General features: G+C 57.4%; 51 protein-coding genes (1 of these 51 running past the window's edge). 9 read left to right on the top strand and 42 right to left on the bottom strand.

What is annotated here, in order from left to right:
* Positions 1–214, bottom strand: the start of a protein-coding gene (locus tag CAF79_RS20585) for a DUF1989 domain-containing protein (RefSeq protein WP_085699982.1). Its footprint begins 638 nt before the window's first position; only the first 214 of its 852 coding nucleotides appear in the window; it begins with the start codon at positions 212–214; its stop codon lies beyond the left edge, outside the window.
* Positions 215–389: 175 nt separating this feature from the next.
* Here CAF79_RS20585 and CAF79_RS20580 point away from each other — a divergent pair, with 175 nt between their 5' ends.
* The gene (locus CAF79_RS20580; protein WP_085699980.1) at positions 390–947 is read left to right on the top strand and encodes a TetR/AcrR family transcriptional regulator; all 558 of its coding nucleotides are present in this window, start codon (positions 390–392) and stop codon (positions 945–947) included.
* Here the strand turns inward: CAF79_RS20580 and fabF are convergent.
* The 4 genes from fabF to CAF79_RS20560 all read right to left on the bottom strand — a co-directional run bounded on the left by fabF (position 944) and on the right by CAF79_RS20560 (position 5,697).
* Positions 944–2,218: a beta-ketoacyl-ACP synthase II gene (gene fabF, locus CAF79_RS20575; RefSeq protein ID WP_085699978.1), complete on the bottom strand. Its 1,275-nt coding sequence runs from the start codon at positions 2,216–2,218 to the stop codon at positions 944–946. The genes CAF79_RS20580 and fabF overlap by 4 nt on opposite strands.
* 26 nt (positions 2,219–2,244) lie before the next feature.
* Positions 2,245–3,039, bottom strand: coding sequence for an SDR family oxidoreductase (locus CAF79_RS20570; RefSeq protein WP_085699976.1), 795 nt, complete (start codon positions 3,037–3,039; stop codon positions 2,245–2,247).
* Between the two features lie 217 nt (positions 3,040–3,256).
* Complete coding sequence (locus CAF79_RS20565; protein WP_085699974.1) at positions 3,257–3,592, bottom strand: ComEA family DNA-binding protein; 336 nt, start codon at positions 3,590–3,592, stop codon at positions 3,257–3,259.
* A gap of 110 nt (positions 3,593–3,702) precedes the next feature.
* Positions 3,703–5,697, bottom strand: a complete 1,995-nt coding sequence (locus tag CAF79_RS20560) for a nucleoside-diphosphate sugar epimerase/dehydratase (RefSeq protein ID WP_085699972.1) — start codon at positions 5,695–5,697, stop codon at positions 3,703–3,705.
* 188 nt (positions 5,698–5,885) lie between these two features.
* On the opposite strand from CAF79_RS20560, the gene CAF79_RS20555 reads away from it, so the two are divergent.
* Entirely contained in the window at positions 5,886–6,650 is a 765-nt protein-coding gene (locus tag CAF79_RS20555) for a hypothetical protein (protein WP_085699970.1), read from the top strand.
* Positions 6,651–6,660: 10 nt separating this feature from the next.
* Here CAF79_RS20555 and CAF79_RS20550 read toward each other — a convergent pair whose 3' ends face one another.
* From CAF79_RS20550 to mtnA, 30 genes are all read right to left on the bottom strand, one after another.
* Positions 6,661–8,391: a glycosyltransferase gene (locus tag CAF79_RS20550; RefSeq protein WP_256579456.1), complete on the bottom strand. Its 1,731-nt coding sequence runs from the start codon at positions 8,389–8,391 to the stop codon at positions 6,661–6,663.
* A gap of 283 nt (positions 8,392–8,674) precedes the next feature.
* On the bottom strand, positions 8,675–9,691 hold the full coding sequence (locus tag CAF79_RS20545) for a glycosyltransferase family 4 protein (protein WP_085699968.1): 1,017 nt from the start codon (positions 9,689–9,691) through the stop codon (positions 8,675–8,677).
* The gene (locus tag CAF79_RS20540) at positions 9,688–10,659 is read right to left on the bottom strand and encodes an SDR family oxidoreductase (RefSeq protein WP_085699966.1); all 972 of its coding nucleotides are present in this window, start codon (positions 10,657–10,659) and stop codon (positions 9,688–9,690) included. The genes CAF79_RS20545 and CAF79_RS20540 overlap by 4 nt, the downstream gene beginning before the upstream one ends.
* Positions 10,660–10,832: 173 nt before the next feature.
* On the bottom strand, positions 10,833–12,209 hold the full coding sequence (locus tag CAF79_RS20535; RefSeq protein WP_085699964.1) for an FAD/NAD(P)-binding protein: 1,377 nt from the start codon (positions 12,207–12,209) through the stop codon (positions 10,833–10,835).
* Positions 12,206–12,799 carry an adenylyl-sulfate kinase gene (gene cysC / locus CAF79_RS20530; protein WP_085699962.1) on the bottom strand — a complete coding sequence of 198 codons (594 nt, stop codon included), beginning with the start codon at positions 12,797–12,799 and terminating at the stop codon, positions 12,206–12,208. Before cysC ends, CAF79_RS20535 begins: the two co-directional genes overlap by 4 nt.
* Before the next feature lie 169 nt (positions 12,800–12,968).
* Complete coding sequence (locus CAF79_RS20525; RefSeq protein WP_085699960.1) at positions 12,969–14,315, bottom strand: glycosyltransferase; 1,347 nt, start codon at positions 14,313–14,315, stop codon at positions 12,969–12,971.
* A gap of 48 nt (positions 14,316–14,363) precedes the next feature.
* A complete protein-coding gene (locus tag CAF79_RS20520; RefSeq protein WP_085699957.1) occupies positions 14,364–15,296 on the bottom strand; it encodes an NAD-dependent epimerase/dehydratase family protein in 933 nt (310 codons plus the stop codon).
* A 95-nt stretch (positions 15,297–15,391) separates the two neighbouring features.
* Positions 15,392–17,605 (bottom strand): glycosyltransferase, encoded by a 2,214-nt coding sequence (locus CAF79_RS20515; RefSeq protein ID WP_256579454.1) that lies wholly within the window; start codon positions 17,603–17,605, stop codon positions 15,392–15,394.
* A 7-nt stretch (positions 17,606–17,612) separates the two neighbouring features.
* On the bottom strand, positions 17,613–18,776 hold the full coding sequence (locus tag CAF79_RS20510; RefSeq protein WP_170929760.1) for an acyltransferase: 1,164 nt from the start codon (positions 18,774–18,776) through the stop codon (positions 17,613–17,615).
* Positions 18,769–19,236 (bottom strand): hypothetical protein, encoded by a 468-nt coding sequence (locus CAF79_RS20505; RefSeq protein WP_256579453.1) that lies wholly within the window; start codon positions 19,234–19,236, stop codon positions 18,769–18,771. Before CAF79_RS20505 ends, CAF79_RS20510 begins: the two co-directional genes overlap by 8 nt.
* Before the next feature lie 108 nt (positions 19,237–19,344).
* Positions 19,345–20,406 carry a glycosyltransferase gene (locus CAF79_RS20500; protein WP_085699955.1) on the bottom strand — a complete coding sequence of 354 codons (1,062 nt, stop codon included), beginning with the start codon at positions 20,404–20,406 and terminating at the stop codon, positions 19,345–19,347.
* Position 20,407: 1 nt separating this feature from the next.
* Positions 20,408–21,712, bottom strand: coding sequence for a sulfotransferase family 2 domain-containing protein (locus tag CAF79_RS20495; protein WP_256579452.1), 1,305 nt, complete (start codon positions 21,710–21,712; stop codon positions 20,408–20,410).
* Positions 21,713–21,807: 95 nt separating this feature from the next.
* Positions 21,808–23,133 (bottom strand): ABC transporter ATP-binding protein, encoded by a 1,326-nt coding sequence (locus CAF79_RS20490; RefSeq protein WP_085699953.1) that lies wholly within the window; start codon positions 23,131–23,133, stop codon positions 21,808–21,810.
* Entirely contained in the window at positions 23,123–23,941 is an 819-nt protein-coding gene (locus CAF79_RS20485) for an ABC transporter permease (protein WP_085699951.1), read from the bottom strand. The genes CAF79_RS20490 and CAF79_RS20485 overlap by 11 nt, the downstream gene beginning before the upstream one ends.
* A gap of 54 nt (positions 23,942–23,995) precedes the next feature.
* Entirely contained in the window at positions 23,996–24,985 is a 990-nt protein-coding gene (locus CAF79_RS20480) for a glycosyltransferase family 2 protein (RefSeq protein ID WP_085699949.1), read from the bottom strand.
* A gap of 178 nt (positions 24,986–25,163) precedes the next feature.
* Positions 25,164–26,084: a glycosyltransferase gene (locus tag CAF79_RS20475; protein WP_085699947.1), complete on the bottom strand. Its 921-nt coding sequence runs from the start codon at positions 26,082–26,084 to the stop codon at positions 25,164–25,166.
* A gap of 55 nt (positions 26,085–26,139) precedes the next feature.
* On the bottom strand, positions 26,140–27,030 hold the full coding sequence (rfbA, locus tag CAF79_RS20470) for a glucose-1-phosphate thymidylyltransferase RfbA (protein WP_085699945.1): 891 nt from the start codon (positions 27,028–27,030) through the stop codon (positions 26,140–26,142).
* The gene (gene rfbD / locus CAF79_RS20465; protein ID WP_085699943.1) at positions 27,027–27,920 is read right to left on the bottom strand and encodes a dTDP-4-dehydrorhamnose reductase; all 894 of its coding nucleotides are present in this window, start codon (positions 27,918–27,920) and stop codon (positions 27,027–27,029) included. Before rfbD ends, rfbA begins: the two co-directional genes overlap by 4 nt.
* Complete coding sequence (gene rfbB / locus CAF79_RS20460; RefSeq protein WP_170929759.1) at positions 27,917–28,993, bottom strand: dTDP-glucose 4,6-dehydratase; 1,077 nt, start codon at positions 28,991–28,993, stop codon at positions 27,917–27,919. Before rfbB ends, rfbD begins: the two co-directional genes overlap by 4 nt.
* A 224-nt stretch (positions 28,994–29,217) precedes the next feature.
* Positions 29,218–29,457, bottom strand: coding sequence for a lipopolysaccharide assembly protein LapA domain-containing protein (locus CAF79_RS20455; protein WP_085700153.1), 240 nt, complete (start codon positions 29,455–29,457; stop codon positions 29,218–29,220).
* Positions 29,458–29,488: 31 nt separating this feature from the next.
* The gene (gene ihfB / locus CAF79_RS20450; RefSeq protein WP_007950920.1) at positions 29,489–29,785 is read right to left on the bottom strand and encodes an integration host factor subunit beta; all 297 of its coding nucleotides are present in this window, start codon (positions 29,783–29,785) and stop codon (positions 29,489–29,491) included.
* A gap of 151 nt (positions 29,786–29,936) precedes the next feature.
* A complete protein-coding gene (locus tag CAF79_RS20445) occupies positions 29,937–30,215 on the bottom strand; it encodes a hypothetical protein (RefSeq protein WP_085699939.1) in 279 nt (92 codons plus the stop codon).
* Positions 30,216–30,421: 206 nt separating this feature from the next.
* Entirely contained in the window at positions 30,422–32,107 is a 1,686-nt protein-coding gene (rpsA, locus tag CAF79_RS20440) for a 30S ribosomal protein S1 (protein WP_085699937.1), read from the bottom strand.
* A 120-nt stretch (positions 32,108–32,227) separates the two neighbouring features.
* Positions 32,228–32,917 carry a (d)CMP kinase gene (cmk, locus tag CAF79_RS20435; RefSeq protein ID WP_085699935.1) on the bottom strand — a complete coding sequence of 230 codons (690 nt, stop codon included), beginning with the start codon at positions 32,915–32,917 and terminating at the stop codon, positions 32,228–32,230.
* Positions 32,914–35,121, bottom strand: coding sequence for a bifunctional prephenate dehydrogenase/3-phosphoshikimate 1-carboxyvinyltransferase (locus tag CAF79_RS20430; RefSeq protein ID WP_256579459.1), 2,208 nt, complete (start codon positions 35,119–35,121; stop codon positions 32,914–32,916). The genes cmk and CAF79_RS20430 overlap by 4 nt, the downstream gene beginning before the upstream one ends.
* A 28-nt stretch (positions 35,122–35,149) precedes the next feature.
* Complete coding sequence (gene hisC, locus CAF79_RS20425) at positions 35,150–36,262, bottom strand: histidinol-phosphate transaminase (protein WP_085699931.1); 1,113 nt, start codon at positions 36,260–36,262, stop codon at positions 35,150–35,152.
* A 12-nt stretch (positions 36,263–36,274) separates the two neighbouring features.
* Positions 36,275–37,369: a prephenate dehydratase gene (gene pheA, locus CAF79_RS20420; RefSeq protein WP_007950913.1), complete on the bottom strand. Its 1,095-nt coding sequence runs from the start codon at positions 37,367–37,369 to the stop codon at positions 36,275–36,277.
* Positions 37,369–38,454, bottom strand: a complete 1,086-nt coding sequence (gene serC / locus CAF79_RS20415; protein WP_085699929.1) for a 3-phosphoserine/phosphohydroxythreonine transaminase — start codon at positions 38,452–38,454, stop codon at positions 37,369–37,371. The genes pheA and serC overlap by 1 nt, the downstream gene beginning before the upstream one ends.
* Before the next feature lie 64 nt (positions 38,455–38,518).
* Positions 38,519–41,182: a DNA gyrase subunit A gene (gyrA, locus tag CAF79_RS20410; protein ID WP_085699927.1), complete on the bottom strand. Its 2,664-nt coding sequence runs from the start codon at positions 41,180–41,182 to the stop codon at positions 38,519–38,521.
* 439 nt (positions 41,183–41,621) lie between these two features.
* A complete protein-coding gene (gene mtnA, locus CAF79_RS20405) occupies positions 41,622–42,698 on the bottom strand; it encodes an S-methyl-5-thioribose-1-phosphate isomerase (protein ID WP_085699925.1) in 1,077 nt (358 codons plus the stop codon).
* A gap of 108 nt (positions 42,699–42,806) precedes the next feature.
* Between mtnA and CAF79_RS20400 the strand changes: the two genes are divergently transcribed.
* The 5 genes from CAF79_RS20400 (at position 42,807) to CAF79_RS20380 (ending at position 47,693) form a co-directional block, all read left to right on the top strand.
* On the top strand, positions 42,807–44,141 hold the full coding sequence (locus tag CAF79_RS20400; RefSeq protein WP_085699923.1) for a TRZ/ATZ family hydrolase: 1,335 nt from the start codon (positions 42,807–42,809) through the stop codon (positions 44,139–44,141).
* Between the two features lie 57 nt (positions 44,142–44,198).
* On the top strand, positions 44,199–44,897 hold the full coding sequence (gene ubiG, locus CAF79_RS20395) for a bifunctional 2-polyprenyl-6-hydroxyphenol methylase/3-demethylubiquinol 3-O-methyltransferase UbiG (RefSeq protein ID WP_085699921.1): 699 nt from the start codon (positions 44,199–44,201) through the stop codon (positions 44,895–44,897).
* Between the two features lie 4 nt (positions 44,898–44,901).
* Positions 44,902–45,573, top strand: a complete 672-nt coding sequence (gene mupP / locus CAF79_RS20390; RefSeq protein WP_085699919.1) for an N-acetylmuramic acid 6-phosphate phosphatase MupP — start codon at positions 44,902–44,904, stop codon at positions 45,571–45,573.
* Between the two features lie 90 nt (positions 45,574–45,663).
* Complete coding sequence (locus CAF79_RS20385; protein WP_085699917.1) at positions 45,664–46,404, top strand: YciK family oxidoreductase; 741 nt, start codon at positions 45,664–45,666, stop codon at positions 46,402–46,404.
* A gap of 362 nt (positions 46,405–46,766) precedes the next feature.
* Positions 46,767–47,693 carry a GGDEF domain-containing protein gene (locus tag CAF79_RS20380; protein ID WP_085699914.1) on the top strand — a complete coding sequence of 309 codons (927 nt, stop codon included), beginning with the start codon at positions 46,767–46,769 and terminating at the stop codon, positions 47,691–47,693.
* A gap of 60 nt (positions 47,694–47,753) precedes the next feature.
* Here CAF79_RS20380 and CAF79_RS20375 read toward each other — a convergent pair whose 3' ends face one another.
* Positions 47,754–48,548, bottom strand: a complete 795-nt coding sequence (locus CAF79_RS20375) for a TenA family transcriptional regulator (protein WP_085699912.1) — start codon at positions 48,546–48,548, stop codon at positions 47,754–47,756.
* A gap of 46 nt (positions 48,549–48,594) precedes the next feature.
* Entirely contained in the window at positions 48,595–51,057 is a 2,463-nt protein-coding gene (locus tag CAF79_RS20370) for an EAL domain-containing protein (protein WP_085699910.1), read from the bottom strand.
* 389 nt (positions 51,058–51,446) lie between these two features.
* Between CAF79_RS20370 and CAF79_RS29205 the strand changes: the two genes are divergently transcribed.
* Positions 51,447–51,593 carry a hypothetical protein gene (locus CAF79_RS29205; protein WP_170929758.1) on the top strand — a complete coding sequence of 49 codons (147 nt, stop codon included), beginning with the start codon at positions 51,447–51,449 and terminating at the stop codon, positions 51,591–51,593.
* Positions 51,594–51,611: 18 nt separating this feature from the next.
* Here CAF79_RS29205 and CAF79_RS20365 read toward each other — a convergent pair whose 3' ends face one another.
* From CAF79_RS20365 to CAF79_RS20345, 5 genes are all read right to left on the bottom strand, one after another.
* Positions 51,612–53,429, bottom strand: a complete 1,818-nt coding sequence (locus CAF79_RS20365; RefSeq protein ID WP_085699908.1) for an ABC transporter ATP-binding protein — start codon at positions 53,427–53,429, stop codon at positions 51,612–51,614.
* Positions 53,422–54,024, bottom strand: a complete 603-nt coding sequence (locus CAF79_RS20360) for a DsbA family protein (protein ID WP_170929764.1) — start codon at positions 54,022–54,024, stop codon at positions 53,422–53,424. The genes CAF79_RS20365 and CAF79_RS20360 overlap by 8 nt, the downstream gene beginning before the upstream one ends.
* A 35-nt stretch (positions 54,025–54,059) precedes the next feature.
* On the bottom strand, positions 54,060–55,010 hold the full coding sequence (locus CAF79_RS20355; protein WP_085699904.1) for a rhodanese-related sulfurtransferase: 951 nt from the start codon (positions 55,008–55,010) through the stop codon (positions 54,060–54,062).
* Between the two features lie 117 nt (positions 55,011–55,127).
* The gene (locus CAF79_RS20350) at positions 55,128–55,427 is read right to left on the bottom strand and encodes a BolA family transcriptional regulator (protein ID WP_065257175.1); all 300 of its coding nucleotides are present in this window, start codon (positions 55,425–55,427) and stop codon (positions 55,128–55,130) included.
* A 12-nt stretch (positions 55,428–55,439) separates the two neighbouring features.
* Complete coding sequence (locus CAF79_RS20345; protein ID WP_085699902.1) at positions 55,440–55,958, bottom strand: DUF2059 domain-containing protein; 519 nt, start codon at positions 55,956–55,958, stop codon at positions 55,440–55,442.
* A 193-nt stretch (positions 55,959–56,151) separates the two neighbouring features.
* Here CAF79_RS20345 and CAF79_RS20340 point away from each other — a divergent pair, with 193 nt between their 5' ends.
* Positions 56,152–57,546, top strand: coding sequence for a class II fumarate hydratase (locus CAF79_RS20340; RefSeq protein ID WP_085699900.1), 1,395 nt, complete (start codon positions 56,152–56,154; stop codon positions 57,544–57,546).
* Positions 57,547–57,671: the final 125 nt, after the last annotated feature.

Raw genomic sequence — 57,671 nt, 5'->3', positions numbered from 1 at the left:
TGAAATCGCCCACTTGGGGCCCGACCGGTGTGGTGACACGAAACACATGCCCCGCCGGCACATGCCAGGCACGACCGGTGCGGATCGGCACTTCGAATTGTTCGATCAGTGTGCGCCCGTCCTTGCGGTCGCGAATCCGTTCGTAGAAAGGTGTATTGACCTGTAGCGCCGAGCCTTTGCTGACCTGATAGGCGGCCGGGTAGTCTTTGTACATGATTCTCCTGCTCCTCAAGTGATGGCAACTTTGCAAGCTGCAACCACTATCCGTGCCAACCATTTATGGTTGTTACGAACTTGTTGGATTCACCGGCAGGCTTTTTAGAAGTAGAAGTACAGTCACCATTCAATTTGCATTGGTTAAGATGGCGGTCTTGTTGCGGAGAGTTTAAATGCGTTACTCGCAAGATCATAAAGCCCAGACACATCAGCGCATTATCAAGGAAGCGTCCGAGCGGTTTCGCAAGGACGGCATTGGTGCGACCGGGCTGCAACCTTTGATGAGGGCACTGGGCCTGACGCACGGCGGCTTCTATTCGCACTTCGCGTCCAAGGACGAACTGGTGGAAAAAGCGCTGCAAGCTGCCGGCGAGCAGGTAGCGGGGCTGTGCGCGGAAATCTTCGCCCAGGACAAACCGTTGGAGGTGTTCATCGACACCTACCTGTCCGAATGGCACCAGACAAGTCCCCATGAAGGCTGTCCGTTGCTGACCATATCTTCGGAGCTTGGACTGCGTGGCCAGCCTAGTCCGACCAGCGATTCAGTCTTGAAGGCTCGCCTCGACCAGATCGAAGGCACCCTTGAAGGCGAGAACGCCGCCGAACGCAGCATCGTCATCATGGCGACACTGGCCGGGGCGCTCCTGCTGTCACGCAGTGTTGCGGATGCCGAATTTGCGCAGCAGATCCTCGACGTCACCCGCGAACACCTCAAGCGCTCCGAAGGCTAAGCCTGCCAGCGCTTGAACAGCACGCTTGCATTGACCCCACCGAAGCCGAAGCCGTTGGATAACGCATACTCGATCGGCATCGACCGCGCCTGACCGTGGACGATGTCCACGCCTTCGCTCGCCGGATCGGGATTCTCGAAGTTGAGCGTTGGCGGAACGGTTTGATCGCGGATCGCCAGCAACGTGAAAATCGCCTCCAGTCCTCCCGCCGCACCCAGCAAATGCCCCGTCGCGGATTTGGTCGAGGTCACGGCAATCTCGTTCTGGGTCCCGAATACCGATTTAATCGCGGCCAGCTCACCGAGATCCCCCACTGGCGTCGAGGTCGCATGTGCGTTCAGATGTTGCACCTGATCCGGCGTGACACCAGCCTGGGCCAGCGCCAGAGTCATCGCCCGGCGTGCACCGCTGCCGTCTTCCGGCCCGGCGGTCAGGTGATAGGCGTCGGCGCTGGTGCCATACCCGACCAGTTCGGCTAATGGCTGCGCCCCCCGTGCCAATGCGTGTTCAAGTGATTCGATCACCAGCAGCCCCGCACCCTCGCCCATCACGAAACCGTCGCGCCCGCTGTCGAACGGGCGTGAGGCGCGCTCAGGCGTGTCGTTGTAGCCGCTGGACAAGGCCCGCGCCGCCGCGAAACCGGCAAGGCTGACGCGATCGATGCATGCTTCCGCACCGCCGCACACGGCAATATCGGCCTCGCCGACATGAATCAGCCGAGCGGCATCACCGATCGCCTGCACGCCGGCGGCACACGCCGTGACCGGCGCACCGAGCGGGCCCTTGAGACCGTGCTGGATCGAGACATGGCCCGCCGCAAGGTTGACCAGAAACGAAGGGATAGTGAACGGTGACAAGCGACGCGGACCACGGCTGTCGGTGGTCCGCACCGCATCGGCGATTGCACCGAAGCCGCCGACACCTGAGCCGATGATGGTGGCCGTGCGTTCCTGAGCGTGGGATTGCGTCGGGTGCCAGCCCGCCTGTTCAAGCGCCTGCCGTGCAGCCTCCATCGCGAACAGAATGAAACGATCCATTTTCTTCTGTTCTTTGGGCGGCGTGGCGCGATCCGGATCGAACCCCGCTTCGGCGTCCTCCTCCATTGTCGGCACCACGCCGCCGACCCGCGTCGGCAGATCGGCAATGACCGCTTCCGGCAGGTTTCGCAATCCCGACCGCCCGGCCAGCAAGCGCTGCCAGACAACTTCGACGTCGCTTCCCAAGGGCGATACCAGGCCCATACCCGTGACAACTACTCGACGCTGATCCATATCGGGTTGACCTCTCACGAATCAATTTACTTGTAACGGCTGGCCGCCGAACTGTGGGACAGATTCGGGGCCATTACATGACGCGCGGCGACAAAGGCTTGCCATTCCCCGGCATCGGGCAGCGAAGGAATCGTGACGAGTTCGCCCTGATCCAGACCGGACAGCGCAGCATCGACCATCTCGCCCGCCTCCATGACCATTTCCGCCGGAATACCGCTGGCATCGAAACCGGAGCGATCCCAGATTTCAGTGCGGGTCACGCCGGGCAACACGGCTTGCACCTTGACGCCGGTACCTTCCAGTTCGGTATTGAGCGTTTGGGTGAGGCTTAATACGTAAGCCTTGCTGGCACTGTAGGTGGCGTTGAAACGCTCAGGGAATAGGGCAACCACCGATGCAATATTGATGATCGTGCCACGGCCAGCGCGGGTAAACGCCGAGGCGGCTGCGGCTGCCAAGCGGGTCAGCGTGGTGACGTTCAACTGAATCAGTTGCTCCAGTACCTCGGGATCAGCGTTGGCCAGCAAGCCATTGACTGCCACCCCCGCGTTGTTGACCAGCAGGCTGATACTGGAATCGCTGCGCAGACGCTGTTCAAGTTTGAGCACTTCATTTTTCTGGGTCAGATCGGCCTTCAGCACTTCGACCTGAACACCGTGTGCGTCTCGCAGCTTGCTGGCTGCAGACTCCAGACGCTCCTGATCGCGAGCCACCAGCAACAGATCAAAACCACGTGCCGCCAACCGCTCGGCATACACCGCACCGATACCGGAAGATGCGCCAGTGACCAACGCCGTACCTTGGGATTTTGGGGAATTCATGACGATACTCCTGGAATGCGTAAGGGATGAGCGACCGCTGAAAAGCAGAGGGCTTCAGTGGCGACTGAAATTATTATAGGCATAATCTCAAAGCAATATGATAGCCGTAATTTTCTATTTTCCGACGGAAAGGCTGTGGTCCTTCTGCGATGTGCCCAGGAATCGGGAACCAAAAAGGGCCGGTCAATGACCGGCCCCTTGGCGTTGAACAATCAGCTTAGTTCACTTCCAGCTTGTCGCGATTGCGATCCAGGATCGCCTTGCCGATACCTTTCACCTCAAGCAATTCGTCCACCGATGCAAACGGCCCGTTTGTTTCACGATAAGCAACAATCGCTTTCGCCTTGGCCTCGCCCACGCCTGCAAGTTCCTTCTGCAGAGTGGCCGCATCGGCACCGTTCAGATCGACCTTCTGATTTTCAGAAGCGGCTGACGCGTCCATCACCACAGGCGCCCTGTTCGTTTCGGTAGACGCCAGAGGCGCAGCGATTGCGGCAATCGAGGCGCTGGTCAGCAAGGCAAAAATCAGGGAGTAGAAATAACCGGTACGCATAAGTGACGCTCCATCATCAATTGAGAAAGCAGCTTTTCCGAAGCTGCTCTCCAAACTTAGGCGATGATGGGAGCCTGTCAAAAACGTGTCCGTTACAGGATGTGAAACAATCAGGGTTCGAGACGGCGCTGCTGGTAGATCCAGTCAACGATTTCGCCGTCAGGGGTGTAGCCGCTGACGGTTTCGCGCAGAAGCTGGCGGACGCGGGAATAGTCGTCTTTCTCGACGGCAATCAGCAGCTCATGCAATCGCGCCTTCAGCACATCCCAAGACAGATGATCTTCGTTGGCCGTCATGATCATCGGATGCGAGGTAGCGGCGACATTATCGCCGATCAGCAACTCTTCGTAGAGCTTCTCGCCCGGGCGCAAACCGGTGAACTCTATGGAAATGTCACCCTGAGGATTACGCTCGGAACGGATACTCAAGCCTGACAGATGAATCATTTTTTCTGCCAGTTCGACGATTTTCACCGGCTCGCCCATATCCAGCACGAATACATCGCCGCCCTGCCCCATTGATCCCGCCTGGATAACCAGTTGCGCCGCCTCGGGGATGGTCATGAAATAGCGAGTGATTTTCGGATGGGTGACGGTCAGTGGGCCACCGGTTCTGATCTGGCTGTGAAACAGTGGGATCACCGACCCCGAGGAGCCGAGAACATTGCCGAAACGCACCATGGTGAACCGGGTCTTGTTGACCCGCGACACGTTGGCACTGTCACCAAACAATACCGGTGCACTTTCACAGCTGAGGGCCTGCAGCGTCAACTCGGCCAGACGCTTGGTACTGCCCATGATGTTCGTCGGACGCACGGCTTTATCGGTGGAGATAAGCACGAAATTCGACACGCCCGACTGCAATGCCGCCTGCGCTGTATTGAGCGTGCCGATCACGTTGTTCAGTACACCTTCAGCAATATTGTGCTCAACCATCGGCACATGCTTATAGGCTGCCGCGTGATACACGGTGTCGACTTTCCAGGTTTTCATCACATCGAGCAGCTTGTCTTGATGACGGATGGAACCGAGGATAGGCAACAGACGTATCGGAACCGACTGCCGGCAACCCCGTTGTTCGAGTTCGGAGAGAATGCTGTAGAGATTGAATTCGCTATGTTCGAACAACACGAGCGTGGTCGGCCCCAGAGTGAAGATCTGTCGGCACAACTCCGAGCCGATCGAACCACCAGCGCCTGTGACCATCACCACTTTGCCATTGATGCAACGCGCCAACAGGTCCGGTTGGGCCGGTACAGCGTCACGTCCGAGCAAGTCGGCGATATCCACTTCCTGGATATCCTCGACCTTGACCCGACCACTGGCCAGGTCGGTGAAATTCGGCACACTGCGCACGTGCAGCGGGAAACCCTCGAGCAGGTTGAGGATTTCCCGGCGTCTGGCGCGGGTCGACGATGGCAGAGCGAGAAGTATCTCTTGGGCACCGGTGACGTCGATCATGTGTTGAATATGCTTGGGTTTGTAGACCTGAAGCCCGGAAATCGACCGATCGGAAATCCCCGGATCATCGTCGATGAAGGCCACCGGACGCATGACGCGGCCCATGCGCAGAGCCGCGACCAACTGGTTGCCGGCGACACCGGCACCGTACACGGCAACCTTGGTCAAACCATCATCGCGGCTGGTAAACGGTACGTGTTGAGCGGCGGTAAACCAGTCGCCCATGAAAAACTGACGCATGCACAGGCGCAGCCCGCCGATGATCATCATGCTCAACCACCAGTAGTTGAAGATGATCGAGCGCGGCACTACGGCTTCGTGATTGCTGTACCAGTAAACGACGACCGCCAGAATCAGCGAGGACAGGCTGACCGCCTTGACGATGGCAATCAGGGCGTCGTTACCAAAGTAACGCATCACGGCCCGGTACATGCCAAAGCGAATAAAGAGTGGAATGGCGATGACAGGGGCGAATGCAAAGAGCCAGATGTGAGCCTTCAAGGGGTTGTACATGTCATCGATGCCGAGGCGCACGATGAACGACATCCAGAGAGCAACCCAGACCAGGACGACGTCGGTAGCCACCTGCAACAAACGTTTTTGCTTACGAGGCAAGCCCAGCAAGACAGTCCGCACTTTATCCATTCAGCCGCTCGAGCACGTGGCTCCCTCCTTAAACGTCAACGACCAGCATTGTAACCTCAATGCTGGCGTCTTCATCTGAATAATTGGCCCCAGAAAAGGTGAATTGGTTCTCGGAGTTAACGCGGCGACCCTATAGAATTTCACCATTGCCTTTTCGCAACCCCGATGAATCAGGAATTAATCAGACAATGATCCCAGTAGTTGTACTCGGCGACTCTCACGCATCGGTATTCAACTCCGAAATACTGAGAGCACTGCTTCCCGAATACACGTTCGAAGTGACTTCGATAGGAGGGGCAACCGTTTCTGGATTAAAAAATCCAAACGCCCTAACTCAGGCCATGCCACAGTTCAAAGCAGCGCTGGAGGCGACAACGGCCAAAACGGCGATCGTAATGCTGGGCGAGGTCGACACCGGTTTTGTGATTTGGTATCGAGCGCAAAAGCACGGCAACGCTGTATCGCAAATGTTGCAATTGGCAGTTGATAACTATCAGAAACTTCTTCAGGACATTAAACAGACCCATCATGTGATCTGCATCAGCACTCCCCTCCCCACCATTCGAGATGGAATGGATTGGGGCGAAGTTGCCAACTTGCGTAAGGAGGTGCAGGCCACTCTCGCTGAAAGAACCCAGTTGACTATTGAGTTCAATAGTCTGATGGAGGTTTTTTGCGTCCATCAGGGCATCAGTCATATAAACATGGACAGTCTGTCGCTGGACGCAACGGGAAGTCTCAAAGAAACGCTTCGAAACACCGATCCGAGCGACCATCACTACGATCCTTCTGCCCACTCGCAAATGATTGCACCGCTGCTGGCGCCGGTGCTCGAACGTTACGCGCATTCGGATCAATCAAGCGGTGTAACCCAGCCTGTCGAAGAACATCTCGCAAAGAGCAAACCGACGCTCTTGGGCAGGCTGGTGGAGCGTTACTTTCGCCGCAGGTGAGGTGATCCTGTCAGGCGTTGTTCCATACGCCTTGCGGAGAACCCATGCGAATGTAATCGGCAAATGGGTCGCTGCCCGGGATTTCCACACCATGTTGTTCGGCATATACATCGGGCTGGAAGTCTGAGCGAGGCGACTGCGGGTTTATGCCGCTGGCCCATGCGCGAACATACAAGCGCGCGTCTCGCTGACTGCTGTCGAGCAAGCCCGAGTCCGAAATCAGTTGAACATCACTTTTTTCCTGTTGAGCGCGTACAGCGGCTTTAACACCGACAGATTCAAGTTCCGCAACATACCTGTCCATATCGAAGTAGATTTTCGATGCTGCATGACTCTTGGCGACTGCCTCTTCATACAGTTCACTGGAGTCGGCCAATGCGAAAATTTTTCGCACGGCGCTGTCAACATCAAGATAATCAGCGATACAGGAATCGCGCAGTCCGCCAAATGAAAGGAAGTCAGATATGCCTGTCGCTTTGTCGAAGCAGAGCACTGGCAATCGCGCATCGAAAGCATCAATGGCGACGTTCGGCAACGGGTCCAATCGAGACGAGATAAACAACAGGTCAGCTTCTTCATAAGCCGTTGCAATAGCGGACGTCTCGTCCAGCATCACGAAGCGATCCCCCAGCCCCGAACGCTTGATCTGATCGGCGAGATAAACCGAATAGCCATCTTCTACATCGGGGTTAAAGCCTTTACCGATCCAGACAAAACGAAACTTCTCCCCACCGGGAGTTAGCATGGCTTTGATCGCGCATTGAATGAAGATGTCGGCGCCTTTTCGGAAATTGACATATCCAGCGCCGAGGATTACGAACTTCCTCTCAGTATCGGTGGCAGGCCGCATCTTGCCGCGCAAGTAATCAGACTCCAATTGCTGCCTTTCCTGTTCGACAACTGGTGCGGGCAGCGCACAATGTCCCTGAGGAATAATGTGGGCACTCAGAGGTTTCAGGGCCGGACATAAATCTTTGGCACTCTCCCAAGTAATTTCCGCGGAAAACACCAGGTCGCTAGACCACAACTTGGCATCCGAAAACAGAGCGGCGGAATTGGGGTATGCGGACGCAAATTCATGGATCAACGGAATAGCGGGCACGAAATGCCGGGCCAGTGGCTCCAGAACCACGCGGCACTCCATGCTGTTAACCAGTGCGAACTTGAAATTGAAGTCGCTGCACAGTTTTTCAATGGCGAACTGTGTGTAGGGAAGATTGTTTTTCAATCGCGGGCTCGCCATTGTCGCAACCGCTGCATCTTCGAAGTCCTCAAGAAGCGGGCCATTGCCGAGCAAAAGCGCGACTACGTTGTAACTGGCGGATAAACGCTGTACCAGGTTAAGGGCAAGTATCGGCGCGCCTGATCGGGATGCTTCGTGACTGACGACCATGACCGTTTCTCGCGAAGGATCGAACTGACGACTGTCGGACATTTTGATTCTGGGCAGCGTCACGATACGCCAGCTTTCCTGAAAACCATGATTCAGGTAATGGGCAATCGGATCAATTGCCGTACCGAGATCCGGATTCATTTTCAGATAGAGCGCCGCGTCAAAATTGTCTGGCAGCCTGCGCGTGTGATGTTCAATCTGAACGACCGCCGGCGGCTCAACCACAGGGGCTCCAACGATAACTGGCTCAGCGGGTGACTTTGGCTGGGGCAACTTGGAGATCTCAACGCTTTCTGATCGTTGGACAAAGAGCCGGGACAGCTTCGAGAAAAAACTATTGCGAGCCAAAATCTATTCCTTCTAATTAAGCAGTTTTAAGGGATCGAGTACTTCTCCGCCTTTGATGAACGGTGCAGTGTTTCCCAGCCTCTCACCTATCTCGAACCATAAATGTACACAAACCGAAATTGTCATGCGCTACCTGATTTCGCAGTCCGTGATACAGACGGGCAATAATCTATCTGGGTGGAGCATGATACACATCCTGGCCGGTTTTCCGACACTTGCGCAGCAGCCGTAATCGGCGATGGGCGGCAGGGAGCGCCCAGGACGATGCGCCCTGCCCAACTACTTAAGATCGCTCACGTTCGCCCGCTCGATACTTAACCGCCAGCCAGACAAGTGGCAAGTACGCCACAACCAACCCCAATGCACCGTCCACTTTCCAGTAGCTCACGCAGAGCGCAATCGGCAGCAGCCAGAACACATTGATCAGCCCGACTGCCACAGTCACGGGCAGGTGCTTGCCAAACTGTCGGGACGCAAACTGATAGCCGTGGCTGCGATGCGCTTCGTAGACTCTATCGCCGCGCAACAATCGACGCATCAACGTGAACGTTGCATCAACGATGAACACGCCAAGCAGTATCAGCCAGCTCCACAGCAAACCGGGATCAGTCCATGCCGCCTGTAGCGACAACACGCCAAGGATGATACCCAGGAAGCCACTGCCCGCATCGCCCATGAAAATTTTTGCCGGGGGAAAGTTCCAGCACAGAAAACCGGCAGCGCATACCGCCAGTAACGCAGGTGGCCATAACAGTTGCGGGAAGCCACTGAGCCAGTAAATCAGACAGGCACCAGCGCATGTCGTGACGGCTTCGACACCGGCAATACCGTCAATACCATCCATGAAGTTGTAGAGATTCAGCATCCAGACCAGATAAAACAGCGCGAGAAAATGTCCGAGCCATCCCAGATCAACGCTGACACCAGCAATCACCAACGGCGATAGCCCACCGACCCAATAAACGCCCCAAGCGGCGGCAGAAAAATGCGCCAGCAGACGCCAGCGGGCAGCAATGTGACCGTGATCATCCAGAAAACCGATAACCGCCGTGATACCGCCGGCGCCGACCAAGGCAATCAACGCATCCTTAGTCGTCAGCCCGACAGCGAACAAAACGCACATGGCGAAGATAAAGGTCAAGACGATGGCCACACCACCACCACGCGGTGTTGGGATCGAGTGGGAACTGCGCTGATTGGGAATATCGATCAGGCTGCGCGAAATTGCATAACGACGTAAAAAACCCGTGAGTGCGAACGACAGGATCGCAACAACCGGAACTAGCCACCAGTCATTCATTTTTTTCGAGCATCCAGGAATGGTTTTACTGTGGCGTCAAGAGCCCGCGGAAAACTGACCGGCGGAACCCAGCCCAACAGACGTTGATTCTTACTGATATCGACTTCCAGAGAACCAAAGATGCGCTTTGCGACGGCCTCTTTACCCAATAGTTTCGCCGCAGCGCTCATCAGGCTCACCGGCAACGGTATTAACAGAGAGGGCTTGTGCAGCGCAGCAGACAGACTGCGTAACAGCTCGGTTGTCGAGACGTCATACCCGTCGCTGACCAGAAATGTCTGATTAGCCGCCGAAGGGTGTCTCATACACGTCTCGATCAAATCCACCAGATTATCCAGACTGACCAGGCTGCGCTTGTTATGCACCGCACCAAACGGCAACGGAACTGCGCGTTGTACCCAGCGAATCATGCTGAGGAAGTTGGCTTTGACGCCCGCGCCATACACCAGAACGGGCCGGATGATGACTACTTCCATTCCGGTAGCGATTGCGAGCGCCTTTAAGCCAAGTTCGGCCTCAAGTTTGGAAATGCCATAAGGGTCGAGGGGCGCGGGCGTGTCATCTGCTGTAAACGCAATGCCAGGCGAAGTTGATTCGCCATTGACCTTGATCGAGCTGATGTAGATGAAGCGCTTCACGCCTGCACTTGCAGCCTGCCGGGCCAGATTCAATGTGGCATCGACATTTACCCTGCGAAACTCGGTCAGCGGATCAGCAGCGCATTCATCCATGACGTGAACCCGTGCAGCTGAATGTACCACCACATCAACCTGATCAAGCGCATCTCGCCAATCGACATCAGCCGTCAGATCCGCAAACAGGAAACGCCGAATGGATGGGGGGAGATCGCGACACTCCTTGCGCAACGCGGCAATCAGGTAATACTGCCCGCTGGTATCCAGGTGTCGCAGCAAGGCACCACCCAAAAAGCCTGAACCGCCGGAGACAAGTACCGTTTCAACTTTCATTGTTCAGGCCCGGTAACGAATATTGACGCTTGAAATTGCATCACGACTACTGACCATCAAACTATTCAAAAGAGGATTGGACTCCGCTGCAAACAGCGAGGCCAAACTACACGCCAGTGGAAACCGTGATACCTGAAAGGACAAGCCCATGACACTGATCGTCGCGATATGAATCAGCCGATTTTCGCGGCAACCCGCAGGGCCAGATCTCGCGCATAACGACGAAGCTCTGGAACAGCCGTGGCTTCCCAGAACTGCGCCTTGAGCATTGGCCCGACGTAGCTCAGCCAACTGACAGGGACGCCGTGCTCATCCTGAACGGAAAGCGTCTCATCGACGCAAACGCCCAGGCCGAGTTTATCCAATCGAATCAGCCCCGACTGCCGCAATTGCACGATCAAGCGATCATCGACACGCGCCAGATTGGAATTAGGTCCGGTGCAATTGATGATATGCGAAACATCCAGAGACTCTACCGCCGCAGTACCACGCAGCCCGACTTGAACGCGCAAACCATTGGCCAACACTTCTATGTCCTGGATTCTGCCCGCCATCGGCTTCAGCCTGCCCAACTCCAACTGCGCGGAAAACGCCGCATACGAAGCCGGCGCAACTCTGTGGCGATGGGCGTCCCAATACACTTGGACGTGACGCAGGAAACGCCGGCGTTCGGTCTCGCTCAAACGCTCCCACAGTTGTGCCGTGGCTGGACGCACGGCGGCAATGACATCACGCCAGTCTACGCCATCCTTAGCGGCAACACGGACCAATGAGCGCATGTGGCGCAGATAGCTGCGCACGCTCGGAGCGGAGGCAAGAAGCGTTTGAACCACCTCACCGGCAATGCTATCGACATGTCCCGAAGTACGATGGGGCAACGGCTGAACGCCTCGCCGCGAAAGCATGTACACCGGCCCGGTGTGCCCTTGTTGATCCAGGGTCAGTGCCACATCCAGCGCAGTCAATCCTGCGCCCAGCAACATAACCGGAGCCTGCGGGTCGATCGGCACCTCGATTTCTCCCGACCACGGATCAGCGATATAGCGCCCTGCGGCACGAGGAATGGACGTGATAGCCGGGTTGAACGGTGAAAAGTTACCGAACGCGAGAATCACATGATCGGCCAGCATTTCCCGGCCATCAGCAATACGTATCCGGGCTTTTCCGTTCTCCGCTTCGATGCTGTGAGCTTCTGTGGTGATCCGCTCGAAACTGACGCCATCACGGCACTGATGTTCAGCCTCGGCGAGCAGTCCCGAGAGGTATTCGCCGTAGAGCTTGCGAGGAACAAAAGTCCCCGCCGCAGTACCCGGCAAACGGCTTTCGCAAAAACGCAGAAAATGATCAGGCTGATCAACCAGCGCCGTCATGTTCCCCGCTGGCACATTAAGCAAGTGCCGCGAACTGCTGGTTCCGTAAGCCAGACCACGGGCCATTTCACCGGAACGGTTGAGCAACACCACTCGAGTGCCAGGTTTGCACACCTGGAGGAATTGAACAGCGGTTACCGCGCCACTGAATCCGGCACCAATGATGACCAGAGTCTTCAACGTTCGATCCGCCCGACCAGATACTGCATAATCTTCTCGACAGATACGGACACATCTTCTTCAAGTGTGTTGATCGTGATATCCGGGTTTAGCGGAGGCTCGTACAACGAGTCGATACCGGTGAAATTCTTGATCATGCCCGAGCGGGCCTTGCCATACAGCCCCTTCGGGTCGCGGCGCTCGCACTCAGGTAAGGGCGTACTGATGTAGACCTCAACGAAGAACTCATCACCGATCACTTTCCGGGCCAATGCCCGGTCAAGGCGAAACGGCGAAATGAAGGCGCTGACGACGATCAGGCCAGCGTCAACGAACAGCTTGCCTACTTCAGCGATCCGGCGGATGTTTTCCGCCCGATCATGATCATTGAACCCGAGATCACTGCACAGACCGAGACGCATGTTGTCTCCGTCCAGCAAGTAGGTATGACGATTATTCTCAAGCAGTGCCTGCTCTAGAGCGTTGGCAATCGTCGATTTGCCGGCGCCGCTAAGCCCGGTAAACCAAAGAACCACAGGGCGCTGCTGTTTAAGAGCGCTCCGCTGCTCCCGGTCGACAACCATCTGATGAGCGACAAGATTTTCCGTCATCGAAACTACACCGCAGTTATATACACATTGACTTAAATCAGGCTTTCCAACGCTGCCAGAAATTAGATCTGCGAGCATTGAACCCAAGTTCGTGATTAAGCGTGAAGAATAGACCCAGCGTCTGCCGGCGCCAAGAAAAACCTCTACACCGGAACAATAGCCGATGCTGTTACTTGGATAACGTCCATCTCTGTAACAACTCATTTACATAAACAGCAACGGATTTTGGAGGCGTGGAATTCGACGACAGCTTTGCCAATAAACCCTCCTCGGCAAGCAGTCGTTTCAATGCGCTTTCAAGGCCCGAGACGCTACCAGGCTCATACAGCAATCCATTGAAGTCGTGCGTGACGGCCTCAGCGATTCCAGGCACATCTGAAGCCACTACCGGGCAACCGGCAGCCTGCGCTGAATAGACGACCAGAGGCGTGTTTTCATTCCAGACAGAGGGGACTATCAGCGCGTCGAGCCCGCCCAATACATCGAATATGTCTTCGTTGGCGAAGGTGCCGCAAAACGTAACGGCTTCGTTGCCAGCCGCGAGCCGATGCAAACCGGCCACATAGTCGGGGAAATCCGTCTGCTTGCCGTAGATTTTCAACTGTACATCGCGTGAAGAAAACGGCTGCAGCGCCTCCAGCAGCACATGGCAGCCTTTGTGTGACGCGAGCGTACCAATGAACCCCAACACCATCGGACGCTCACGGCGCGCTCTGTCTCGCACCACAACTGGCTGGTCAAGATTGATGCCGTAGGACGATCTGACCACGATGTCTGCTCGCACGCCATAACGGGCCAGCAGCGTTTCGATCATCTGGTTAGGCGCGATTATGCCCTGCAGCATATTCAGTCGCCGGACATTACGTTCAAGACGCCCTTTCAATGCGCGCACCTCGCGCACCAGAGAACCCGATGGCATCTGCGGTGAGCAAGCAATACGCACGAGCATGTCGCTGATAACATCCGGAACCGCAGTGGCCAGTCTGCCCATGCGTTCAGGCATCTGACTGGCAGCAAAATGCACGACACAGTTCCCCGCATCCGTACTTGGTCCCGCACATGTCCGCCCGCCACAACGCAGCAATTGCCCGGTCGGGCAAATACTCCAGAAGTCGGTTGGCGTGTAAAACGCAGGCACACCGGCAGCGACCGTTTTTTCGATCAGGCCAGTGCCGAGACGATTGAGGTGAAAGAAATGCACGACATCTGGCTTGAACGCTTCCAGCAAATGCCCGAAAAAGTCAGCGGCCAGATGATTGTCATAACCGATTTCGATCTTTGAAGTTTGATCGCCCATGGGCACATAGGCGTGCCGAAAACGATCAACCAGAATCGAGTCGTAACGATATTGATCGAAGCGCTCACCGTCCGCGAGCGCCTCGCTCGCCGGATAGCCCGTGAAAACCCTGACCTCATGGCCAAGGGCGGTCAATACGCGGGCGACGGACAGCGTCAAAACTTCAGTACCCGCGGAAAACTCCGGGAAAAACTGATGAACCGTAAGCAGAACCTTCATTTGCGACCAACATTCGCACCGAGTAGACGGTAACTCACCCGACTACCCTCACTTCTGCTGTTCGTTCTTGGCCCACTCAAAGGTTCGCACGATACCTTCCTTCATCGAAACCTTGGGCTCCCAGCCCAATTCGTCGCGCGCCAGATCGTTGCTCAGTACACTCACCGGCACATCGAAAGGACGACCCGGCTTGTAGTTGCGGGCAACAGGCTCACCGCTGACGTCTTCGATCATCGACATGAGGCTGTTCAGGCTCGTACCCACGCCGGAACTGATGTTGAAGACACTGGCGCTACCCGAGTAGGTAACCGCCTTGGCGAACGCCTCGGCCACATCGCTGACATGCAGGAAATCGCGCTCGACGCTACCATCACCCCAAATCTCGATCGGCAAGCCCTTCAGCACGTTATGGATGAACACACCCACCGCGCCCTGCGCAGTCTCCACGCGCTGACGCTCGCCGTAAGGGTTGGCGACCCGCAGAACGACAGGCTTGATGCCATACAGATGGTTGTACATTTGCAGATATTTCTCGATGGTCAGCTTGGTGATGCCATAAGAAACTTCTGGATCTGTCGGGTGTTTTTCATCGATCGGCAGGTACTTCGGAGCGCCATAGACAGTGCCTCCGGAAGAAATGAAAACGATTCTGCCAACCTTGTGCGCAACCATTGCATTGAGCAGTTGCAAACTTGCAACTACATTGCTCTGGACATCGTAGACCGGATCTTCATTCGAGCTTTTCGGCAGCGTGGTGGAGACCAGATGAAAAACAACATCGGCACCTTCTACTGCCTTGTTTATATCACTGGTGGACGACAAATCGCCTGTCATCCATTCGACACATTCATGAGATAAAAACTTACGATATTCAAGTACGCGAGGACGCTCAAAAACTCGAATTGAATGACCATCTAACAACAAACGATCAACAATTGTTGATCCGATAAAACCACCACCACCAAATACTGTAATTTTCATAAAAACTCTCGACTGACATCGAAAAAATGACAAAAAAATTGACGTTAATCAGCCAATAAAAATGACAAAAAAACTAACACAAAAGCGACAAAGCGTCAAGAAAACAACACTTTCAACTTTTGCGCAACCTTTTTAATCAATGGTTTTTTCAGCAAGTATTTAGCAAATGGATATTGGCGAACTTGTGAAATTAACAACCGTAGAATTCCGGCCTTGACTGGAACTTCGGTCTGCGCATCATTTGTCAGGCAATGCGTAGAGTAGAGATAATCCAGATAAGATGTCACACGACGGTTCTCCAGCGCAGTCGTCGCCAGCTCTCTCGCGAGCCCTGCCGTCATGAACGGTTGGGGTGACTGCGCCCTGTTGGCTTGAGCCTCATCCAAGATCTGCAACCACTGACGATTGGTCGCGGCTGCAGTGTAATGAGCCTCGATCAACTGCCGGCACGCCTGCGCCTTTCGCTCACGCATCGCCGGATCTTTCGACAGCACCTTCAATACGTCAACATAGCGACTGACCTCGCCTTCGCCGTGCGGGACCAGATACCCGGCTTCCTCCCCCACCAGTTCATCCTGTCCACCAACATCGGCGACCACCGGCACAACGCCTGCAGCCATTGACTCAAGAAGAGCGACCGAGATTCCCTCGTATTCCGAAGGCATTAGCAACACATCCGAAATCGCCAGCAATGAGAGCCACTCAGCATGCGGTTTCGCACCAATTACATGAACTTCTGCACCCAAGCCATACTGCTTGATTGATGCCTCGAACGCGGGACGTAATTCGCCCTCACCGATGATCAATGCATTGAAGCGAATGCCAGCCTGTTTCAAACCGTTGAGGATTTCGGCCAGCTTCAGCGGTCGCTTCTGGTCACACATGCGCCCCGCAAAAATGATGGTAAAGGCCTGTTCATCAAGGCCTAGACCACGCTGTTTTTCAGCTCGCTGAGTTTGCGAAAGCGATACCGGGTGCGATTTGATTCCCGTGTACATGACACGAACTTTCCCGGCATCAGCATTGCGCTTCACCATCCACTCGGACAGATGGCGAGTACTGACCACGTTCATGTCCAGCGCATCCTGATAACCGACGCCAAATCGCGGATGCCCGCCGTTGAGCCAGTGCATTTCCTCGGTATGATTCAAGTCCAGGAACGTCGTCGCTGACGCCTGCGTGCGCAAGTAAGGAAGAAGCTGATAACCCAGCGTACTCCCGGCTACCAATACAGTGTCGATCTGTCTGGAGGCAATGAGATACAAGAGGAACCTTGGAAAATCTGACAGCGAAAGAATATTCGGCAGAATGAAGATATCCGCCGTCCACTCCGCAAACTTGTCCTGCCACCGATGATCAGCCTCTAGGGTAGCGCACACCGTTACATCGGCGCCGCCCGCAACGAGCCCTTGAATGAGATCAATATTTACGCGATCAGCCCCGCCCTCAACCATCCACGGAAGTAAAAACATGACCCTTCTACCGCGCACGTTGCCTTTCAACGGATTATTGAATACAACGCCCTCGGGCAATGTTTCATACGCAGAGGGATAACGACGCTGAGGTTTAGGAACAGGCTTGAGCGGCAGTGAGGGTAAATCGTCAAGGTCTTGTCGCGACGATACTTTGCTAAAGGTCTGCAGAAACTCTGCAATGGTAAAACCCCAATGACCCGCATCCGCCAAGCGAGCGAGAAACGATGTTGGATCTCTGCCGTCGACGAGAGGCGCTACCTCTTCAGACATCTGCAAGATGACCGACTTGCGAACCACAATGCCTCTGACTTTGGGATGAGGGTGCTCGAGGTAATATTTGCCTTGACTCAAGCTGTGCTGTACTGGCACGCGCTGCTCTCCCGTTATCGTGCCGAAGGAGTTGCAAAAAGCAAACTCAGGGTTGGACTCTAGAAACCAGATACCCTTCTCGATAAATGTCGGATCAAACGCTGTTGCTGCATCAGCCAGAACTACATATTCAGGAAATGCCCAAACGCCATTCGCATAAGAGCACTCTGTACGATCAAGTACCTGCACACGCTTATCAACGGCTATAGCTTGCAAGAACTCATCGGCAAATTGCGGCGCCGTGCCGTCTTCAAAGCAAATCAGCCATCTCCAGGACTGAAATGTCTGCGCCAGAAGGGATCTATACAGATTCGAAAAATCGGTGAGCGTAGCGCTCGCACTGCTGACGACAAGGACGTCAGCTTGCTGAGGACCACCACTCGCCCCATTTATCGGTTCGTATCGATTCGCCATTTCAACCTGATCGGCGCTTGGAAGAGCATCAATCTGCGCAGAGTTCGACATAATATAATTACTTCCCTGCGCCAAAACGCTGAAGACTTTTGAAAAACTTGACTAGCGACAAGCTATTAACATCACGTAACCGCAAGAACGGTTTCTCAACGAATGTGTATGTCAGATGAGCGAGCGCGTAAACGCATACAATGAAAATCGGGTAGACCAGCCACGGATTATCGTAAATACGCTCATGCAACCCATATCGATTTAAAACATTTATTACCAATATAAAAGCGAAAATATGGCCGAGATAAATTGAATAGGAAATCAGGCTGGTATATTTCACGAAGCGATTTACAATATCAAGGTGCGAAGCACTCAGACTGAAAAATGCAGGTATTAACGCGGCGAAAAATATCGCTGACCACGTGAAAAACAATGATTGCTCCAACTTGCTACCAGCAGTCCATGGCATCCCTTGTCGAGTCAGGACAATCAAGCCGACAGCGAATGTAAATGGCACATACCAAAATTTGGCCAGACATTCAAAGATCGGGCGGTGCCAAGTGTAGAGATAAGCGATCAACACGCCGAAACCAATGGCATCAAGGCGGTACAACACTACATAACGTGCATCGTCATATCGCACTGACTGAATTGGCAATCCGATACGCGCAAGAAAAGGTACCACTATAAAGACCAGAATAACGATCGCTGCTGCGCTCTTGACGCCTGCGCCCAGCCCGATCATCAACAACATGACAAGCGGAAAGGTGTAGTAAAACCACTCTTCAACTGCCAAGCTCCAAGATAGACGGTAGAAATCCGTCATGTTCCATGCAAAGTTCTGCGCAAACACCAAGTAGTGAAACTGCTCGGCGAATGTCGTAGCGCCCGCCCAGTCAAATCGCAACGAAACAAAAAAGAAGAAAATATAGAGCGGCAAAGTCCTCATCCAGCGCCGATACCAAAACTCTGTTAATCCGGCAATCTTTTGTCCGCGCCAATGCGCCGCCTCTTTTAGCAGAATCCTGCCGATAAGAAAACCACTCAGACAAAAGAACAAGTCCACACCGAAAGTCGCAAGAAATGCAAATCCGGCCAATACCGGATGCGGTGCCGAGTGCCCGAGCATATGTCCGAAAACAACAAGCAGGCAGGCGATGGTCCGACAAACATCCAGGCCAAAGGAACGATGGACATTCTGTACAGCGCCTGTTGCTTGAGGGTTATTCATCAAGTTTCACTTCTTTAGTCCACAATATGTCACAGCAACGCCCTTCCGGTGCCCTGAACTGACCTAGCGCGACGCGTGTAATGGCCATCGGCGCGAACTCAATGCGGTAATGACAAGAGCCGGGACCTTCCTGCTTTTTGGTTTGGACTGGCGTCAAGGCCTTCAGATTGAACTGCTGATTGATGAATCCTTCCGGGCCTGCGCTCGCGGCATTCGCTGGATAAAGATGCAGGAAAAACTCATCCCCCAACTTTTCGATGTCACACGCTTGTAGTTCCAGGGTGACCCCCGCGCTCGTCACGGCCACATCCACCCCTTGCGGAAGAACGACCGGAGCTTCGACCGGTACGGGCAATTCAACTACCTTGCCGACTCCTGTCCAGCGAGCGAAGGACAACACTCCTATCGCAATCAAGGCGTAAAAAAGGACACCACTCAATATCTTCAGATCGACCTTCACTCTCACTGCCCAATCATCACTGATTACTTTTGCGTACCATAAAACCAGCACTCCGCCCCATTCAGAAACGAAACACTGGCTCGGTCAGTTATCCTGGCAGATGCCCTGTTACCAGCTGCTTAGCCTGCGCACTACCTTACCGGCAAAGCGCCGCAGTGGATTGCTGACGATGCGACTCGGCACTACGGGCGCCAATGCTGCCGGGTTGAAAAATTCTTCCTGACCCGTGAGCGCGATGAAATCCAGGTAGTTGAAGCCGTGAATAGCTTCGATCTCCGCTCTCTCTTCGCTACTGTTCATCAACTGATACAGTAGTTCGACACCAAACAGCCGGGTGCCAGGGCAACCGCCGATCTGGATTGCGAACATTGCCAGCAAGTATCCGCTATTGGCCCCTTTTGGCGTTACCCACTTTACACTTTCGGGAAACGCTTCAAGTATGTCGGTCAGCGACATGCCAATGTAGTTTTTCTTTTGAAAGTACCATTCCAGCCACATCCGGGCCCGCCTGTCCGGCCGATCCCCACTTTCGTTGGATTGATCCGAGAAGATACGGTGTAGAGTCAGTCGCTCTTGAACAACATGGATATCGAAAATCTTCAGTAACCGTGTCCACATTTCGGCATCGTCTGTTTGCGCATGCGCGCTTCTATAGAGACCCGCCTGTTCATAGGCACTGCGTCTGACCAGCGCACTTGGGTGACACAACTGGTTTTCGTTGAAAAACAGCGAACGCAACCAGGCCGTCCGCGGCTTGTTCGGCTGATTGAACCATTCGACGAAGAGTGGCTGGTTATTCTCGTCAATGCATTGAACATGCGAAAATACCGCACCTATGCCGGGATTTGCCTCCAGCACGGCCACTTGCTTTTCCAGCTTGTCCAGTTCCCAAGCATCATCCGAGTGGTGAATGGCAATATATTCACCGGTACTTTGCGATTCGATAGCACGATTAATGTTGTAGATATAACGGCGAGTTCTATCGTTCTGAACCTTTATAATCCTTGGATCATTGTAGCTTTCGATAACGGCCCACGAACCATCTGGCGAAACGTCATCTACGATAATCAACTCCCAATCAGTAAACGTCTGATTGATCACAGAATCGATTGCCTGCCTTATAAACTTTTCATGGTTATAGGAGGTAAGAACAACTGAAACTTTCGCCACTTTACGCTCCGTTACGCTCATCAGTTACACGCAATGCCTTGCGCAACTCCGCTTGGGAAAGTTCGAGATCCACCTTCAACTGGCTCGCTTCTTTCTTCGACTGGCCCAGCTCAATTACGAGATTTTCGCATTCAGAGCGCAACGCCTCAAGTTGAGCTTGTTGAGCGAGCCTGTGGACCTCTAGGTCATTATATTGCGCCTCTTTAGCGACCATTTTGGCCTCTAGATCACCATATTGTGCGTCTCTGGCAATCCTATCGGCCTCTTGAGCACTACAGTGCGCCTCAATAGCATATATCTGTTCTTCTTTGCTCTTGGCGAAAGCAGCCCAAGTGTCGCGATCTCCGACAAGCCACTCTTTATCCTTCAGCAGGTCCGCCATCTGTTCGTTCAAACATTGGCGCATTTCACCCATGCGTTGATGCCTGCCGCGTAAAAGCTCAACCCCCTTCAGCGCCACCGTCAACTGCTCTTGCGAGAAACTTTCCTTCGCAGGCGGAATGACTTTTGAGTAGCCATATTCCTCAAAATCCTTGGAATAAAGTTCTTTAATCAGCTCCTCGGATCGCGGGCTGATGAATTCCGGCAGATAGGGGATCATGCTCTCGTTCGCGCGAGCAGTCGTAAACGGACTTACATATGCCTCTGCGAGGTGAGCGCGCAGCGCAGCATCAAGCGCCGCAGTATCTTCTATTTTTGAGACCGCGCTGTAGGGGAAAAGTGCAGGCTGGAGCAAATCGTACTGAGGCGTCCAATGACAATCCTTGAAATCGTCGCGCTCGTGGACGTACAGATATTCGAGAAAACACTCGAAAGCCCCCGCCACATCTGACATGAGTTCAATCGGGTACTCGACGAAATCCTGCCCTTCATAAGGAACAATCTGCAACGGCTCGCGCAGCAGTATTTTCGATTGCCAGGCAGAAAAAATCCGTTTGTAGGGATTTCTCACCAGCGCAAAGCTGAAGTACCCATCGGCCCTTATCTGAGCAAGTCGCTCGGGGGATCTGACGAACAATCCTGGGGCGACGGCGAGCAACGTGTCATGAATGGCCAATTCCGGATCTGTTTCCGAACTGCTTTTCGCTTGCTGAACGGCCTGAACAACACCCTCAAGCTCTGCAAACCACCATTTCACGGAGGTGCACGCCACCTTTGGAGTGGCCACGTAGAACAACTTCCGCTCATCCGAGACGCAGCTATTCCATGAAAAATAGTCCAGCAAGCGCTGGTCATCACTACTCGTCATTACCTTTTTCTCAGCCTCATTGATTTTTATGCAAAGAGAAATCTTGCCGATATTCACGCTATATCGGGGCCCATACCCGGCCTCCTCATACATTCGAACATGCCTGTCCCGAGGCATCTGAACGACTGATTCTCCCTCAGCAGATCAAGTTTTTAGAGCAGTTCAAGCGCCGGTTCATCTACGGAAACATCCATATAACCAAACGACCTCAACCCCTGACCCGACACCACCCTGAACATCGAAGCATCCAGAATCCGATGGCACAGGGTTGGCTCGCTCTCCGACCACACGCCCCCACCGACGAAGTATACGCCGGGGAGCATCACCATCTTGCAGCTGAACGTGACTCTGAACTCGCGTTCAGCGCCTTCACAGTCAAAATATTTCCCTTCATCGGGGAACCGCTGACCGGTAATCACGACGCCCGACACCGTGCGGATATGCATCGCAAAGAAAACCCGCGAAACCGCGTCAGTGAGGTTGCCCCGCATGACGATATCGTATTCACCGCCGGCCTTCAGGACATTGCAACGACGTCCTTCTTTGTCGAACACCTCGAACGCGTCGATTCGAGCACCTTGTTCGGGGTAGACCGTAGTCGACTCAGGCACCATTCCGGCATCGAAGTACTGGTCTTGCGCCGGAGCATCCTGCTCAGCTTCCAGCGGGGTAGTTTCGACAGCAATTTTGTCCGTACCAATTGCGCGGAATTCCTCGACCAATCGAGGCTGCTCTTCGGCTGGTGCGTAGATCAGCTTTTGATAAGCCCGCACCACCTCCATCGGCGATCCGGTACAGACGCGTTCACCGCGCTCCATCAAAATCGCCCGATCACACAGCTCGACAACCTGCGGTCCCGAGTGGGAGACGAACAGAATCGAAGTGCCCTTCGCCTTCAACTCATCGAGCCTGGCGAAACACTTGCGCTGGAAGCGCTCATCACCGACCGCCAGCGCCTCATCGACAATCAGTATGTCCGGGTCGACCATCGCCTGAACGGCAAACGCCAGACGCACGATCATGCCGCTGGAATACGTCTTGACCGGCTGATGGATGAACTCGCCAATGTCGGCAAATGCCGCAATGTCGTCATAGCGCTCATCCACTTCCGCACGACTGAGGCCGAGAATCGCGGCGTTCATGTAGACGTTCTCGTGCCCGGTGAACTCCGGGTTGAATCCGGAGCCGAGTTCAAGCAGTGCGCCAATCCGGCCCAGAGTCTGAACATCACCGACCGTCTGGTTCAACGTGCCGCAGATGACCTGGAGCAATGTCGACTTGCCGCTGCCGTTACGGCCGACAATACCGACAGTCTCGCCTTTCTTGATTTCGAACGAGACGTCCCTGAGTGCCCAGAACTCTCGATAGTATTGTTTGCGCTGACCAGCGACCATCTGCATGAGGCGATCGCGAGGCTTGTCGTAAATGTGATAACACTTGCTGACATTCTGCAGCTTGATCGCGATTTCAGAGGACATCGGCGAACCCCTTTCTAGTCTTCTGGAAGAAGGCAAACCCCAGGTAAGCCACTGCAATCGCTATGCATGCGTAGATGCCGAGCGCCTGCCAATCAGGCTGCTGCCCGAAAAACAGTACGACCCTCACGTTCTCTACGGCCACGGTGAGCGGGTTGAGCAACAGTAGATGCCGATAATCCTCCGGCACCGCCGTCGCAGGATAGAAAATCGGCGCGAGGAACATCAGGCCACTGGTCACCAGACCAATGAAATGCGCGACATCTCGCATGTAAACGCCGATGGCGGCCAACCCCCATGACAGGCCCAGGATGATCAGCACCAGAGGGGCGATGACCAATGGCAGATAAAACAATGTGAGCGGCGGGACGCCAAAAAACACCCCGTAAGCCAGCAACCACACAATCAGACTGACCAACGCATGGAACAAGGAAGAACCGGCAATTACGCACGGCAGGATTTCCAGTGGAAACACGACCTTCTTCACGTAATTCGCGTTTGAAATGATCAAATTGGGCGCGCGCGTGACGCACTCCGCGAACAGGTTGAAAACCATCAGGCCGGCAAACAGAATCAACGCGAACTCGGCTTTCGAATCACCGGCTCCTGCCCAGCGCGAATTGAAAATGAAGCTGAACACAAATGTGTAGATCGCCAGCATCACGATCGGATTGAAGAACGACCAGAGAATGCCCATAAAGGAGCCGCGGTAGCGGCCGATGACTTCGCGCTTGATCAAAGCAACGATCAATGCGCGATTACGCCAGACACTGGAGAACATGACGCCAGGCGCCGCTGAAAATTTCTGCATCAACCTGCGACCTCAAAAAAACTCATTTTCAACCCCTTCTCAAACCATTCATCATCAAACTCCTTTGAAAATGGTCGCTACTGCAAGCCCAAGATTTCCCAAGAGCGTCTGGCGGTAAATACCTGAACGCCATAGCCCGCTGATGCGTCCAGCCACGCCCCGGTTGCGAGCGGACTTGAACCGGCTCAACACCTCGCGATTCTGCTCGGTCAGAAGATGCTCAACCCGCTCAAGGTGGCTGATGTTCTGATCGATCCAGCGCCGCAGACGTCCCTGAAACATCTTGCGGATACGCGTCAGGGCAGCCATGAATCCCGCATTGGCGCCTATCGAATTCGTTTCATGCTGCCGATAGAAAAGATGCGGCACCTGATCAAAGTGAAACTGCCCGCCGGCGCCGGTCACCAACATATAGGCCCACCAGTCATGGGCGACAATGCCCCGAGTCGGCCCAGCCTTCAAAAGCTCATGCGCTGCGCGATTGAACACCATCGTGTTTCCGGCAGCGACATTCTGTACGAGCGCATTGGGGAAGCTGAAGGCGCGGCAATATCCGGGGGTCATTCCCACTTCGACACCGGCCTCATTGACCACCGTCGTCCGGGAGGCGTACAGCGCAGGTACACCAACGGGTACCTGACGCAGCCACTTCAAAGCAGCGCTGAGCTTGTCGGCAGCCCAGACATCATCCTGATCGGACCAGGCATAAAAATCAGCGCTGATGCCTTCCAGACAGGTCACCGACATGAAGTTGTTGGCAAACCCCGCTCGAGGGCCGGAAAGCAATGTCACTTTCTGCTCCCCCATACGCGCCTGAAACGACTTGAGAATCTCCAGCGTCGAGTCGGATGATCCATCATCGGAGACGAACAGACGCCAATGCGCATGTTTCTGCTGTTCGATGGAGGTCAATTGCTCGGAAAGAAATCGCTCACCGTTATAGGAGCACATCAATATCGCGACAGACTCATCCAATTGCGGCACTTCGACTGTATCGACACTCAGGCCGGAGTTCTCGGAATCCGCTGATAAGGGGCTTGACACTGTATGCTCCACTGCAATTAAAACGCCGGTCGGAAGCCTGTGGAATCATATCCAGTGCTTCGGCGGTATCGGCTCCATTCGTTCCCTTCATGAAGCGGACGATTATAGAGAACTTTCATCTCCGGTTGTTGGGCTTCGAGCAGGCGAAGCAAAATCGCAAAACCCGCTCCAGCCTCGATCAGAACTTCCTGCCAACGACAGCAGTCAGCCAGCAGACGAAAAAAAACAGAAACTTGTCACGCGGTCGCCGACGGCACTGCCCGCCCCTGACGGATAACCGCAGCAAATCACGCCGCCGCAGAGGCAGCCAGCTGCTGACGAAGGGATGTTTATCCGCCCCGACAAGCAGCGCGATGGCCTGAACTTGCTTGAACCACCAGCCTTCATGGATGGTGACATAGCGTTGAAACAGTGATGTCAACCCGGTATTGGCGCCTACCTGGTTACTCTCATGCTGCCGATAAAGCATGCTCGGTCGAGAATCGATGAACCATTTGAAGCCATGGCTGCGAGCGAACGCATAGCAATACCAGTCATGCAAACTGACTTGCTGCAGTTGCTCCCAATCCCGAATGACCTGTTGGCGCAGTGACCGGGCAAGCGCGGGGCTCAACACGTAAGTACAGCCAGGCCCCGCCGCCTCAAACAGAAAGTCCCAGGCAACTTGTGGCTGACTCTTGTCGAGCAGGATCGTCTTGCCGTCCGGCCAGAAGGCCGTGACATTGCTCGAGTAGGCATCGACTCCGCGTGAGGCCATGACTTGTGTAGCGCGCAGCAGCTTGTCGGACTCCCAGATGTCATCCTGATCTGCAAACGACACAGCGTCGTAATCGCTCAGATCAACATCTCGAATCAAACGGAAAAAATTGCGCGCCGCACCACCAAAACGCCCGGCGGGAGGCAGGAGAATCACGCGACTGTCGACCTCTGCGAGAGCTTTGCACCAAGCCTCGGTGCCGTCATCGGACAAATCAACGCTGATATGAATAGTGACGTCGACGGACTGCTGACCGAGGATCGAGGCTACCTGCTCCTCGATCCACTGCATGCCATTGTAGGCAGCCAGCAAAACCGCAATCTTGGGATGTTTTACTGGCATGCCATTCCTGCTAGCAGCGATTAAACCCACCGATTGAAAGCGCGAGGCTTTCGAATCAGCGAGAAGGCGAGTCCAGCAGTTTTTGCAGGTACTGACCGTAACCGGTTTTCTTCAAGGCATTTGCCTGAGAACCCAGCTGCTCTGCTGTTATCCAGCCATTGTGGTAAGCAATTTCTTCGAGGCACGCTACTTTCAAGCCTTGACGCTGCTCGATGGTGTGAACGAAGTGACTGGCTTCCAACAAGGAGTCATGGGTACCGGTATCCAGCCACGCGAAACCACGGCCGAGCATTTCGACATTCAGCGACTTCTTATTGAGGTAGGCCCTGTTCACATCAGTGATTTCCAGCTCGCCTCGCTCCGACGGCTTGATATTCTTGGCGATTTCCACGACCTCGTTGTCGTAGAAATACAGACCGGTCACCGCGTAGTTGGATTTCGGCTTCAAAGGCTTTTCTTCGATGCTCAGGGCACGGCCTGTCGCGTCGAACTCGACCACGCCAAAACGCTCCGGATCGGAAACGTGATAACCAAACACAGTAGCGCCACTCTTTTGCTCGTTGGCGGAGCGCAGATTGTCCGAGAAGTGCTGGCCGTAGAAGATATTGTCACCCAGGATCAGGCAGCAAGGGTCCTTGCCGATGAACTCTTCACCGATGATGAACGCTTGTGCAAGTCCATCCGGGCTCGGCTGCTCGGCATAAGTCAGCTCGATACCGTAAAGGCTGCCATCACCCAGCAATTTGCGGAAGTTCGGCAGATCTTCCGGCGTGGAGATAATCAGGATCTCGCGCATGCCGGCAAGCATCAGTACCGAAAGCGGATAGAAAATCATCGGCTTGTCGTAAATCGGCAGCATCTGCTTCGACACGCCGAGGGTTAGCGGATGCAGGCGAGTGCCCGAGCCGCCGGCGAGGATGATGCCTTTACGATTATTGGTGGTCATTTGTTCAGAACTTCCCTAAGCATTCGAGTTACACCACTTTGCCAATCCGGCAAGTGTAGAGAAAAATTGTCGCGCAGCTTTTGTGTATTCAAGCGTGAGTTCAACGGACGACGTGCGGCAGTTGGATAAGCCGCTGCCTCAATGGGTTCAATTGCCTGTACGGCAAGCGATTCGCCATTGGCCTTGGCAAAATCCAGCACATGACAAGCATAGCCGTACCATGACACTTCCCCAGCGGCCGCCAGATGATACAAACCGGACAGCTCCGGGCGCTTGAGCGCTTGCTGCAGTGCCAGTGCGGTTATATCCGCAATCAGATCGGCACCTGTCGGCGCTCCTACCTGATCAACGATGACATTGAGCTTTTCGCGTTCTTTACCCAGACGCAGCATGGTCTTGGCGAAGTTGCCGCCACGAGCGCTGTAAACCCAACTGGTACGAAACAGCAAGTAACGGCAACCGGAGGCCTGGACGGCGCGCTCCCCTGCCAACTTGCTTTCGCCGTAGCGATTCAGCGGCTGCGGCTCGTCGCCTTCCAGCCAAGGTGTTTCACCCTGACCGCCAAAAACGTAATCAGTCGAGTAGTGGACCAACCACGCCCCCACCTCACGAGCCTCGTCAGCCAGCACCTGGAGAGCTTGCGCGTTCACCAGATCAGCCTGCTCTGGCTCGGACTCGGCAGTGTCGACGGCGTTGTAAGCGGCCGCATTGACGATCACGTCAGGCTTGACCTTGCGGATCGTTTCGCGCAGAGACGCCAGATCGGTCAAGTCGCCAGACAAACCGTCAACGCCATGCCGCCCCAGTGCGATCAATTCACCAAGCGGCCGGAGGGAGCGCTGCAGCTCCCACCCCACCTGACCATCCTTTCCTAAAAGAAGGATCTTCATGCCTTGTTCGAACGACCCGCGTAGTTCTGATCGATCCACTGCTGGTAGCTACCGCTCTTCACGTGCTCAACCCACTCAGTGTTATTCAGATACCACTCAACAGTCTTGCGAATACCAGTCTCGAAAGTCTCTTCCGGTGTCCAGCCCAGCTCACGCTGAATCTTGCTCGCATCGATTGCATAACGCACGTCATGACCAGGGCGATCCTGAACATAGGTAATCAGGCTGGCATGCGGACGATGGGCCGAATCAGGGCGCAACTCATCGAGCAACGCGCACAGGGTATGCACCACTTCGATGTTCTGCTTTTCGTTATGACCGCCGATGTTGTAAGTCTCGCCGATGACACCCTCGGTCACGACTTTGTACAGCGCACGAGCGTGATCTTCTACATAGAGCCAGTCGCGAACCTGGTTACCTTTGCCGTAGACCGGCAGCGGCTTGCCTTCCAGCGCATTGAGAATGATCAGCGGGATCAGTTTCTCAGGGAAGTGGCAAGGGCCGTAGTTGTTCGAGCAATTGGTGACCAGCGTCGGCAGACCATAGGTGCGGGCCCAAGCGCGAACCAGGTGATCGGAACTGGCCTTGCTGGCCGAGTAAGGCGAGCTTGGCTGGTAAGGCGTGGTTTCGGTGAACAGGTCTTCCGGGCCTTCGAGATCACCGTAAACTTCGTCAGTGGAAATATGGTGGAAGCGGAAGTTGCTCTTGCGGGTATCGTCCAGCACCGACCAATAGTGGCGCGCGGATTCCAGCAAAGTGTAAGTACCGATGATGTTGGTCTGGATGAACTCGGACGGGCCGGAGATCGAGCGATCAACATGGGACTCAGCGGCAAGATGCATGATTGCATCCGGCTGGTGCTCACGCAGAACACGGTCGACCTGCTCGCGATCACAGATATCAACGCGCTCGAATGCGTAACGCGAGTTTTGGCTGACCTCGGCCAGCGACTCCAGATTGCCGGCGTAAGTCAGTTTATCGACGTTAACGACAGAATCGGTGGTGTTGGAGATGATGTGACGGATGACTGCCGAGCCGATAAACCCGGCGCCGCCGGTTACTAGAATTTTCACGCGGAACCATACCCTTGAGCTGCGAACAGCGCCATCAACGAGCACTGTCTAATCCATGAATGCAGAAGCCACCAAGCATGAGGCTTCCGTCAAAGTCAGTCTGAATCGACGCGCAATAAAGCATTGTCGAACAAGGGCTGCATTTTACAGCTTAACGAACGTTTTACTAATGGATATAAACAGGGAGAGGCGCAATTTCGACAGACGCCCTGCACCTGTCGCTTTCAGACAAGGCGTTTGCGCGCCGCTCTGGAGGAGCGCCCCAAAAACCAACCGAGCACTGGCCCCATCAACATACCAGTCAGCAACGCCAAGACTACGATGAGTGAAATTGGCAACTGTGGCCCGCTGAAACCTAGAAACAATAACGATACCGATTGCTGGTTTTCGAGCACAAAGGCTAGAACCACCAGGATCAGTGAAAAAATAAAAACGCCAAGAAATATGCGCTTAAGGTTACGCATGAGCCCCCCCCCCCCTGAGAGATAGCGACCGTCAAGCCCCCTCCTCCTCTTCTTCATTCACGCGATCGCGCAGCTCTTTGCCTGGCTTGAAATGCGGAACGAATTTTCCATCAAGGCTGACGGACTGACCCGTCTTCGGATTACGACCGACGCGCGGCGCACGATAGTGCAAGGAAAAGCTGCCAAAACCACGGATCTCGATGCGATCGCCGGTGGCCAGGCATTGGGACATTTGTTCAAGCATAGTCTTGATGGCCAGCTCCACATCCTTGGATGAGAGCAGCCCCTGATGGGTGACAATTCGTTCGATCAACTCCGACTTCGTCATATTTTTCCCTTCTTTTTCAAGCAGCTAGATCAGCGCTTGAAAGGTTTTAGCACGCCCTGAAGATTTTGAACAGCCCGGGGCTTGACATATCTTTCCGCTCGCCGAAACGCCCATTTTCAGGGCATCGGATCGCAAGCAGGCCAACGCTCACTCACCGACAAATCACCAGCATTGTTCGAGTTACGTAACCGGCAGGATTAAAGCCAAAGGGAAACTCATCCTCATCCCGGGCATCATCAGATCGCGTAATCACCTTATAACCCGCACCCTTGCACTCCTTGGCTGCGCGCTTCTGACACCTCTCCCAGCCCGACCCCAAACCCGAGCAATCGACTTCGATGCCGCTAACTCCGCGCACCGCATGGGTCTTGGCGCTGGTAGTACACCCTGCCAACACCAACACACCCAACAGAACTATAAACTTGTTCATTCACATCCTTATGCCAGGCGCCTGCCCGACTACTGCGATCTTCAGACTAAGCCTAGACGCGAATAGACGATTGATCCGATTAAAGAAACAGACCGCCGCACAAAGGGAATGGTTTCACCGGGACAACGCACAGCATGACGCCAAATAAATCACAGGCACAAAAAAGGGCGACCGAAGTCGCCCTTTTTTTAATGATCAGACAGAACTCAGTTCTGTTTGGCCATTGCTTGACGCAGCAGTGCCGCCATGGTGGTGTCAGCTGCTTCACCTTCCGGAGCTGCTTTCAGGCTCTGGATGGCTTCTTTCTCTTCAGCATCGTCTTTCGATTTGATCGACAGCTGGATTACGCGGCTCTTACGATCAACGCTGATGATCTTGGCTTCTACTTGCTGGCCTTCTTTCAGAACGTTGCGCGCGTCTTCAACGCGGTCACGGCTGATTTCGGAGGCTTTCAGAGTCGCTTCGATATCGTCGGCCAGAACGATGATGGCGCCTTTGGCGTCAACTTCTTTCACGGTGCCAGTAACGATTGCGCCTTTGTCGTTAACCGAGACGTACTCGGAGAACGGATCGCTTTCCAGTTGCTTGATACCCAGGGAGATACGCTCACGCTCCGGGTCAACCGACAGGATAACGGTGTCCAGCTCGTCGCCCTTCTTGTAACGACGCACGGCTTCTTCGCCGGTTTCGTTCCAGGAGATGTCGGACAGGTGAACCAGACCGTCGATGCCGCCGTCCAGACCAATGAAGATACCGAAATCGGTGATCGACTTGATGGTGCCGGAGATCTTGTCGCCCTTGTTGAACTGGCCAGAGAAGTCTTCCCATGGGTTCGACTTGCACTGCTTGATGCCCAGGGAGATACGACGACGCTCTTCGTCGATATCCAGAACCATGACTTCCACTTCGTCGCCGACTTGTACGACTTTCGAAGGGTGGATGTTCTTGTTGGTCCAGTCCATTTCCGAAACGTGTACCAGACCTTCAACGCCTTCTTCCAGCTCAGCGAAGCAGCCGTAGTCGGTCAGGTTGGTTACGCGAGCGGTAACGCGAGTGCCTTCTGGGTAACGGGCTTTGATAGCAACCCATGGATCTTCGCCCAGTTGCTTCAGGCCCAGGGAAACACGGTTGCGTTCGCGATCGTATTTCAGAACCTTGACGTCAATCTCGTCACCAACGTTGACGATCTCGGAAGGATGCTTGATGCGCTTCCAGGCCATGTCGGTGATGTGCAGCAGGCCGTCCACGCCACCCAGATCGACGAATGCGCCGTAATCGGTGAGGTTTTTGACGATACCTTTGACTTGCTGGCCTTCTTGCAGGGATTCCAGCAGAGCTTCACGCTCGGCGGAGTTCTCGGCTTCCAGGACGCTGCGACGGGAAACGACAACGTTGTTGCGCTTCTGGTCCAGCTTGATGACCTTGAATTCCAGCTCTTTGCCTTCCAGGTGCGTGGTGTCGCGCACTGGACGGACGTCAACCAGGGAACCTGGCAGGAACGCACGGATGCCGTTAACGTCGACAGTGAAGCCGCCTTTAACCTTACCGTTGATAACGCCCTTGACCACTTCCTCAGCTGCGAAGGCTGCTTCCAGAACGATCCAGCATTCAGCGCGCTTGGCTTTTTCACGGGACAGCTTGGTTTCACCGAAACCGTCTTCAACCGAGTCCAGAGCAACGTGAGTTTCGTCACCGACGTTGATGGTCAGTTCGCCAGCTTCGTTGTAGAACTGCTCAAGCGGGATGAGCGCTTCAGACTTCAGGCCCGCATGAACGGTAACCCAGCCATTTCTGTCGTCGATATCAACGATAACGCCGGTGATGATGGAGCCTGTCTGAAGGTTCAGAGTCTTCAGGCTTTCTTCAAAGAGTTCCGCAAAGCTTTCGCTCATTTTAATTCCTGTTGATTAGGGCGAAAAATACGCCCATCTCCACATCCCAGACGATGCGGGTCAGTTTCATGTAAAGGAAGCCACCGCAGGACTATGACTGGTCCCCTGCGGCCTTCCTGGTCACCCGGCGATATCGCGAATGGCAATCTCGCTCATGATGCGTTCAAGCACCTGATCGATGGACAACTCCGTGGAATCCAGCTGTATCGCGTCGGCCGCCGGCTTGAGCGGGGCCACCGCTCGCTGGGTATCACGCTCATCGCGCGCACGGATCTCATCTAGCAGACTCGACAGACTAACACCCTCGACTTTGCCCTTCAACTGCAAATATCGACGGCGCGCCCGCTCCTCGGCACTGGCGGTCAGGAAAATCTTCAAGGGTGCGTTCGGAAAAACCACCGTTCCCATGTCGCGACCATCGGCCACCAGACCAGGCGCTTCCTGGAAAGCGCGCTGGCGCTGCAACAGCGCCTCGCGAACGGCCGGCAACGCCGCCACCTGAGAGGCGCCGGAACCGATGCTTTCAGTGCGGATGACATCGCTGACTTCGTCACCTTCCAGAATGATGCGCTGCAACTGACCGTCGGTCGCGGCGATGAACTGCACATCCAGATGAGCGGCCAGTTTCTTCAGCAGCTCTTCATTGGTCAGGTCGACACCATGATTGCGCGCAGCAAACGCCAGCAGGCGATAAAGCGCGCCGGAATCCAGCAGATTCCAGCCCAGACGCTTGGCCAGAATCCCGGCTACGGTGCCTTTGCCCGAGCCGCTTGGCCCATCGATGGTGATGACCGGTGCAATGTTGTTCACGACTGAGCCTCTTGCGCCACACGAATGCCGACCTGCGCGCACAGCGCCAGGAAGTTCGGGAACGACGTCGCGACGTTGGCGCAATCATGGATGCGGATCGGTGCAGTGGCGCGCAGCGAGGCCACGCTGAAAGCCATCGCGATGCGGTGATCGCCATGACCATGCACTTCGCCGCCGCCGATCTGGCCGCCGTCGATGATGATGCCGTCCGGGGTCGGCTCGCACTTGACGCCCAGCGCCAGCAAACCGTCCGCCATAACCTGGATACGGTCCGACTCCTTGACTCGCAGCTCTTCGGCACCGGTCAGCACGGTGCGCCCTTCGGCACAGGCCGCGGCCACGAACAGCACCGGGAATTCGTCGATGGCCAGAGGAACCAGCGCCTCCGGAATCTCGATACCCTTGAGTTTAGCTGCCCGCACGCGAAGATCCGCTACTGGTTCGCCGCCTACTTCACGCTGGTTTTCCAGGGTGATGTCGGCACCCATCAGGCGCAGGATGTCGATTACGCCAGTACGGGTCGGGTTGATGCCGACGTGTTCGAGCACCAGCTCCGAACCTTCAGCGATCGACGCTGCTACCAGGAAGAACGCCGACGACGAGATATCACCCGGCACTTCGATGTGGGTCGCAGCCAGCTTGCCACCGGACTCGACGGACACAGTCGCGCCGTCAACGCTCACCGGATAGCCAAAGCCGCGCAGCATGCGCTCGGTATGGTCACGAGTCGGAGCCGGCTCGGTCACGGTGGTCTTGCCTTCGGCGTACAGACCCGCCAGCAACAGGCAGGATTTAACCTGGGCACTGGCCATCGGCATGGTGTAGGTCAGGCCTTTGAGCTTGTGACCGCCACGAATGGTCATCGGCGGACGACCGTCGGCAGCGGTTTCGATCACGGCACCCATTTCCCGCAGCGGGTTGGCGACGCGATTCATCGGGCGTTTGGACAGCGACGCGTCACCGGTCAGGGTGCTGTCGAAGTCCTGCGCGGCCAGCAGGCCGGACAGCAGGCGCATCGAAGTACCGGAGTTGCCCAGATAGATCGGGCCCGGCGCCGGTTTCAGGCCATGCAGGCCGACACCGTGGATGGTCACACGGCCGTGATGCGGGCCTTCGATGACCACGCCCATGTCGCGGAACGCCTGCAAGGTCGCCAGGGCGTCTTCACCCTCGAGGAAGCCTTCGACTTCGGTGACGCCTTCAGCCAGCGAACCGAGCATGATCGAACGGTGGGAAATCGATTTGTCACCCGGTACGCGAATCCGACCGGAGAGGCGGCCACCAGGTTGAGCCAGGAAGATCAGATCGTTGGAATTCATAGCGTCCACATAGGCCCTGCGGGCCAGGATTTTACTGAAATGCTCGCGGGCAACCCGGGCGCGCGTGAAGACGCCCAACAATTGGTGCCCATCCCCTGCATCGACCGCGTCGCGCAAGGCGTCGAGGTCGCTGCGAAATGTATCGAGTGTGCGCAGGACAGCCTCGCGGTTGGCGAGAAAGATGTCATGCCACATGACCGGGTCGCTTCCGGCAATTCTTGTGAAATCACGGAAACCGCCCGCAGCGTAACGGAAGATCTCAAGATTTTCATTGCGCTTGGCCAACGAATCGACCAGACCGAAGGCCAGCAAGTGCGGCAGATGACTGGTCGCAGCCAGCACTTCATCGTGACGCTCGACCTGCATGTGCTCGACGTCGGCGCCCAGCTCGCGCCACAAGCGATCAACCACCGCCACGGCAGACGGATCGGTCTGCTCCAGCGGGGTCAAAATCACTTTATGACGGCGGAACAGCTCCGAGTTGGAGGCTTCCACCCCGCTCTGCTCGGAACCGGCAATCGGATGCCCCGGTACAAAACGCGTCGGCATGCCGCCAAACGCTTCGGTCGCCGCGCGCACCACATTGCCCTTGGCGCTGCCGACGTCCGTCAGGATTGCCTGCCCAAGATCCATGCCGGCCAGACGAGCCAGCACTTTTTCCATGGCCAGGATCGGCACCGCCAACTGGATCACGTCCGCGCCCTGGCAAGCGGCCACCAGATCGTCTTCGCAGCGATCCACCACGCCCAACTCGACCGCCAGCTTGCGCGATTGCGGGTCGAGATCAACGCCGACCACTTCGCGGCACACACCGCTTTCACGCAAGCCTTTGGCAAACGAACCACCGATCAACCCCAGACCGACCACCACCAGGCGCCCGATCATAGGTGCAGCAGATTGCAGCGCAGTGACATCACCCACGAGCCAGAACCTTGCGCAGCGCTTCGAGGAAGCGGCTGTTTTCCGCCGGCAGACCGATGGTCACCCGCAGATGGTTCGGCATGCCGTAGTTGGCCACCGGACGCACGATCACGCCTTCGCGCAGCAGACCCTGGAACACCGGAGCCGCCACTTGACCGAGGTCGACGCAGATAAAGTTGCCCTTGGACGGAATCCAGCTCAGACCCAGCTCGCGAAAACCCGCTTCCAGCTGTTGCATGCCGGACTCATTGAGCTGACGGCTCTGCGCCAGATATTCCTCGTCCTTCAGCGCCGCACAGGCCGCGGCCAAGGCCAGGCTGTTGACGTTGAACGGCTGGCGTACACGGTTCAGCACGTCTGCCACTACCGGAGTGGACAGACCATAGCCAACGCGCAGCGCCGCCAGACCGTAGGCCTTGGAGAAGGTGCGCGAGACCAGCAGGTTCGGGTAAGCCGCGAGGAAGTCCAGGCCATCCGGCAGATCGCTGCCTTCGGCATATTCGATGTAGGCTTCGTCCAGTACCACCAGCACATGCTCAGGCACGTCCTGCAGGAACTCATCCAGCGCTTCAGCGCCGAACCAGGTACCGGTCGGGTTGTTCGGGTTGGCGATGAACACGACGCGAGTGTTGGCGTCGATGGCCGCCAGCATGGCCGGCAGGTCATGGCCCCAATCCTTGGCCGGAACGACCTTGGCCTGAGCGCCGACCGCCTGGGTCGCGATCGGGTAGACCGCGAACGCGTGCTCGCTGAACACTGCATTCAGGCCCGGCGCCAGATAGGCACGCGCCACCAGTTCGAGAATGTCGTTGGAGCCATTGCCCAGCGTCACCTGGCTCAGCTCGACGCGACACTGTTCGGCCAGCAGGGATTTGAGTGCGAAGCCGTTGCCGTCCGGGTAGCGGGTCAGCTCGTCCAGCGCTTCGCGGATCGCGGCCAGCGCTTTCGGACTTGCGCCCAACGGGTTTTCGTTGCTTGCCAGTTTGACGATGCTTGCCGGATCCAGATCCAGCTCGCGCGCCAGCTCGTCCACGGGCTTGCCCGGCACGTATGGCGAAAGTTGTTGCACGCCCGGCTGTGCCAGAGCGAGGAAGTTGCCACTCATTGCTACCACCCCTTAAAGAACTGCTTTCGGGTAGGAACCCAGCACCTTGAGTGCTACTGCTTCCTGACTGATCTTTTCCAGTACACCTTTGATCAGCGGATCACGGTGGTGACCGACGAAGTCGATGAAGAACACGTAGGTCCACTTACCGCTGCGCGACGGACGGGTTTCGATCCGGGTCAGGTCGATCCCGTTGTCATGGAACGGCACCAGCAGCTCATGGAGCGCGCCGGGTTTGTTGCTCATCGACACGATGATCGAAGTTTTGTCGTCGCCGGTCGGCGGCACTTCCTGGTTACCGATCATCAGGAAGCGCGTGGAGTTGTCCGGACGATCCTCGATCTTCTCGGCCAGACGCGTCAGGCCGTACAGCCCGGCCGCCATGTCACCGGCGATCGCCGCCGAGTTCCACTCACCCTTGACCCGCTTGGCCGCTTCGGCGTTGCTGGACACCGCCACACGCTCGACATTCGGGTAATGGGCATCCAGCCATTTGCGGCACTGGGCCAGCGACTGGGCGTGGGAATAGATGCGGCTGATGCTGTCGGTCTTGGTGTTTTCACCGACCAGCAGGTGGTGGTGAATCCGCAGCTCGACTTCACCGCAGATCACCATGTCGTGCTCGAGGAAGCTGTCGAGGGTGTGGTTGACCGCGCCTTCGGTGGAGTTCTCCACCGGCACCACGCCGAAATTCACCGCACCAGCCGCCACTTCACGGAACACTTCGTCGATCGCCGCCATCGGCTTGCTGATCACCGCGTGCCCGAAGTGCTTCATGGCCGCCGCCTGGGTGAATGTGCCTTCCGGACCGAGATAAGCGACTTTCAGCGGGTTCTCGAGGGCCAGGCACGAAGACATGATTTCGCGGAACAAGCGCGCCATCTCTTCATTGCCCAGCGGCCCCTTGTTGCGCTCCATCACGCGCTTGAGGACCTGCGCCTCACGTTCGGGACGATAGAACACCGGCTGCTCGCCCTCGGCCAGACTGGCCATCTTGACCCGGGCAACCTCTTCGGCACAGCGCGCGCGATCGCTGATCAACTGGAGGATTTTCTCATCCAGGTTGTCGATGCGAACGCGCAGCGCCTTGAGCTCCTGCTCGGACATCAGGAATGCTCCTTCTCGAATTCAGCCATGTAGCCAACCAGGGCTTCGACGGCGTCCAGCCCCAGGGCGTTGTAGATCGAGGCACGCATGCCGCCGACCGAACGATGGCCCTTGAGGTTGAGCAGGCCACGGGCGTCGGCGCCAGCCAGGAACGCTTTGTCCAGACGTTCGTCAGCCAGACGGAACGGCACGTTCATCCACGAGCGGGCGTTGGTGCTGATCGGGTTGGTATAGAAGTCGCTGTTGTCGATGAAGCCGTACAGGCGATCTTTCTTCGCCTTGTTGCGCTGCTCCATCGCGGCGACGCCGCCCTGCTCCTTCAGCCACTCGAAGACCAGACCCGAGAGGTACCAGGAATAGGTGGCCGGCGTGTTGTACATCGAACCGTTGTCGGCCGAAACCTTGTAGTCGAGCATGGTCGGGCACGAACTGCGGGCACGACCCAGCAGATCCTCACGAACGATCACAACGACGAGACCACTCGGGCCGATGTTCTTCTGTGCGCCGGCATAAATCAGGCCGTACTGCGACACATCGATGGGACGCGAGAGGATGTCAGAGGACATGTCGACCACCAGCGGAACGTCACCAGCCTCGGGAACCCAGTCGAACTGCAGGCCGCCGATGGTTTCGTTCGACGCGTAATGCAGATAGGCCGCACCCGGGGTCAGCTCCCACTCGTTCTGACCAGGGATGGCCAGGTAGTCATAAGGCTTGGCGCTGGCAGCGACGTTGACGTTGCCGAAGCGACGCGCTTCCTCGATGGCTTTCTTCGACCAGATGCCGGTTTCGACATAGTCGGCAGTGCCGTTCTCGGGCAGCAGGTTCAGCGGAATCTCGGCGAACTGCTGGCTCGCACCGCCCTGCAGGAACAGCACTTTGTAATTGGAGGGGATGGACAGCAGGTCGCGCAGGTCTTGTTCCGCCTTCTCGGCAATGGCCACGTAGTCATCACTGCGATGGCTCATTTCCATGACCGACAGACCCTTGCCGTGCCAGTCGAGCATCTCGGACTGGGCACGCAACAGGACAGCTTCAGGCAGCGCAGCGGGACCTGCGCAGAAGTTAAAGGCTCGTTTGCTCACATCCACTCTCGCTATGCAATCACGGTAGCGGACAGAGCAAACACTCTGCCCTGCTACGATTTGGTTAGTCTTGCGACTCTTCTTCGTCTGCGGCGTCCGCCTGCAGGTTATCGACCGCATCGTCCGGTTCGGCGCCGGTCACGCCTTGTTCCAGCTCGACACCTTCTTCACCTTCCAGCTCGTCACCTTCGACTTCCGACGGTTCCTGGACTCGCTCCAGACCGACCAGGGTTTCATCCTTGGCCAGTTTGATCAGGGTCACACCTTGGGTGTTACGACCCAGGCTGGAAACTTCGTCGACACGGGTACGCACCAGCGTGCCCTGGTCGGAAATCAGCATGATCTCCTCGCCGTCGAGCACCTGAACTGCACCGACCAGACGGCCGTTACGCTCGTTGCTGACCATGGCGATCACGCCCTGACCGCCACGCTTGTACTCAGGGAACTCGGTGATCGCGGTGCGCTTGCCATAACCACGCTCGGAAGCGGTGAGGATCTGGCTGCCTTCTTCCGGGATCAGCATCGAAATCAGCTTCTGCCCTTCCGGCAGACGCATGCCGCGCACACCACGAGCGGTACGGCCCATGGCACGAACGTCGGATTCCTTGAAGCGAGTCACCTTGCCGCCGTCGGAGAACAGCATCACTTCACGCGCGCCATCGGTGATGGCCGCGGAAATCAGCACGTCGCCTTCGTCCAGCTCCAGCGCGATCAGACCGACGCTGCGCTGACGGCTGAAGGATTCCAGTGGAGTCTTCTTCACGGTGCCGTTGGCGGTGGCCATGAAGATGTAGTGACCTTCGGTGTATTCCTCGACCGGCAGCATGGTGGTGATGTATTCACCGTCATCCAGCGGCAGCAGGTTGACCAGCGGACGACCACGGGCAGCACGGGATGCTTCCGGGATTTCGTAGGTTTTCAGCCAGTACACCTTGCCCTTGCTGGAGAACAGCAGCAGCGTGGTGTGGCTGTTGGCAACCAGCAGGTGAGCGATGTAGTCCTCATCCTTGACGCCGGTCGCCGATTTGCCTTTACCGCCACGACGCTGGGCCTGATACGCAGCCAGCGGCTGGGTCTTGGCATAACCGCCGTGGGAGATGGTCACGACGCGCTCTTCTTCCGGGATCATGTCGCCCAGGGTCAGGTCGAGACGGGCATCGAGGATTTCGGTGCGGCGCACGTCGCCGTATTCGGCGCGGATCACTTCCAGCTCTTCGCGAATCACTTCCATCAGGCGCGTGGCGCTGTTGAGGATGCGGATCAGCTCGCCGATCTGGTTGAGGATCTCTTGATACTCGGCCAGCAGCTTTTCGTGCTCCAGACCGGTCAGACGGTGCAGACGCAGCTCCAGAATGGCTTGCGCCTGTTCCGGCGACAGGAAGTACTTGCCGTCGCGCAGGCCGTATTGCGGGTCGAGGTTTTCCGGACGGCACGAATCGGCACCGGCGCGCTCGACCATGGTCATCACCGCACTGGATTCCCACGGCGTGCTGACCAGCGCTTCCTTGGCTTCCGACGGGGTCGGCGAGGCCTTGATCAGGGCGATGACCGGGTCGATGTTCGACAGGGCGACGGCCTGACCTTCGAGAATGTGACCACGCTCGCGCGCCTTGCGCAGCTCGAACACCGTGCGGCGGGTAACCACTTCGCGACGGTGACGGACGAAGGCTTCCAGCAGGTCCTTGAGGTTCAGGATCCGTGGGCGGCCGTCGATCAGCGCAACGATGTTGATGCCGAATACCGATTGCAGCTGGGTCTGGGCGTAGAGGTTGTTGAGGATCACCTCAGGCACTTCGCCGCGACGCAGCTCGATCACGACGCGCATACCGTCCTTGTCGGACTCGTCGCGCAGCTCGGTGATGCCTTCGAGTTTCTTCTCTTTTACCAGCTCGGCGATCTTCTCGATCAGACGCGCCTTGTTCAGCTGATAAGGGAGTTCAGTGATGACGATCTGCTGACGGCCACCGACCTTGTCGATGTCTTCAATGATCGAACGGGCGCGCATGTAAATGCGGCCGCGACCCGTGCGGTAGGCTTCAATGATGCCGGCGCGACCGTTGATGATCGCGGCCGTCGGGAAGTCCGGACCGGGGATGTATTGCATTAGCTCATCGACGGTCAGCTCAGGGTTGTCGATGAGGGCCAGGCAACCGTCGATGACTTCACCGAGGTTGTGCGGCGGAATGTTGGTAGCCATGCCCACGGCGATACCGCTGGAACCGTTGACCAGCAGGTTCGGCACACGGGTCGGCATGACTGCGGGGATCAGTTCGGTGCCGTCGTAGTTCGGCACCCAGTCCACGGTTTCCTTGTGCAGGTCGGCCAGCAGCTCGTGCGCCAGCTTGGTCATGCGCACTTCGGTGTATCGCATGGCCGCGGCGTTGTCGCCGTCCACCGAACCGAAGTTGCCTTGGCCGTCGACCAGCAGGTAACGCAGGGAGAAAGGCTGCGCCATGCGGACGATGGTGTCATACACCGCGGTATCACCGTGCGGGTGATACTTACCGATCACGTCACCGACGACACGGGCAGATTTCTTGTACGGCTTGTTGAAGTCGTTGCCCAGCTCGCTCATCGCGAACAGCACGCGACGGTGCACGGGCTTCAAGCCATCGCGCGCATCCGGCAGTGCACGGCCGACGATCACGCTCATCGCGTAGTCGAGATAGGACTGTTTCAGCTCGTCTTCGATATTGACCGGGAGGATTTCTTTGGCCAGTTCGCCCATGAGAAGCCTGATTCCTTTTTCTGGTGAAACTTCGCCATATCCATAGGGGACGCACGAAGCTCGTCGATGCAGGCCGAGTGCCATGCGCCGACTTACGACAAATCGACAAGTTGACCCTGGATTTGCGCAGTGAAGACAACCCCGTGGGACTGCCTCGGAAAACGCCGGATGTTATCACAAGAGCCGCCACGCACCTATCCCCCAGATGCGCATGGAGCATAGTTAGATGACCGATGACAGGCTTAACGGGGACGAGAGAGGCTCAGAGCTTCCCTGAATGCAAATTTGAGGTCAGGTTTGGGGATGTTTATTGACATTTATGGCCTCATCGCTGGCACGTCGAGTCGTCGCACCGCAGCTCCCACAAAATCGGCGGCATGCACAAAACCTGTGGGAGCTGGCTTACCAGCGATAGCGTCCGAACAGACGCCAGAGTCAATCAATGCAGGCGCTTGCGGCACATCAACTGCGCCATTTTCGCGGTATCCGGGCGCTCGACGATGCCTTTCTCGGTAACGATCGCATCGATCAGGTCTGCCGGGGTCACGTCAAAGACCGGGTTGAACGCTTCAACGTCAGCGCCGACGCGCTTGCCGCCAACTTCCAGCAATTCGGCGCCGGCGCGCTCTTCGATCGGGATGTCATCACCGCTGGCCAGATTCATGTCGATGGTCGAACTCGGCGCCACCACCATGAAACGAACGCCATGGTGCATGGCGTTGACTGCCAGTTGATAGGTGCCAATCTTGTTCGCCACGTCGCCGTTGGCAGTGATCCGATCGGCGCCGACGATCACCCAGGTCACGCCTTTGGTTTTCATGATGTGCGCAGCGGCGGAGTCAGCGTTCAGGGTCACCGGAATGCCTTCGTTGGCCAGTTCCCACGCGGTCAGGCGCGAGCCCTGCAGCCACGGCCGGGTTTCGTCGGCGTAGACGCGCTCGACCATACCCTCGATGAATGCTGCGCGAATCACTCCGAGTGCCGTGCCGAAACCGCCGGTGGCCAGGGCGCCGGTGTTGCAGTGCGTCAGAATGGCCTGAGCATTGCCCTGATGCTTGCGAATCAGATCAACGCCGAGCTGAGCCATGGTCAGGTTGGCTTCGCGATCGCTTTCATGGATGGCAATGGCTTCGGCCTCCAGCGTCGCCAGCGGATCGGCGTTTTCTTTCAACCGGTCCAGCCGGTCATGCATGCGGTTCAACGCCCAGAACAGATTCACCGCCGTCGGCCGGGAATCGGCCAGCAGCATGAAATCCTCTTCCAGCGCCGCGTACCAGTCGCCACCTTCGGCAATCCGGGCACGGGCGGCCAGCACGATGCCGTAGGCCGCACTGATGCCGATGGCCGGCGCACCGCGCACTACCATCGAACGAATCGCCTCGGCCACGCCGGCGGCGCTGGTGTAGGCGATCCAGTTTTCCTCGAACGGCAAAACGCGCTGATCCAGCAGGTGGAGCGCGCCATCACGCCAATCGATGGCCTTTACTTTCTCCGCAGCCAATAGTCGATCGCGCATCCCTCACCCCGCACTCATGAACAAAAGCCGCCGATTATAGCGATCCCCCCGCGAAGACGCTCGGGTATACTTCGCCATCCTTTACAAAAGCACTGGAACCGACCCTCGATGCCGAAACCTGCCGTTGCGCTCGACTTATTATTGCTGCCGACCTGGCTGGTACCCGTCGAACCTGCAGGCGTTGTGCTCAAGGAGCATGGCCTGGGCATCCGCGACGGCCGCATCGTGTTTATCGGCCCGCGTGCCGAAGCGCTGAAGTGTAACGCCGCCGAAGTCCGCGAACTGCCGGACGTACTGCTCAGTCCCGGTCTGATCAACGCTCACGGCCACGCCGCGATGACGCTGTTTCGGGGCCTGGCCGACGATCTGCCGCTGATGACCTGGCTGGAAAACCACATCTGGCCGGCCGAGGGCAAATGGGTCGATGAAGATTTTGTGCGTGACGGCACCGATCTGGCCATCGCCGAACAGATAAAAGGTGGCATCACCTGTTTTTCGGACATGTACTTCTTCCCGAAGGTTGCCAGCGAGCGCGTGCACAACAGCGGAATCCGCGCACAGATTGCGATTCCGATCCTCGACTTCCCGATTCCGGGGGCCGCCAGCGCCGATGAAGCCATTCGTCAGGGCGTCGAACTGTTCGGCGACCTCAAGCATCACGAGCGCATCAAAATCACTTTCGGCCCTCATGCACCCTACACGGTTGGCGATGAGAACCTGGAAAAAGTCCGCGTGATCGCCGAAGAGCTGGACGCCTCGATCCACATGCACGTCCACGAAACCGCTTTCGAAGTACAGCAAGCAGTCGAACAGCGCGGCGAACGCCCGCTGGCCCGGCTCGGTCGCCTCGGCCTGCTCGGCCCGCGCTTCCAGGCCGTGCACATGACCCAGATCAGCGATGACGACCTGGCGTTGCTGGTAGAAAGCAACACCAGCGTGATCCACTGCCCGGAGTCGAACCTGAAACTGGCCAGCGGTTTCTGCCCGGTGGAGCGCCTGTGGCAGGCCGGGGTCAACGTCGCGGTCGGCACCGATGGCGCCGCGAGCAACAATGACCTGGACCTGCTGGGCGAAACCCGCACCGCCGCCCTGCTGGCCAAAGCCGTCGCCGGCTCGGCCACCGCGCTGGACGCCCATCGGGCGCTGCGCATGGCCACGCTGAACGGCGCGCGAGCCTTGGGGATCGAAGCCGAGACCGGCTCGCTGGAACTCGGCAAGGCGGCAGACATCGTCGCCTTCGACCTGTCCGGCCTGGCGCAGCAACCGGTCTATGACCCGGTCTCGCAGCTTATTTACGCCACCGGCCGCGACTGCGTGAAACACCTGTGGGTTGCCGGCAAGCAGTTGCTCGACGACCGCCGCCTGACCCGACTGGACGAACAACAGCTCGGCGAAACCGCCCGGGCCTGGGGCCGTCGCATCAGCGGCCACACCGAATCGTAAACACCCCGGGACAAACTCCGGGGCTACAGCCTTTTTCAAGTTTTAGAGGATTGAATCATGAGCAACGTCGACCACGCCGAAATCGCCAAATTCGAAGCCCTGGCCCATCGCTGGTGGGACCGCGAAAGCGAATTCAAACCGCTGCACGACATCAACCCGCTGCGGGTCAACTGGATTGACGAGCGGGTCAATCTGGCCGGCAAGAAGGTTCTGGACATCGGTTGCGGCGGCGGCATCCTCAGCGAAGCCATGGCCCAGCGCGGCGCGACCGTGACCGGCATCGACATGGGCGAAGCGCCGTTGGCGGTCGCGCAACTGCATCAGCTGGAGTCCGGCGTGAACGTCGAGTACCGGCAAATCACCGCCGAAGCCCTGGCCGAAGAAATGCCCGAGCAGTTCGACGTCGTCACCTGCCTGGAAATGCTCGAGCACGTACCGGATCCATCCTCGGTGATCCGTGCCTGCTTCCGCATGGTCAAGCCCGGCGGCCAGGTGTTCTTCTCCACCATCAACCGCAACCCGAAGGCGTACCTGTTCGCCATCGTCGGCGCCGAATACATCATGAAGCTGCTGCCGCGCGGCACCCACGACTTCAAGAAATTCATCCGCCCTTCCGAGCTCGGCGCCTGGAGCCGCATGGCCGGCCTGACCGTCAAGGACATCATCGGTCTGACCTACAACCCGCTGACCAAGCACTACAAACTGTCGGCGGACGTTGACGTCAACTACATGATCCAGACCCTGCGCGAGGAATAAGCCGATGGCCATCAGAGCAGTCCTTTTCGACATGGACGGCACTCTGCTCGACACCGCGCCGGACTTCATCGCCATCTGCCAGGCGATGCGCGCGGATCGTGGCTTGCCGCCCATGAACGACAAACACATCCGCGATGAAATTTCCGGCGGTGCCAAGGCCATGGTCGCGGTGACATTCTCGATGGATCCGGAGTCGCCGGGTTTCGAGGAACTGCGCCTGGAGTTCCTTGAGCGCTACCTCGTCGGTTGCGCCGTGCACAGCAAGCTGTTCGAGGGCATGGGCGAATTGCTGGCCGACATCGAGAAAGCCAATCTGGTCTGGGGCGTGGTCACCAACAAGCCGCTGCGCTTCGCCGAGCCGATCATGCAGCAACTGGGGCTGGCCGAGCGCTCGGCACTGCTGATCTGCCCGGATCACGTGAAGAACAGCAAGCCGGATCCCGAGATGCTGATCCTCGCCTGCAAGATGCTTGATCTGGATCCGTCGACCGTTCTGTTTATCGGCGATGATCTGCGCGATATCGAATCCGGCCGTGACGCCGGCACCAGGACCGCTGCCGTGACCTATGGCTACATTCACCCGGACGACAACCCTCGGCACTGGGGCGCGGACGTGGTGGTGGATCATCCGCTGGAGCTGCGCAAGGTGCTGGATAACGCACTTTGCAGCTGCTGAGGCCTGACGCGGAGCGTCATTGGCTGCATTCCCGCGCCGACGGTTCGACGCCTCGACGTGGGAACGATCTGACTCTTGATGAGGTTTTTTATGTTTGATTACTCCGCTCGCCCCGAATTGCTCAAGGATCGGGTCATTCTGGTCACCGGTGCCGGTCGTGGCATCGGCGCGGCTGCCGCCAAGACCTACGCCGCCCACGGCGCAACCGTGCTGTTGCTGGGCAAGACCGAAGCCAACCTGACCCAGGTCTACGACGAGATCGGAGCGGCCGGGCATCCGCAGCCGGCCGTGATCCCGTTCAACCTCGAAACCGCCCTGCCCCATCAATACGATGAGCTGGCGGCGATGATCGAGACCGAGTTCGGCCACCTCGACGGCCTGCTGCACAACGCCTCGATCATCGGCCCGCGCACGCCGATCGAGCAGTTGTCCGGTGAAAACTTCATGCGCGTCATGCAGGTCAACGTCAACGCCACTTTCATGCTGACCAGCACGCTGTTGCCGCTGCTCAAACTGTCGCAGGACGCGTCGGTGGTCTTCACCTCCAGCAGTGTCGGGCGCAAGGGTCGTGCTTACTGGGGCGCCTATGGCGTGTCGAAGTTCGCCACCGAAGGCTTGATGCAAACCCTGGCCGACGAAGTCGAAAACGTGGCCCCGGTGCGCTCCAACAGCATCAACCCGGGTGCCACCCGCACCAGCATGCGCGCCCAGGCTTACCCGGGTGAAAACCCGCTGAACAACCCGACACCGGAAGAGATCATGCCGGTCTATCTGTACCTGATGGGCCCCGACAGCACCGGTATCAATGGCCAGGCCTTCAACGCCCAGTAATGCCATACGTCGCATTTGTTGCCGTGGCGGAATCCCGTCGCGGCATGCAATTGCCGCTCTGAGCAGCGCAAACTCAGTCAAATATCCATCATCTTTACCGCCTACAAAGCCCCAACCTGTTGATTCAAAACGGTTTTCAAAAAATATGAACCGTATGGCACGACTTTCGCTCTACATTTCCTCAAAGCACGCCGAGTGAAGGCAGTCGGGCGAGGCCCGATTCGATAGCTGACTAATCGTCATCGCGCAGACTAAACTTGTGACAAATGTCCTACGGGACTGATGGATCAGTATGACGCGCAGCCCATAGCCGCTCTCACCCAGCCTGTAAGACAGACTTACTGCTTAGGGGCTCACGCCATATGAAATCACCCTCCCAGACCACTGCAATTGACTTCGACAGTGCCAAATTGCAACGCCTGGGCTTTGGTCAGCATCCGTCTCTGCTGGCGCGACCTGTCAGCCTGGCGCAATTGCGCCAGCAAATGAGCCTGCAACTGCAAACCAGCCTCGAGCCACAACGCATCCTCGGTCTTTTTTTCCGCGAAGTTCAGCGCCTCGTGCCGCTGGACGCTCTGACTTATATGCACAGCGGCAGCGACCTGCGCCTGGAATTCGGCGCCCGCGGACACCACACGGCCAGTTACAGCCTCAGCCACGAAGGCGAGCACATGGGTGAACTGGTATTCCGCCGCAACCAGCGCTTCAGCGAACAGGAACTGGGCAATCTCGAGTCGCTGCTGTCGGCCCTGCTGTATCCGATGCGCAATGCCCTGCTGTACCGTGCCGCCACGCAAAGCGCCTTGCGTGATCCGTTGACCGGTGCCGGCAACCGCATTGCCATGGAGCAGACGCTGCAACGGGAAATCGAGATGTCCCGCCGACACCTGCAACCGCTGTCGTTGCTGATGCTGGACATCGATCATTTCAAACAGGTCAACGACCTTCATGGCCACGGCGCCGGCGATGACGTACTCAAAGCCGTGGCCGCATCGATCAAGGGCCAGTTGCGCAATGTCGACATGGTGTTTCGCTATGGCGGCGAAGAGTTTCTGATCCTGCTGTCCAACACCGCTCGCGATGCGGCCGCCATGGTCGGCGAGCGCCTGCGTCAGGCAGCGCAGGCCCAGGATTACTACGCCAATAATCAATTGATCGAACTCACCGTGAGCCTCGGCTGCTCGACCCTGTTGCCGGGCGAATCCGCCGACAGCCTGCTGCGCCGCGCCGACAGCGCGCTATATGTCGCCAAGCGCGAGGGTCGCAATCGCCTGACCATGGCGGGCTGATTTTTCGCAGCCGACAAAAACGGGAGCCGAGGCTCCCGTTTTTTATTGATGTCGCCGAAATCAGCTCTCGACCAGCGCCCGACGCTCACGTCCGACCATCACCCGCTCCGACAGCTCAAGCTGCATGCAGCGCTCCAGGAACAGGTACATGTAGTCGTAGCTCTTGCAAATCGCCTGTCGCAGTTCCACCAGCAAGGCCTTGCTAGGGTTCGTCCCGGCCAGGGTGCAGATGATCTCCAGTGCTTCCCAAGGGTGGGCATCGTCGTACTGGGCGTGCATCTTCAGCCACTTCATCGCCCGCTTGCGATCCTCTTCAGGGAAGGCGGCGGCATAGACACCCGTCGAACACACCAGCGCCGACCACTCCCCGGTCGCGCCTTCGATGGCGTAGTTGGTGGCCGCAATGGCCACGATCAGTGAATCCGCCGAACTGGTGTGCCAGCACCAGTGGCTCAGGGCATGCAGCTCCGGTGGCACTTGCTGCGCCTGCAAATCTTCCAGGCTCACCCCATGGGCCCGGCTCCAGTGCAGCCAGTAATCGGCATGGTTGAGTTCAACGCGGATGTTGCGCATCAACCAGCGCCGCGCCATGTCTTCACCCGGGTGACGGGCGAATTTGGTTTTGGTGAGGTTCTGCGCCATGTACAAGGCGAATTGCTCAACGACGGGCCAGCCCCCGATCAGGTACTGGCGCATGGTTTTGGCGCTGAGCTTGTTATCACGCATGCGCAGATAAAGTTCATGTTCGACAACCCGGCGTTTGCTCTCGCTGCAATCCTGGATCAACTGTTGCGCCCAGGCGGGATAACTTGCAGCTTCCATGAGTGGTCCGGTTCGGTTGAATGTGTCGATCACTGTTCGGCTCCTTTTGATTTGTGATTGTAAGGATCGGCAAGAGACTTCAACGGAATTTGCCAGGCGCCTTGAATAACAGTGGCTGCGGTCTGGCGGGCCGACTTTGCAAACTGTCACAGGTAAACAACTGCGGGCGTTCCACAACATAACCCTGAGCGTAATCCACGCCGATTTCAAGCAACGCCTGCTCGATCTGCACCGTTTCAACAAACTCGGCAATTGTCTGCTTACCCATGACATGCCCGATGTGATTGATCACTTCGACCATTGCACGGTTAATCGGGTCGTCCAGCATATCCTTTACGAAACTCCCGTCGATCTTCAGGAAGTCTACAGGCAAATGTTTCAAATAAGCGAATGAAGACATTCCGGCACAAAAGTCATCGAGCGAAAAATAACAACCCAAGCCCTTGAGTTCATTAATAAATCTGATTGCACTACCGAGATTTGCAATGGCACTGGTTTCTGTAATTTCAAAACAAATCATTTCAGGCGGTATGCCGTAGTTATCAAACTGCTCGCGTAGAAAGTGCAAAAACGCGTCATCTCCGATAGTAATGCCTGAAAGATTAATCGCACACATTGCCAGAGGCCCTTCGCACTCTTCGTTAATACATTGAGCAATAACCTTAAATACATTCTGCACAACCCAGCGATCCAATGAGGTCATCAAACCGTAACGCTCAGCCGCCGGTATGAAACTGTCAGGGAGAATCATCCGACCCGCTTCGTCATGCAGGCGCAGCAGAATTTCGATGTGCCCGCGGGAACCTCCGGCAACCGAATTCAGCGGAGCGATTTCCTGGGCGTAGAGGCAGAAACGGTTTTCCTCCAGGGCCATGTGCAGGCGTTGTACCCATGCCATCTCGCCGAAGCGCAGAGACAGCTCCGAATCGTCGGCGTGATAGACCTGCACCCGGTTGCGGCCCTTTTCCTTGGCCATGTAGCAGGCCATGTCGGCGGCCCGCAATGAGGCTTCGAGGGTGGTCGGGGTTTGCGCGACGTGCACCAGGCCGATGCTGACAGTGGTCAGGAACGGCCGGCCCTTCCAGACGAAATGCAGGTTCTGCACGGTCTGGCGCAGCCCCTCGGCGATTTTCTCGGCCGCCTCCGGCGCGCAGTTCTCCAGCAGGATGCCGAACTCGTCCCCGCCCAGCCGCGCCAGGGTGTCGCCCTCGCGCAGGCCCGATTGCAGCAACGCACAGATATGCCGCAACAACTCGTCGCCGGCCGCATGCCCGCAAGTGTCATTGACCAGCTTGAACTGATCGAGATCGAGGAACATCAGCGCATGCCGTCCCGGCTGCCGGGTCAGGTTGTGCAGGGCCTGTTCGAGGCGGTATTCGAACTCGCGACGGTTAGCCAGCCCGGTCAGCGCATCGTGAGTGGCCTGCCACGACAGATTGGCGATGTATTGCCGCTCCTGGGTCATGTCATGCAGCACCAGCACGGTACCGCTGACCTTGCCGGCGTTGCGGATCGGCGCGCCGACCAGGGTTACTGACACGGTGCTGCCATCCAGCCGCTGGATCAGCTTCGAATGCTCGCTGCCGCCCGTGAGCTGGCCGCTCAGAATGTGCTCGATCAGAGTCAACCCCTCACTCTGGGCGTTGTCATCCAGCAGGTTGAACAACGCCGCCAGCGGGAGACCGGCAGCCTGCTCGGCCTTCCAGTGGGTCAACGCCTCGGCGGCCGGGTTCATATAGTCGATCGCCCCGCTCACATCGGTGGTGATCACCCCGTCGCCGATCGAGTGCAAGGTGACATGGGCGCGGTCCTTTTCCAGTTGCAGCGCTTCGGCGAAAGCGTGCCGCTGCTTGAGCAATTTGCGGGTGCGCAGCAGTGCCAGCACAATCAGGCCCAGCGCGGTGGCAAGGTTGGTGAACAGCAGCAGGCGCAGGATCATCCGCGAGCCTTCGCCCAAGGCATCGCTGAACGCCTTGGCGGCCGGGGTCACGCCATCATTAATGGCAAAAATCCGCTCTTTCCAGCGCCGGATATCGGCCTCGGTGGCGGCATTGGCAGTGATGCGCTGATGCATCTCCCGCGCCACGCCGTCGAGCTCCACCAGATAGGCATCGCCCAGCGTCCAGCGGTCGATGGCGGTTTCCAGGTAACTGAAGTGACGGAAATTCAGGTACAGCCAGATCAGACTGGACACATCGTCCGGATGATTGCCGCCCTTGAGGATGCCTTCGCGCGCCGCTTGCAGGTCGGGCGGTTGCTTGTCCAGCGCCAGACGCAACTGATGGCCACCCTGAGGCACGGCAATCGCGGTCTGGTATTTGAGGTAAATCGCCTCGTCTCGGCTGTCGGCATACAGGTTGAGGTAATAGATGGCGTCTTTCTGGCCCTTGGACCAGAGGCTTTCGCCTGCCACATACCCTCGAACCGCAGAAAGGACGTAAAGACTCACGCCCCCCAGCAAGGCTTGAAACAACACGACGGCAATGAATGGCCAGACGATGCCCAGCAACCGAGGCGTTCCGAGAGTCCGCTTTTGTTTCATTGGATTCCTTGCGTGGTCACTGCCTGATCGTCCGTCTCTATCAGACCAACTCCCAAAGACTAGGAGGCGTTCGGGGTTACGGCAAGCGGCGGATCGGCCCTGATTCAGTACAAACGCAGCCTTATACATATGTAACGCCGCACAATTGGCTGGCGGCGTTTCACTGGCACTCCAGTTGTTCCCTCTCAGGGCAGGAAATCGTTCTCGCGGAGTGCTGCATCACATCGATCTCTCTTGCTACAACCGACACACCAGACACTCAGGAGTTTCGTGTCAGACAGGCATCGGGACTTGATTCGGGCCCCGACATCAAAGACCTGGCTCCCTCACCCGCCGCACGGGAAAACCATCAATCGCATAAGGCGAGAAACATCGCGCATGCCGACGTCGTGACCGCCAGCAATGAGATGCCGACCTCACTGGACAGCGAGGCCAAACTGGTGGGCTTGTTGCGCAAAAAGTATCGCCTCGGTGGACGTGGCCACAAGCCTGCCGCCGAGCAACAGCTGGTCACGACGCCACGACAGATGGATTGAAGGTGCTGCGCAGCTGATCTACAACCGCTGCAAATGCCCATAAAGCTTGGCGTACAACCCGCCATCGGCAATCAGTTGCTGATGGTCACCATCCTCGGCCACTTGCCCGCCGTCGAACACCAGCACCCGGTCCGCCTGCTTCACCGCTGACAAGCGGTGGGCGATGATCAACGTGGTGCGGCCATGGAGGAACCGCGCCATGGCCTGGTGCAGGTTGTATTCGGTGGCGGCGTCGAGGGCTGACGTCGCCTCGTCGAGAATCACCACTTTGGGTGCCGCGAGAATCATCCGCGCGATCGCCAGACGTTGCCGCTGACCGCCGGACAAACGCACGCCGGAGCGGCCGACGATGCTGTCCAACCCGTCCGGCAAGGCGCGGATGGTGGGTTCGAGCTGGGCGATTTCCAGTGCCTGCCAGCAGGCTTCGTCGCTACGGGTGCGGCCCATGGTCAGGTTGGCGCGCACGCTGTCGTTGAACAGCGCCGGATGTTGCAGCACCACCGCGACATTTTCCCGAACCGTTTCCAGGCCGATTTCCTGCTGGGTCGATCCGCCGAAGCGGATCGTCCCGGCCAGTGGCGTGTAGAGCCCCAGCAGCAATTGCACGAGGGTACTTTTGCCGCCACCACTGGCGCCGACAATCGCCACTTTTTCACCAGGAGCGATGGACAGATTCAACTGGTCCAGCACCAGTTCGTCGCCGTAACCGAAGCTCAACCCTTGCACCTGAATCCCGACGGTATCGCGGCCCTTGAACGGATCGACACCGCCGGGGTATTGCGGCTCGTCGGCGCGCGCCAGCAGTTCGTTGATCCGCGACAGCGCACCGCCTGCCGCGTAGTAGGCGTATTGCAGGTTCAGCAGTTGTTCGACCGGGCCGATCATGAACCACAGATAGCTGAACACCGCGAGCATCTGGCCGATCGACAGATCGGAGAACAACACCGTGAGCATGGCCGCCGCGCGGAAGATATCGATGCCGAACTGAAACAGCAGACCGCTGGCCCGGTTCGAGGCGTCGGTCTTCCATTGCGAATTGACTGCGTAGTTGCGCACTTCCTGCGCTCGCAGGCCGAGGCGCCCGAGAAAAAAGCCCTGACGGTTGCCGGCGCGCACTTCCTGTATCGCATCAAGGGTTTCGCTCAGCGCCTGAGTGAAGCGCGAGGTGCTGTCGTTCTCCAGTTTCTTCAGGTGCTTGACCCGCTTGCCCAACTGCACCGTGGCGTAGATCACCAGCGGGTTGAACAGCAGGATCAGCAATGCCAGTTTCCAGTGCATCCACATCAGGATGCTGGCGGTGCCGACCAGGGTCAGCATCGCCACCAGGAAACGGCTGAGGGTTTCGCCGACAAACTTGTCGAGGGTGTCGAGATCGGTGACCAGGTGGGTGGTGACCGTGCCGCTGCCCAGGCTTTCGTATTCACCGAGGGAAATGCGTTTCAGACGCTCGATCAGCCGCACGCGAATGCGATAAACGATGTCCTTGGCCAGCCGCGCAAACAACCGCGCCTGCAATACGCCAAAACACAGGGCGCTGCAGCGCAGGGTCAGCGTCACCACCAGCATCAGGCCGATATAGCCTGCCGCCTGCTGCCACATCGAAGGCAGCACATGGTTCATGACTTTCAGCGCCGCATCGCCGTGACCGAGCAGGACTTCGTCCACCAACAACGGCAACAGCAGCGGAATCGGCACGCTGCACAGCGTCGCCAGTACGGCCACGCCGTTGGCGATCCACAGGGATTTTTTGTGATGAAGTGCCAATCGCCGGACTTCAGCCCAGCTCAGCCGGTCGACACGCTTGACGGCTGGCGTGTCATCGGCCGGGTCAGACACAGGCGGCGCGCTCCAGCCATCGACCGAGCAACGGCGACAGTTCACTGAGCGGCTGGTAACCGTTGGTCAGCAACGCCAGTTGGCCATTGCGCTCGGCGAGCAGCGTCGGGAATCCGGCGATGCCCAGATCCTGCACCCAGCTGAAATCGGCCTGGGTCGCCTTGTGTTGATCGGCATGATCAAACAGGGCAGCAAATTCGATGCGCGGGACGCCGGCCTTCTCGGCCAGCTCCACCAGAACGCTGGCCTGGGTGACATCGCGACCTTCGACGTAAAACGCGTGCTGGATCAACCCGACCAGTTTCCACGCGCAATCCGGCGCCAGGCTGCGCGCGGTGACGATGGCCCGGCAGGCAGGTTCGGTGTCGTAGACAAAACCGTCCGGCAATGCGCCTTCCAACTTGAACGGCTGGCCAGTGGCCTCGGTAACCGCCTGCCAGTGTTCGAGAATGTAGCGCCGGGTGGTCGGCTCAAGCGCCGCACCGCTGCCGGTACGCAACCCGCCGACCACCAGGTGCAGTTCCACCCCGGCTGCCTGCGCCTGCTCCACCAATGCCTTGGCTACCGGAGCAAATCCCCAGCACCACGAACACATCGGATCCATCACATAGAGCAGGCGTGCAGACATGATTAAGCCTCGGTGGATGCTTGCTTATCTTGCTTATAGTTGTAGCCGATCGGGTGCGGCATGTTGCGCGCTTTTGCCAGTTCGATCTGCTTCTGGCGGTCGATGGCGCTGCGGCGGGTCTTCTCGCTCAGGGTGTCCCAGCAGTGCGGGCAGCTGATGCCGGCCACGTAATGCTCGGAGGCGCGATCTTCAACGCTGACCGGGGTGCGGCAGGCATGGCACTGATCGTAGTCGCCTTCGCTCAGGTCATGGCGCACGGTCACGCGGTTGTCGAATACAAAGCAGTCGCCCTGCCATTTGGTTTCTTCCTGCGGCACTTCTTCGAGGTACTTCAGGATGCCGCCCTTGAGGTGGTAAACCTCTTCGAAACCTTCGCCGAGCATGTAGCTCGAGGCTTTTTCACAACGAATGCCGCCGGTGCAGAACATCGCGACCTTCTTGTGCACGGCCGGATCGAAGTGTTCTTTGATGTAGTCGGGGAATTCGCGAAAACTGGTGGTTTTCGGATCGATGGCGCCTTCGAAGGTGCCGATCGAGACTTCGTAATCGTTGCGGGTGTCGATCAGCAACACTTCCGGATCGCTGATCAGCGCATTCCAGTCCCGCGGTTCAACGTAGGTGCCGACCTTCTTGTTCGGGTCGACGCCTTCGACGCCCAGGGTCACGATCTCTTTCTTGAGCTTGACCTTGGTGCGATAGAACGGCTGCTCGTCGCAGTACGATTCCTTGTGATCGATATCGACCATGCGCGGATCGTTGCGCAGCCAGGCCAGCAGGCCGTCGATGCCTTCACGGCTGCCGGAAACCGTGCCGTTGATGCCTTCTTCGGCGATCAGCAGAGTGCCTTTGATGCCGTTGTCGACCATCGCTTGCAACAGGGGCTCGCGCAGGCTGACGTAATCTTCGAGGGTGACGAACTTGTACAGTGCCGCCACGACAATCGGTTGTGTCATGGGTATTTCTCCAGGTGGCTACCCTCGTAAAGGGTGAACCGGATGCGAAAAAAAACGCGCCGGGTCAGCGGCGCGTTGCGGATTCTAGCAAAAAACCTCAGTTCATTGCTGCAAGGCTCAATGCTTGCTGCCGCCGGCACAGGTCGGCGACGCCGGAGCGGCACCCACCTCTGCCCATTCCTGCGGGGTGTAGGTGTGCAGCGCCAACGCATGGAACTCGCCCATCAGCTCGCCGAGCGTGCCGTAGACTTTCTGGTGGCGCTTGACCCGGTTCAGGCCTTCGAACTGCGCACTGACCACCACTGCCTTGAAGTGGGTCTGCAACCCTCGACTGTGCATGTGGCTTTCGTCCAGCACTTGCAGATGCTCAGGCTGAAGCAGCGCCAGCGTCGATTCGATGCGTTGTTGCATGGTCATCACGAACTCCGCTTACTTCTTCTTGGCCGGAGCCGCGCCTTTCGGTGCCAGCTCGTTGGTCATGTCGTCCAGCAGCTTGTTGACCACCGGTACCGCGCTTTCCAGTTTGGCCTGGGTCATCTGGGCCGATTGCTGAGTCAGCTGCGGCATCTTTTCCAGGACTTTCTTGCCCAGTGGCGACTGGTAGAACGCGACCAGATCTTTCAACTCCTGTTCGCTGAAGTTGCTGGTGTAGAGCTTGACCATGTCCGGCTTCAGCTTGTTCCAGCCGATGGCCTGGTCCAGGGCGGCGTTGGCCTTGGCCTGGTAGGTATCCAGTACGGCTTTCTTGGATTCCGGCGCCTTGGTCTGTTCAAAACGCTGGGCAAACATCTGCTGAACCTGCATGTACACCGGAGTGCCCAGCTTGTCAGCGTGCGCCAGGGTCAGGAAAGTTTCGGCACTGGCGTTGTGGCTGGCGGTATCGGCAAACACCTGGCCGCTGGCGCAAACCAGGGCAACCGCGGTGCAGATGGCACGAAGACGAATCATCGAGTTTCCTTTTCAGCTAGGCGAGGTCAAACCCCAAGGGCGACCATTCTGCGCCTGAATAACGCTGCGGCTCAACCCCCGGCCCTTGCCGCGCTTGATTGGCGGGGATTTGCCAGTCAACAATCGGCCGGAGGGAACCACCCGGGCCGACACCGGCCTAAACTGCGCAAACAGACCAACAGGAGTGTGCACGATGAGCCGTAACGAAACCGACAGCCTGGGCCCGATCGAAGTCCCGGACGACGCTTACTGGGGCGCTCAGACGCAACGCTCGCTGATCAACTTCGCCATCGGTCAGGAACGCATGCCATTGCCGGTCCTGCACGCCCTGGCCCTGATCAAGAAAGCCGCGGCCCGGGTCAACGACCGCAACGGCGACCTGCCTGCCGACATCGCCCGCCTGATCGAACAGGCCGCCGACGAAGTGCTCGACGGCCAGCATGACGACCAGTTCCCGCTGGTGGTCTGGCAGACCGGCAGCGGCACGCAAAGCAACATGAACGTCAACGAAGTGATCGCCGGCCGTGCCAACGAACTGGCCGGTAACCCGCGCGGCGGCAAGACGCCAGTGCACCCCAACGATCACGTCAACCGCTCGCAGAGTTCCAACGACTGCTTTCCCACCGCCATGAGCATCGCCACTGCGCAAGCGGTGCAGGCCCAACTGCTGCCCGCCATCGCCGAGTTGTCGGGCGGCCTCGCCGAGCTGTCGGCACGGCACATGAAACTGGTGAAAACCGGTCGCACCCACATGATGGACGCCACGCCGATCACTTTCGGCCAGGAAATCTCCGGCTTCATAGCGCAGCTGGATTACGCCGAACGAGCGATCCGCGCAGCGCTGCCCGCAGTCTGCGAACTGGCGCAGGGCGGCACGGCCGTCGGCACCGGACTCAATTCGCCACACGGTTTCGGCGAAGCGATTGCCGCGGAACTGGCGGCGCTGTCGGGCCTGCCATTCGTCACCGCGCCGAACAAGTTCGCAGCCCTCGCCGGCCATGAGCCGCTGAATACGCTGTCCGGCGCCCTGAAAACCCTCGCCGTGGCGCTGATGAAAATCGCCAACGACTTGCGTCTGCTGGGCTCGGGCCCACGCGCAGGTTTTGCTGAAGTGAAATTGCCGGCCAACGAACCAGGCAGTTCGATCATGCCCGGCAAGGTCAACCCGACGCAGTGCGAAGCGTTGTCGATGCTCGCCTGTCAGGTGCTGGGCAACGACGTGGCAATCGGTTTTGCCGCCAGCCAGGGTCATCTGCAACTGAACGTGTTCAAACCGGTGATCATCCACAACCTGCTGCAATCGATCCGCCTGCTGGCCGACGGGTGCAGCAACTTCCAGCAGCACTGCATCGCCGGGCTTGAACCGGATGCCGAAGTCATGGCGAAACATCTGGAACGCGGGCTGATGCTGGTGACGGCGCTGAACCCGCACATCGGCTACGACAAGTCGGCGGAAATCGCCAAGAAGGCCTACAGCGAGGGCAAGACCCTGCGCGAAGCCGCGCTGGAACTGGGTTATCTGACCGATGAGGAGTTCGACGCCTGGGTACGGCCGGAGAACATGATCGAGGCCGGCGCCAAGGGCTGAATCCCGTAGCGCCAGAAAGTCCGTCATCGCGAGCAAGCTCGCTTGTATGCTGGTACTTGAAGGGAGGAGGAGGGACAAGGCTCGATTCTGACTGTTGGCGCAGTACAGATCCGTGGGAGATTTCG

The organism is Pseudomonas sp. B26(2017) (assembly GCF_002113045.1).
Taxonomy (GTDB): domain Bacteria; phylum Pseudomonadota; class Gammaproteobacteria; order Pseudomonadales; family Pseudomonadaceae; genus Aquipseudomonas.
The sequence above is the reverse complement of the archived record's forward strand: the minus strand, read 5'-3'. Positions and strand labels throughout refer to the sequence as shown.

Excerpts from the sequence above, each read along its gene's own strand:
- CAF79_RS20350 (WP_065257175.1), bottom strand. The coding sequence starts at position 55,427 with ATGACCATGCAACAACGCATCGAATCGACGCTGGCGCTGCTTCAGCCT.
- CAF79_RS20485 (WP_085699951.1), bottom strand. The coding sequence starts at position 23,941 with ATGCAGAAATTTTCAGCGGCGCCTGGCGTCATGTTCTCCAGTGTCTGG.
- rfbA (WP_085699945.1), bottom strand. The coding sequence starts at position 27,030 with ATGACCACCAATAATCGTAAAGGCATCATCCTCGCCGGCGGCTCGGGC.
- CAF79_RS20345 (WP_085699902.1), bottom strand. The coding sequence starts at position 55,958 with ATGATTCGTCTTCGTGCCATCTGCACCGCGGTTGCCCTGGTTTGCGCC.
- CAF79_RS20520 (WP_085699957.1), bottom strand. The coding sequence starts at position 15,296 with ATGAAAATTACAGTATTTGGTGGTGGTGGTTTTATCGGATCAACAATT.
- cysC (WP_085699962.1), bottom strand. The coding sequence starts at position 12,799 with ATGACGGAAAATCTTGTCGCTCATCAGATGGTTGTCGACCGGGAGCAG.
- hisC (WP_085699931.1), bottom strand. The coding sequence starts at position 36,262 with ATGAGTGGCAACTTCCTCGCTCTGGCACAGCCGGGCGTGCAACAACTT.
- CAF79_RS20370 (WP_085699910.1), bottom strand. The coding sequence starts at position 51,057 with ATGAAACAAAAGCGGACTCTCGGAACGCCTCGGTTGCTGGGCATCGTC.
- ubiG (WP_085699921.1), top strand. The coding sequence starts at position 44,199 with ATGAGCAACGTCGACCACGCCGAAATCGCCAAATTCGAAGCCCTGGCC.
- CAF79_RS20475 (WP_085699947.1), bottom strand. The coding sequence starts at position 26,084 with ATGCCAGTAAAACATCCCAAGATTGCGGTTTTGCTGGCTGCCTACAAT.
- CAF79_RS20445 (WP_085699939.1), bottom strand. The coding sequence starts at position 30,215 with ATGAACAAGTTTATAGTTCTGTTGGGTGTGTTGGTGTTGGCAGGGTGT.
- rfbD (WP_085699943.1), bottom strand. The coding sequence starts at position 27,920 with ATGAAGATCCTTCTTTTAGGAAAGGATGGTCAGGTGGGGTGGGAGCTG.
- CAF79_RS20455 (WP_085700153.1), bottom strand. The coding sequence starts at position 29,457 with ATGCGTAACCTTAAGCGCATATTTCTTGGCGTTTTTATTTTTTCACTG.
- mtnA (WP_085699925.1), bottom strand. The coding sequence starts at position 42,698 with ATGCGCGATCGACTATTGGCTGCGGAGAAAGTAAAGGCCATCGATTGG.
- rpsA (WP_085699937.1), bottom strand. The coding sequence starts at position 32,107 with ATGAGCGAAAGCTTTGCGGAACTCTTTGAAGAAAGCCTGAAGACTCTG.
- pheA (WP_007950913.1), bottom strand. The coding sequence starts at position 37,369 with ATGTCCGAGCAGGAGCTCAAGGCGCTGCGCGTTCGCATCGACAACCTG.
- CAF79_RS20400 (WP_085699923.1), top strand. The coding sequence starts at position 42,807 with ATGCCGAAACCTGCCGTTGCGCTCGACTTATTATTGCTGCCGACCTGG.
- CAF79_RS20540 (WP_085699966.1), bottom strand. The coding sequence starts at position 10,659 with ATGAAAGTTGAAACGGTACTTGTCTCCGGCGGTTCAGGCTTTTTGGGT.
- CAF79_RS20430 (WP_256579459.1), bottom strand. The coding sequence starts at position 35,121 with ATGATCGGGCGCCTGGTGGTGGTCGGTCTGGGGTTGATCGGTGGTTCG.
- CAF79_RS20565 (WP_085699974.1), bottom strand. The coding sequence starts at position 3,592 with ATGCGTACCGGTTATTTCTACTCCCTGATTTTTGCCTTGCTGACCAGC.
- ihfB (WP_007950920.1), bottom strand. The coding sequence starts at position 29,785 with ATGACGAAGTCGGAGTTGATCGAACGAATTGTCACCCATCAGGGGCTG.
- CAF79_RS20340 (WP_085699900.1), top strand. The coding sequence starts at position 56,152 with ATGAGCCGTAACGAAACCGACAGCCTGGGCCCGATCGAAGTCCCGGAC.
- CAF79_RS20490 (WP_085699953.1), bottom strand. The coding sequence starts at position 23,133 with ATGTCCTCTGAAATCGCGATCAAGCTGCAGAATGTCAGCAAGTGTTAT.
- fabF (WP_085699978.1), bottom strand. The coding sequence starts at position 2,218 with ATGGATCAGCGTCGAGTAGTTGTCACGGGTATGGGCCTGGTATCGCCC.
- CAF79_RS20555 (WP_085699970.1), top strand. The coding sequence starts at position 5,886 with ATGATCCCAGTAGTTGTACTCGGCGACTCTCACGCATCGGTATTCAAC.
- CAF79_RS20515 (WP_256579454.1), bottom strand. The coding sequence starts at position 17,605 with ATGTCGAACTCTGCGCAGATTGATGCTCTTCCAAGCGCCGATCAGGTT.
- CAF79_RS20355 (WP_085699904.1), bottom strand. The coding sequence starts at position 55,010 with ATGACACAACCGATTGTCGTGGCGGCACTGTACAAGTTCGTCACCCTC.
- CAF79_RS20570 (WP_085699976.1), bottom strand. The coding sequence starts at position 3,039 with ATGAATTCCCCAAAATCCCAAGGTACGGCGTTGGTCACTGGCGCATCT.
- CAF79_RS20580 (WP_085699980.1), top strand. The coding sequence starts at position 390 with ATGCGTTACTCGCAAGATCATAAAGCCCAGACACATCAGCGCATTATC.
- mupP (WP_085699919.1), top strand. The coding sequence starts at position 44,902 with ATGGCCATCAGAGCAGTCCTTTTCGACATGGACGGCACTCTGCTCGAC.
- CAF79_RS20525 (WP_085699960.1), bottom strand. The coding sequence starts at position 14,315 with ATGAAGGTTCTGCTTACGGTTCATCAGTTTTTCCCGGAGTTTTCCGCG.
- CAF79_RS20360 (WP_170929764.1), bottom strand. The coding sequence starts at position 54,024 with ATGTGTTCGTGGTGCTGGGGATTTGCTCCGGTAGCCAAGGCATTGGTG.
- CAF79_RS20385 (WP_085699917.1), top strand. The coding sequence starts at position 45,664 with ATGTTTGATTACTCCGCTCGCCCCGAATTGCTCAAGGATCGGGTCATT.
- CAF79_RS20560 (WP_085699972.1), bottom strand. The coding sequence starts at position 5,697 with ATGGATAAAGTGCGGACTGTCTTGCTGGGCTTGCCTCGTAAGCAAAAA.
- CAF79_RS20510 (WP_170929760.1), bottom strand. The coding sequence starts at position 18,776 with ATGAATAACCCTCAAGCAACAGGCGCTGTACAGAATGTCCATCGTTCC.
- gyrA (WP_085699927.1), bottom strand. The coding sequence starts at position 41,182 with ATGGGCGAACTGGCCAAAGAAATCCTCCCGGTCAATATCGAAGACGAG.
- CAF79_RS20545 (WP_085699968.1), bottom strand. The coding sequence starts at position 9,691 with ATGAATGACTGGTGGCTAGTTCCGGTTGTTGCGATCCTGTCGTTCGCA.
- CAF79_RS20380 (WP_085699914.1), top strand. The coding sequence starts at position 46,767 with ATGAAATCACCCTCCCAGACCACTGCAATTGACTTCGACAGTGCCAAA.